Below are 41803 nucleotides of genomic sequence, written 5' to 3' on the forward strand. Positions count from 1 at the left end.
CGTGACGACAACCGTGGTGGCGGCAGTGGTGGCGGTGGCGGTTACCGCGGGCGCGATGACCGTGGTGGCAGTGGCGACCGTGGTGGGTTCCGCCGCGATGACCGCTCGACCTCCGGTGCCCCGCGCCGTGACGACCGTCCGAGCTCCGGTGCTCCGCGTCGTGACGATCGCAGTGGCGGCGACCGTCCCCAGTTCCGGCGCGACGACCGTCGAGATGACCGTGGTGGCGACCGCGGTGGTGACCGTGGCGGCTTCCGTCGTGACGACAACCGTGGTGGCGGCAGTGGTGGCGGTGGCGGTTACCGCGGGCGCGATGACCGTGGTGGCAGTGGCGACCGTGGTGGGTTCCGCCGTGACGACCGCTCGACCTCCGGTGCCCCGCGCCATGACGACCGCAGTGGCGGTGGGCGTCCTCCGTTCCGCCGCGATGACCGTTCGACCTCAGGTGCTCCGCGCCGTGACGACCGCAGTGGCGGCGACCGTCCCCCCTTCCGCCGGGATGACCGGCGTGACGACAACCGGGGCGGTGGTGAGCGCGGTGGCTTCCGCCGTGACGACAACCGTGGTGGCGGCGGCGAGCGTCCCGGCTTCCGCCGTGACGGCGATCGTCCGGGGTTCCGGCGCGATGACCGCCGTGATGACAACCGTGGTGGCGGCGATCGTGGTGGCGACCGCGGTGGTGACAACCGTGGTGGCTTCCGGCACGATGACCGCCGTGACGACCGTCGCGACGACCGGCCCCGTGGTGGCGACCGTCCCGGTTTCCAGCGCGATGACCGGCGTGATGACAACCGTGGCGGCGGCGACCGTGGCGGTTTCCGCCGTGACGACCGCGGCGGTGACCGCGGTGGGTTCCGTCGTGACGACAACCGTGGTGGTGGCGACCGGCGCGATGACCGCGGTGGTGACCGTGGCGGCTTCCGTCGCGACGACAACCGTGGCGGCAGCGGCGACCGTGGTGGCTACCGTGGGCGCGATGACCGTGCGCCGCGGCGTGACGACAGCCGTGGTGGGCGGCCCGGCGGCTTCGGCCGCGACGACAGCCGTGGTGGCGGCGACCGTGGTGGCTACCGCGGGCGTGACGACCGTGACCGCGAGCCCATCAAGCGGCTGCCGATCCCTGATGACGTCACGGGCCGCGAGATCGACAAGGGCGTACAGCAGGAGCTGCAGAGCCTTCCCAAGGGGCTCGCTGAGGATGTCGCCAGGAACCTGGTGATGGTCGCCAACCTCATCGACGAGGACCCCGAGCAGGCGTACGCTTACTCTCGGGTCGCACTGCGGCTCGCCTCGCGTGTTGCCGCCGTACGGGAGGCCGCGGGCTTCGCCGCGTACGCGACCCAGAACTACAACGAGGCGCTCGGCGAGTTCCGGGCGGCCCGGCGGATGACCGGCAGCGTCGAGCTCTGGCCCGTCATGGCGGACTGCGAGCGCGGTCTTGGCCGGCCCGAGAAGGCGCTGGACATGGCCGGTGCGCCCGAGGTGCAGAAGCTGGACAAGCCGGGGCAGGTCGAGATGCGTCTCGTCGCCGCCGGTGCGCGTCAGGACCTGGGGCAGATCGATGCCGCCATCGTCACCCTGCAGGGTCCCGAGCTGGCGTCGAACTCGGTCCAGCCGTGGACGGCGCGGCTTCGCTACGCGTACGCCGACGCGCTGCTCGCCGCGGACCGTGAGGACGAGGCGCGCGAGTGGTTCGCGAAGGTCGTCGAGTCCGACAAGGACGGCAGCACCGACGCGTCGGACCGTCTCGCCGAGCTGGACGGTGTCGAGTTCGTCGACGCGCTTCAGGACGACGCCGAGGCGCCGGTCTCGGAGCCCGTGGTCGCCGACGTCACCCCCGTCCAGGAGGACGAGGACGAGGATGATGACGAGGCCGATGACGAGGACGAGCTGGACGATGATGACGAAGACGACAACGGCAAGGTCTGAGCGCTGACCTAGTCGCCTGGTCACCCAGGTGCAGACAACGGGCGGGACCCCTCAGGGGATCCCGCCCGTTGTCGTATGCGCGTGCTGCGGAAGGTTCAGAAGTCCAGGCCGCGCAGGACCAGGCCCGATGCCGGCTTGGGGCCGAAGGACGTGGACTTGCGGGGCATCGTGACCCCCTGGCGGGCCAGGTCGCGTACGACCTCTTCGCGGACCGGGTGCATCAGGACGGCCGTGCCGCCGTCGCGTTCCGCCTTCTCCACGGTCGCCGCGGTGTCGTGGATGTACGCGATGTGCTCCGGGGCGTCCGGAATCTTCCAGATGTGGTCGAGGAGCGTGGAGTGCAGGACCGTCGCGTCCAGGGTGCGCCAGGCCTCAGGCGGGTCCGCCGGGATCGTACGGGCGAGGAGGTCCGGGGACGGGCGGTCGATGAGGTGGAAGCCGCCGTCACCCGCTAGGAGGAAGGCGTTGCTGTCGGCTGCGGCCTCGGCAAGCGCTTCGAGGGCGCGCGGCAGGGGGCCTTCGACGGTGCGTATGCGGAAGGAGTCCGTGAGGGCCGCGAGGGCGTCGGGGACCGGGAGCCGGTGCAGGTAGCGGTGGATGGAGCGGACCCGCAGGGGGTAGCGCGCGGTGTCCACCAGGAGGACCAGGCCGTAATCCCAGGGGCTGGGTGACGGGTGCTCCGAGCGCAGCCGGAGAGTGGTTGCCCAGCGGTGGTGTCCGTCCGCGATCAGAGCCTGACGGCGGAGGAGATCTGTCTGGATCTCGGCGAGGTCTGCGGGGTCGGTGATCGCCCACAAGCGGTGACTGAAGCCGTCCTCCGTGGTCGTGGAGAGGAGAGGCTCGGTCTCCACCGTGCGCTCGACGACTGCCGTCGCGCCCGTGGTGTCGCCGTTGGAGCGGTACGTCAGGAGCAGCGGTTCGAGGTTGGCGCTCGTCGCGCGCATCAGGCCCGCGCGGTCCTCCACGACGTGGGGCATGACGCCTTCGTGAGGCAGGACGATGCCTTCCTCGGCCTCGGAGAGGCGCAGGGCGCCGATGACGCCGCGCTGCAGGATGTCGGCGTCGCGCTGTTCGTAGACGTAGAGGCTGGGCTTCGGGTCGGGCGCCAGGATGCCCTGGGAGAGCCAGGCCTGCAGGGTCCCGGCTGCCTGTTCGTTGCGGGCCGCCGGAGTGGTGGCCTGGGGGAGGATAAGGCGGACGATGTTGTGCGGGTCGGCGGACTCCAGGTGGAGCAGTCCGTCCGGCCGTACGACCACGTCGTACGGCGGGGACGTCACGGCGGCAAGGCTGCCGACCCGTTCGGGGACGTAGCGCACGCCTCGGAACGGGATCAGGTCGAGGCCTTGCTCGTCGGTATGACCCGCTGCGTTCATTGCTGCATCGTATGTGTGTCAGTGGCATGAGCGATGATCGGGGGAGTGGGTTCGATCGAGGAGCGATGCGTAATGAGCCAGACCGTCAGGACACGGCCCGAGGGCAGCCGGAATGTGCTGAGTGAGGCGTATGACACGGCGCTGCTCGACCTGGACGGGGTGGTGTACGCGGGCGGGCACGCGATCGCTCACGCCGTTGATTCGCTCGGGACGGCCCGCGCGGGCGGCATGCATCTCGCGTACGTGACGAACAACGCGCTGCGCACGCCGGACGCGGTGGCCGAGCATCTGACGGAGCTCGGCATTCCGACCGGGGCATCGGACGTCATCACGTCCGCGCAGGCGGCGGCGCGCCTTGTGAGCGAGCAGGTGCCCGCGGGCGCGCGGGTGCTTGTGATCGGCGGGGAGGGGCTGCGGGTCGCGCTGCGGGAGCGCGGTCTCGAGCCGGTGGAGTCGGCGGACGACGGTCCTGTGGCGGTCGTGCAGGGGTACGGCGGTCCCGACATGGCGTGGGGTCGGTTCGCCGAGGCCTGTTACGGGATCGCGCGCGGGCTGCCGTGGTTCGCGTCCAACACCGACCTGACGATTCCCGGTGCGCGGGGCATCGCGCCGGGCAATGGCGCGGCGGTGGAGGTCGTACGCATCGCGACGGGCGCGGAGCCGCAGGTGGCGGGCAAGCCGCTGCCTCCGATGCACCGCGAGACGATCCTGCGGACGGGCGCCGAGCGGCCGTTGGTCGTGGGGGACCGGCTCGACACGGACATCGAGGGCGCGTTCAACGGCGAGGTGGACTCGCTGCTCGTCCTGAGCGGGGTCACGGACGGCGCCCAGCTCCTTGCGGCCCCGCCCGAGCACCGGCCGACGTATGTGGACGCGGACCTGCGCGGCATGCTGACCGGGCAGCCCGAAGTGACTCCGGCGGAGGACGGTTTCAGCTGCGGAGGGTGGACGGCGTCGGCGCGGGGGCAGGAGCTGGTGCTCGACGGCGAGGGCGAGGCACTGGACGGGCTGCGGGCGCTGTGTGCGGCGGCGTGGACGGCGGCGGGGGACGGGAAGTGCACGCTGGATGGGGAGAAGGCGTTGTCGCAGTTGGGGGTGTAGCGGCTCGGAAGGTGGCGGTGTCGAGCCGGGGGGCTCGGCCGCCCGCTCAAGGGGGAAGCCCCGGCCGGCGGGCGGACGGACGGGGCTTCGGTCAGGGGTGGGGCAGAGGGGATAGGGGGACAGTGGAGGGTCAGGCCGTTTCGTTGCGGTCGATCAGCTCGTCCGTGGTGGTGCCCTTGCGCCAGTAGCCGGAGAAGCAGATCCGCTTGCGGTCGAAGTCGCGGTCACGGACCAAGTGGCGGCGGACCGACTTGACCGTTGCCGACTCGCCCGCGACAAAGGCGTACGGGGTACCCGAAGGCAGTTCCGCGGCCTGGATCGCCGGCGGTGTCCCGCCTTCCTTCGTGAGCCACGTGATCTCGGCGTCGGCCTTCGTCGGCAGTTCCTGCTTGTCCGCCAGGTCGTGGACCTCGATCCAGACGCGGGTCGGCGTGGCGGGCGGGAGCGTCTCCAGGATGGCCGCGATCGCCGGGAGCGCGGACTCGTCGGCGCTCAGGAGGACCCAGTCGGTGTCCTGAGGCGGCCTGAACTCGTACGCGCCGTTTTCCTCCTCGATCGGGGCGAGCACGCCGATCCGGGCCCCGGGCCGGGCGTTCCGTGCCCAGCTGGTGGCCGGGCCGTCGAAGGGCGAGGGAGCCGGGCCGTGGACCGCGAAGTCGACGATCAACTCATCGGGGTCGCGGCGCAGTTCACGCGTGGTGTAGGTGCGCATGATGCCCCGGACATCGGGATCGAGGGCACACCAGTCGGCGTACCAGTTGGCCGCGTTCTCGCCCGTCGTGTCCGGCATGACGGGGGCGTCCTGCCCCGGATGCGGCAGGAAGACCTTGATGCGCTGGTCGCGGCCCGCCGACGCCATCCCCGCCAGACCGTCGCCGCCGAGGGCCACGCGGATCATGGCGGGGGTGACGTACTCGGTGCGCAGCACGTGGACATCGAAGAGGTGGTAGGGGGATGCAGTCATCAGGTGAGCCTCTTCGACTTCTCTATGGCGGCGGCGAGTTGTTCGAGCACGGGGGCGTAACCGGCGTAGCTGTAGCGCTCCTCCATGGACCACGGCACGGTCTGGCCGGCCTTGACGGCGGGGAGCAGCGCCCAGGTGGGTTTCTTCGCGAGCTCCTTGGGCGGCATCGCGCTCGTACGGTTGTCGATCATGATGAGGTCGGCGTCGTACTTGTCGGCGTTCTCCCAGCTGAGGAACTCCCAGAAGCCCCACTCGTCGCTCTTCTTGCCCTCGACGAACTCGACGCCGAGGTCCTTGAAGTAGTTGAGGTCGCAGTAGGAGTCCGGCACGGCGACGTACATCTGGTCGGCGTCACCGGTCATCGCGAGGACCTTCAGGCCGCGGTTGGCCTTCGCCGCCTTGCGCAGAGTCCGTTCGGCCTTGTCGAAGCGGGCCTTGGCGGCCCGCACCTTCTCCGTCCGGAGGTCCCCGCCGAGGGACTGAGCGAGCTCGGTGTAGCGCTTCAGCGGTTCCAGGAGCGAGGCGCGGGCGCCCTTGATACCGACGGTGGGCGCGAGTGACTCGATCTTCTTGGCGCCTTCCTCGGGGACGAACCAGAGAGCGGGCGGCGGGAACATGTTGCTGATCAGGAGATCTGGCTTGAGGCCCGCGTACTTCTCGATGTTGAACTGGCCCCAGGACTCGCCGAGGCTCGTCAGTTTGCCGACATCGAGATCGCCCGCCTGAGGATTGGGCTTGCCGTCCACCGGCTTGGAGGGGCCGAAGACTCCGGTGCACGCGACGCCGTAGTCGTGCAGGGCGGCGGCCGTACTGATGAAGGCGACGATGTTCTTCGGGGTGTGGCCGACCTTGGCCGTCTTGCCGCGGTCGTCCTTGAAGCTCCAGGCCGAACCGCCGTTTGACGACTTTGCGTCGCCGTCGTCGGAGCCGCATGCTGTCAGGAGTCCGCCGATGCCGAGGGCGACGCTCATGCCCAGGAAGCCACGCCGGGGCAGAGCAGGAGGTATCGGGCGGCGGACGCGCATAGGTGTTGCTTCTCTCGTCGAAGTCAAGTGCGAGGGTAGGCTAACCTAACCTGGTGTTGGTCGACAGTCCCCCCGAAGCCGGCGCGGAGACCGCTCCCGCGCCTCCCAACCGCCGCGCGATACGCACCGCCGGGCTCCTCGTCTCGGTCTGTGTGCTGCTGCTCGTCGTCGTGGCGAGCATCGCGGTCGGTGCCAAGCAGATGTCCCTGGACCAGGTCTGGCACGGCCTATTTCAGGACACCGGGACGTACGGCGATGTCGTCGTCGGAGAGCGGCTCTCGCGGACGCTGCTCGGAGCGCTCGTCGGTGTGGCCCTGGGCCTCGCCGGAGCCGTCCTGCAGGCGCTGACACGCAATCCGCTGGCCGACCCGGGGCTGCTGGGCATCAACCTCGGTGCGTCGGCCGCCGTCGTCACCGCCATCAGCTTCTTCGGCGTCACCTCGCTGAGCGGCTATGTCTGGTTCGCCTTCGCAGGAGCGGCAGTTGTCGGCGCCGCCGTCTACGCCCTGGGCGGCACGCGCAATGCGACCCCGGTGCGCCTCGCGCTCGCCGGTACCGCGCTGAGCGCCGCCCTCTACGGCTATCTGCAGGCCGTGATGATCACGGACAACGCCGCGCTCAACAAGATGCGCTTCTGGACGGTCGGTTCCCTGGCATCGGCCAAGACCGAGACCATCCTGCAGGTCCTGCCCTTCCTGGTGATCGGCATCGTGCTCGCCCTCGGCCTCGCACGCCCGCTCAACGCCATGGCCATGGGCGACGACACCGCCCGCGCGCTCGGCGCCCATCTGAACCGCACCCGCGCCCTGTCCATGGCCGCCGCGACCCTGCTCTGCGGAGCGGCGACCGCGGCCTGCGGCCCCATCATGTTCGTCGGCCTGATGGTGCCGCACGTCGTGCGCTCCTTCACCGGTCCCGACATGCGCTGGATCCTGCCGTACGCGGCGATCCTCTCGCCGGTGCTGCTGCTCGGCGCCGACGTCGTCGGGCGCGTCGTCGCGCGGCCCGCGGAGCTGCAGGTCGGCATCATCACCGCGTTGATCGGCGCTCCGGTCTTCATCTTTCTCGTACGACGGCGGAGGCTGGCTCAGCTGTGAAGGCGATACGCACCCGGGGCGGTTTCAGCCTCCGACTCGACGTCCGCACGGCCGTGGTCGTCGCCGTGCTCATCGTGGCCGCGCTCGCCGCGAGCGTCGTCCTGATCGGCACCGGCGACTTCTACATCCCCACCGCCGACGTCATCCGCACCCTGCTCGGCAACGGAGACGCCGGGCAGGAGTTCATCATCAACGACCTGCGACTTCCGCGGGTCCTGGTCGGTCTCCTGGTGGGCGCCGCGCTCGGTCTCGGCGGCGCGATCTTCCAGTCCATCTCGCGCAACCCGCTGGGCAGTCCCGACATCCTCGGCCTCGGCCAAGGGTCCACCGCGGGCGCGCTCATCATGATCGTTCTCTTCCAGGGCACCGCGGTGCAGGTGGCGGGCGGCGCGCTCGTGGGCGGTCTGGTGACCGGCTTCGCGATCTATGTGCTGGCCTGGAAACGCGGCGTGCACGGATTCCGGTTCGTCCTGGTCGGCATCGGCGTCTCCGCCTTCGTCACCGCCATCAACGGCTACCTGCTCACCAAGGCGGACATCGTCGACGCGGCGCGTGCCGTCGTCTGGATGACCGGATCCCTCAACGGGCGGGACTGGGAGCAGGTCTGGCCCCTGCTCATCCTCTGCGCGATCCTCGTACCGCTCGTCATGACGTACGCCCGTCCGCTGCGGATGCTGGAGATGGGCGACGACGTCGGGTACGCGCTCGGCGTGCCCGTCGAGCGCACCCGCATCGTCCTGATGGCCTCGGCCGTCCTGCTCACCGCGGCGGCCACCGCGGCGGCGGGCCCCGTCAGCTTCGTCGCGCTCACCGCGCCGCAGCTCGCCAGGCGGCTCACCCGCTCGCCGGGGCCGAACCTGCTGCCCGCGATGTTCATGGGCGCCACTCTGCTCATCGTCGCGGACTGGGCCTCGCAGCGGGCCTTCGGCGCCGATCAGCTGCCCGTCGGCGTGGTCACGGGCGTACTCGGCGGCATCTACCTGTTGTGGCTCCTCGTCATCGAGCGCAAGGCGGGGCGGATATGAAGACGCGCACAAAGACGGATACGAACACCTCTGAGAGCACCGACAGGCAGGAGCGTGCCGCAGTGAACCGGCTCATCGCGGACGGCGTGACCCTTGGCTACGACCAGCGCGTCATCGCGGAGAAGTTGTCCGTCGAGATCCCCGACAACTCCTTCACGGTGATCGTCGGCCCGAACGCCTGCGGCAAATCCACCCTGCTGCGTGCTCTGTCCCGGATGCTCAAGCCCTCGGCGGGCCGTGTCCTGCTCGACGGGAACGTCATCCAGTCGATGCCCGCGAAGAAGGTGGCGAGGACGCTCGGCCTGCTCCCGCAGTCCTCCATCGCGCCCGACGGGATCACGGTGGGCGACCTGGTGGCGCGCGGGCGCTATCCGCACCAGGGGCTCCTTCGCCAGTGGTCGGCGGACGACGAGCGGATCGTGGGCGAGTCGATGGCGTCGACCGGCGTCGCCGAACTGGCCGATCGCTATGTCGACGAACTCTCGGGCGGGCAGCGCCAGCGCGTCTGGATCGCGATGGCGCTCGCGCAGCAGACCCCGCTGCTGCTCCTGGACGAGCCGACGACGTTCCTCGACATCCAGCACCAGATCGACGTCCTCGACCTGTGCGCCGACCTCCACGAGGAGCAGGGCCGCACGCTGGTCGCCGTCCTGCACGACCTCAACCACGCGGCCCGCTACGCCACCCACCTCATCGCCCTGCGCGACGGCGCGGTCGTCGCCGAGGGCGCGCCGTCCGACGTCGTCACGACGGAGCTGGTGCGCGACACCTTCGGGATGGACTGCCAGATCATCGACGACCCGGAGACCGGGACGCCGCTGGTGGTGCCCGCGTCACGGCGGGTACGTGCGAAGGCGGCGGCTACCGCAGCCGGGGCCGCAGCGGCCGGAGCCACAGTGGCCGGGGCTAAAGCAGCGACCTGAGGCGGAGCATGTCGCGCAGGCCCGCCTCCAGCTTGACCCGTCCTGAGGCCCACGCCTTCGCGAAGTTCAGCTCGCCGTCCACCATCGCCACCAGATCGTCGCCGGCCATCGCGAGACGGATCTCGGCCTTGTCGCGAGGAGGACCGGGGTGTGTGTCCAGCACCGTGATCCGGCCGTTCTGGAGGCGGCCCGTGAAGGTCACGTCAAGATCGGTGATGCGGCAGCTCAGCGAGCGGTCGAGCGCGGCAGCGCTGCGTGCGCTGCCTTCAGCGCCCGCCAAGTTGTCCGAGAGTTTGTCGAGCGCCGTGCGGCACTCTTCGATCGTCGCCATCGTGATCGACGGTACCGCAGCGCTTCGGGGTAGCGTCGGGGCATGAGCGACTCGATGCCGGGCCCCGAGCCTGAGCCGGTGGAGCCCGGGGCCGCGGAAGCCGCGGCGGAGGCGGAGACGTACGACCCCGTCGGACCCGCGCCCCTCGGGGTGGAGCGTGCCCCGACCGGTGACGCCGAGGTCGACGGCCTCCTGGGGCGTCTCGGCGACGCCGACCACCTCGCCACGGACGGCCACATCGAGGTGTACGAGGATGTACACCGGGGACTGCGGGACGCGCTGACCGCGCTCGACGCACGCCCCGGGCCGCCGGCGCCCTCACCCATGGGGACGCCCGAGGCCTCGTCCCCGCAGTCACCCCCGCACTCACCCCCGTACAACAGGAGCTGAACAGAACGTGGCAGGAGTGGCACGCCGCCGCCTCGACGCCGAACTGGTCCGCCGCAAGCTGGCGCGCTCGCGCGAGCACGCGAGCCAGCTGATCGCCGCAGGACGGGTGACCGTCGACAAGAACACCGCGACGAAGCCCGCGACGCAGGTGGAGACCGCTGCCGCCATCGTGGTCGCGAGCGACGACAGCGATCCCGACTATGTCTCGCGCGGCGGCCACAAGCTCGCGGGCGCGTTCGCCGCGTTCGGGCCGCAGGGCCTGGTCGTCGAAGGGCGGCGCGCGCTCGACGCGGGCGCGTCCACCGGTGGCTTCACCGATGTGCTGCTGCGGGCCGGAGCCTCGGGCGTCGTCGCCGTGGACGTCGGGTACGGCCAGCTCGCCTGGTCGCTGCAGAGCGACGACAGGGTCACCGTCAAGGACCGTACGAACGTACGGGAGTTGACGCTGGACGCCATCGACAACACCCCTGTCGACCTGGTCGTCGGCGACCTCTCGTTCATCCCGCTCGGCCTGGTGCTTCCCGCCCTCGTGCGGTGTGCCGCCCCGGACGCGGACCTGGTCCTGATGGTCAAGCCGCAGTTCGAGGTCGGCAAGGAGCGTCTGGGCACCGGCGGTGTGGTGCGCAGCACGGAACTGCGGGCCGACGCCGTACGCGGCGTGGCCCGCCAAGCGTGGGGGCTCGGGCTCGGTGTGCGTGGCGTGACTGCGAGCCCGCTGCCTGGACCTTCCGGAAATGTCGAGTACTTTCTGTGGCTGCGTGCCGGGGCGCCTGAACTCGACCCGGCGGACGTTGACCGTGCCGTGGCGGAGGGGCCCCGTTGACTCAGACCCGAGTGACCCAGACCCGAGCTCGTACTGTTTTCCTGCTCGCGCACACCGGACGGCCTGCCGCCATCCGCAGTGCCGAACTCGTCGTCCAGGGGCTGCTTCGCAGCGGCATCGGCGTACGGGTCCTCGAGGCGGAGGCGGCCGATCTGCCGCTGCCGCCTGAGGTCGGCACGGTGAAGGAGGCCACCCCCCAGTGCCTCGACGGCTGTGAACTGCTCGTCGTCCTCGGCGGTGACGGCACGCTGCTGCGTGGCGCCGAGTTCGCCCGGGCCTCAGGGGTGCCGATGCTCGGCGTGAACCTGGGCCGGGTCGGCTTCCTCGCCGAGGCCGAGCGCGACGACCTCGACAAGGTCGTCGACCGGGTGGTGACGAAGGCGTACGAGGTCGAGGAGCGGATGACCATCGACGTCGTCGTGCACAGCAACGGCGATGTCGTGCACCGCGACTGGGCGCTCAACGAAGCGGCCGTGCAGAAGATGTCGGCCGAGCGGATGCTCGAGGTGATCCTGGAGATCGACGGGCGTCCGGTCACCGGCTTCGGCTGCGACGGCATCGTGTGCGCGACGCCGACCGGATCCACCGCGTACGCCTTCTCCGCGGGCGGGCCCGTGGTGTGGCCTGAGGTGGAGGCGCTCCTGATGGTGCCGATCAGCGCCCACGCCCTGTTCGCCAAGCCGCTGGTGACCTCGCCGGACTCGGTGCTCGCCGTCGAGGTCCAGCCGCACACGCCGCACGGGGTGCTGTGGTGCGACGGGCGGCGGACCGTGGAGCTGCCGCCGGGGGCCCGGGTCGAGGTGCGCAGGGGCGGGGTGCCGGTACGTCTTGCGCGGCTGCATCACGCGTCGTTCACGGACCGGCTCGTCGCCAAGTTCGCCTTGCCGGTGTCGGGGTGGCGCGGGGCGCCGCACTAGCGTTCCGCTGGATGGGCGGTGATGACCTGCGGGCCGGTTGGGGCTGGTCGCGCCCACGCGGCGGAGCCGCATGAATGTCACAGCCCCGCGCCCCTTAGGGGCGCTCACGGCGCTGCCCCGTCTTGGCCCTTCAGGTCACGTTGAGCAGACCACGGATATCGCTCGCCGCCGCATCACCGATGCCACCGGCAGCCCCGTCGCAAGCAGCGTGAGCAGCAGCGTGCCCGCCGCGATCCCTGTCGGCACGGCCCATGGCAGGTGGGGGAGCGACGAGCCGAAGGCCGACTTGAGGATCGGCGCGAGCGTGCCCAGCGCGATCGCCGTGCCGAGCAGCAGCGCGGTCCCCGCGACGACCACGGCTTCCCAGGCCGCCATGGCCCGCAGCTGGGCGCGTTGGCTGCCGACCACGCGCAGCAGGGCTATGTCGCGGCGGCGCTCGAAGGAGATCATGGCGAGGGTGTTCGCCGCGGCGATCGCGGCGAAGCCCGCGTACAGACCCGTGCCCACGTAGTCGAGCCAGACCTCGCCCGTGCTGCCTGCCGAACCCGTGTAGTGCTGCGCCGTGGTGTGCATGCCGATCTTGGTCAGGCCGAAGCCCACGACCAGGACGAGCGGCACGACCGCGGCGGAGAAACGGCGGGGTTGCGAGCGGACGTTGAGCATCGCCAGGCGCGCGCTGCCGCCGAGCCGGCCCACAAGGGCGGAGACCAGCCAGGCCGCGGGCCCGATGATCCGCGGGCCGAGCAGCCCCGCGCCGACACAGAAGAGGATCAGGACGAGGAACGCCCCCTCGCTCGCCTCGTCCGCAGGCTGCTTCGACAGCAGGACCGAGACCACACACGCCCCCGCGACCGCGATCAGGCCGAGCGGCGCCCGGAGCATGCCGAGCCCCCGCCGTCCGGTCGCCGCCTCGCTCAGGGCGCGGGCCGGGCGGAGCAGCGAGAACCGCAGCGCCGAGAGGAGCGCGGCGAGCGTCGTCGTCACCACGGCCACGCCCAGGCACACCGGCAGGGCGAGCAAGGCGAACCGGAAGTGCGCCTCGGCGGGAAGCAGACCGTGCGAGACCATGCCCGCGTGCCACCACCGGGCCACGAAGCTGCCGAGGACGAAGCCGGCGAGCGCGGCCGGTATGGACGCGGCGAGGGCCTGGACGGCCACCGCACGGCGGACCTGGCGGGGCTTGGCGCCGATGGAGCGCACCATGGCCAGCTCGCGGTGCTGCTGTGTGACGGCCGTGCCCATCGTCGACGCGACCACGAATATCGACATGTAGATCGATCCGATCAGCAGGACGACGGCCATGTCGCCGACGCCGTTCTCGGTGATCTGCTCGCGTGCCCGCGTGGAGAGCCCTTCGGTGCCCGTCGCGCCGAGCATCATCGTCGATGCGCTCACCACGGTCGCCGCGAAGAGCGCGGCCACCGCCGTGCCCACGAACGCCGGGCGATGCCCGCGCAGCGCCGCCTGTGCCAGTCCCGTTCCCATATGGATCAGGGTGGGGTGCTTGGGCACCTGCGCACCAGGAGGCTGTCAGGAAGATCGTGGTGGGGTAATCCCCACCCCTGGAAACCCCAGCACTGCCCCTGGAATCCCCGCCACTGCCCCTGGAATCCCCACCCCCTGCGGGTGACAGCGTCCGTTCGGTCCGCCTTTGCCACCTGCGCCTTCGTGGAAGGAAGGTGGAAGGGAGCCAGGGCCCGTCGCACACCTGGCCCATGACCTCGTAAGGTCGTGTCCGTGTTGGAGGAGATGCGGATACGGTCGCTCGGAGTCATCGACGACGCGGTGGTGGAGCTGTCGCCGGGGTTCACCGCGGTGACCGGCGAGACCGGTGCGGGCAAAACGATGGTGGTCACCAGCCTTGGCCTGTTGCTCGGCGGACGCGCGGATGCCGCTTTGGTGCGGATCGGCGCGAAGGCCGCGGTGGTGGAGGGGCGGATCACCATGCCCGCGGGCGCCTCGGCGGCCGTGCGGGCAGAGGAAGCGGGGGCCGAGCTCGACGACGGGGCGCTGCTGATCAGCCGTACCGTCTCGGCGGAGGGGAGATCCCGCGCCCATCTCGGCGGGCGGTCGGTCCCGGTGGGGCTGCTCGCCGAACTCGCCGACGACCTCGTGGCGGTGCACGGACAGACGGACCAGCAGGGGCTGCTCAAGCCGGGGCGCCAGCGCGGGGCACTCGACCGGTACGCGGGCGACGCGGTCACCGTGCCGCTTGCCAAGTACACGGCGGCGTACCGCAGGCTGCGGGCCGTGACGACCGAGGTCGACGAGATCACCACGCAGGCACGCGCGCGGGCCCAGGAGGCCGATCTGCTGCGTTTCGGCCTCGAAGAGGTCGCGGGTGTCGAGCCACGCGCGGGCGAGGACACCGAACTGGCCGCCGAGGCCGAGCGGCTCGGCCACGCGGAGGCCCTCGCCTCCGCCGCCACGTCCGCGCACGCCGCGCTCGCGGGCATCCCCGAGGACCCGGAGGGGGTCGACGCCACGACGCTGGTGGCAGGTGCCCACCGGGCTCTTGAGGCGGTGCGTTCCCACGACCCCGCCCTGGCCGCCCTTGCCGAGCGGATCGGCGAGATCGGGATTCTCCTCGGCGATGTGGCGGGGGAGCTCGCGGGGTACGCCGACGACCTCGACGCCGATCCGCTGCGCCTCGCCGCGGTGGAGGAGCGGCGGGCCGCGCTCACCCAGCTGACCCGGAAGTACGGCGCCGACATCGACTCCGTACTCGCCTGGGCCGAGGAGGGGGCCGCGCGGCTCACCGAACTCCAGGGCGACGACGACCGTCTCGACGAGCTGACCGCCGAGCGGGACGCGCTCCGGGCGGAACTCGCGGGGCTCGCCCAGGCGTTGACCGACGCACGCCAGGAGGCGGCGTCGCGGTTCGCGGCCGCCGTCACCGAAGAGCTGTCCTCGCTCGCGATGCCGCACGCGCGCGTGACGATCGACATCAGCAGTACGGAGGTGCCCGACGGCGCGGACGGTGTGCCGGTCGACGGACGCCTCGTCGCGTACGGCCCGGCGGGCGTCGACGAGGTGGAACTCCTCCTCGCCCCCCATCCGGGCGCCCCGCCGCGGCCGATCGCCAAGGGCGCGTCCGGCGGTGAGCTGTCGCGCGTGATGCTCGCCGTCGAGGTCGTCTTCGCGGGCACGGATCCCGTTCCGACGTACCTCTTCGACGAGGTCGACGCGGGCGTCGGCGGCAAGGCCGCGGTCGAGATCGGCCGCAGGCTGGCCAGGCTCGCCAAGTCGGCGCAGGTCGTGGTCGTGACGCACCTGCCTCAGGTGGCGGCGTTCGCCGACCGGCAGTTGCTTGTCGAGAAGACGAACGACGGGTCGGTGACGCGGTCCGGCGTGCTGGTTCTCGAGGGCGAGGACCGGGTGCGGGAGCTGTCCCGGATGCTGGCGGGCCAGGAGGACTCGGAGACCGCGCGGGCGCATGCGGAGGAGCTGCTGGCGACGGCTCGGGGGGACGGGTGAGGCTTGGTCGTGCCCCAGCCCTAGGCTGGCCCGCATGATCGACCGCAAGCCCGCCCGACGCCTCACCGCTCTCCTCGCCGCAGCCGCCGTCACCCGCGCGGCCACCACCGCTTTGCGCTCACGTGCCCCCGGCGGGCCCGACCGCTGGCAGCGGAAGAACTACGCGGGGCGGGCAGTGGAGTTGTACGCCGGGCCCGCCGCCGCCCTCGGTGCGGCGGCCGGAACCGTGGCTCTGCCTGCCAGGGCCCGCGGCGCCGCCGCGTTCGCCGTGCTTGCTGCCGGGGCCTGCGGGGCGTACGACGACGTGGCGGGTGAGGGTGATCCGCGCCGGGGCTTTCGCGCGCACCTGGGGGCGCTGCGGGGCGGTGAAGTGACCAGTGGGGCCGTGAAGTTGTTCGGGGTCTGTGCGGCAGGGCTCGCCGCCGGTGCGCTGCTCAAGGAGCGGCCGGTGGACAAGCTCCTCGCGGGCGTCGTGATCGCGGGCACCGCCCACTTCGTCAACCTCGTGGACGTACGCCCGGGAAGGGCCGCCGCGACGGTGCTCGCCCTTGGGGCGCCGGGGCTGCTGCGCAAAGGCACCGCCGGGGTCTTCTCCGCGGCCTCCGTGGGGGCCGCCGCGGCCGTGCTCCCGGAGGACTTCGGGGAGCAGGCCATGATCGGCGACGCGGGAGCGCACGCCCTGGGTGCGGCACTCGGTGCCGCCATCGTCGCGGGCAACGGCCGCGCGGGGCTCGCCGCCCATGCGGCGGGTCTGGTGGCGGCCGCCGCGTACGGCGAGAGGGTCAGCGCGGCCGCGGGAAGCGGGGCCCAGCGTCTTCGTCGAGCCACGCCGAGCCCCTGAAAGCCTTCCCTCCGGCATATCCCCGCTGCAAAGATGCTGAGGGCCGCAGGCCATCCGCGGCGCTGAAACCCCGTCGTCCTCACCCGTGTGGGTGATCCGGGTCAGGGAGTTGCCCGCCCCGACACGGAAGAGACCTTTGGGTGGTGCCGGAACGTCCGTACGGACTGGCATCCTTGGCGCAGCCCCCCGACGCCGACCCAGGAGCCCCGGCTACGTGAGCCACGTGAGCAGCCACTCTCCGCACGGTCAGACCCCGCTGCACACCGTGCAAGTACTGGGCGGTGGCAGTGCGGGCAGCAGTTCCCACGTCAGGTCGCTCGCCGCGGGCCTCGCCGCGCGGGGCGTGCGGGTCACGGTCTGTGCCCCCACCGAGGCGGCCACCGCCTACGACCTGACGGGCACCGGCGCCCGGCATATCCACGTACCCCGCAGCAGCGACCCCGCGTCCGTCGCCTCCCTCCGAACGGCCTTCGCCGACGCCGATCTCGTGCACGCGCACGGGCTGCATGCCGCGCTGCGTGCGGCCCTCGCGCTCACCGGCCGCCGCATTCCCCTCGTCGTCACCTGGCACACCCGCGCGCAGGCGGAAGGGGCGCGAGCCCACGTCCTGCACCTCCTGGAGCGGCGCGTCGCCAAGGCCGCCGCCGTGGTCCTCGGCACCTCGTCCGACCTCGTCGACCGCGCCCGCAGCAGGGGCGCCCGGGACGCCCGCCTCGCCCCCGTCACGCTCCCCGCGCCGCGCGCGGCGGCCGGTACGGGCGAGGAGACCGACGGGTCCCGGCACAAGGCCCGTGCCGAAATCGGTGCCGTCGACCGGCCGTTGATCATCACGGTCGGCACGCTCGAACGGCAGCGGGGCTACGACCTCCTCCTCGAGGCCGCACGCGCGTGGCGTCACCTCGACCCCCTGCCGCTCCTCGTCATCGCCGGTGAAGGGCCCGATCGCGGCGCCCTGCAGCGGCGTATCGAGAACGAGGGTCTTCCGGTCCGGCTCGTCGGGCGGCGTGACGACGTCCCCGAGATGCTCGCCGCGGCCGATCTCGTGGTCCTGCCCAGCAGCTGGGAGTCCCGCTCCGTACTGGCCCAGGAAGCCCTGCACGCGCGCGTGCCGCTCGTCGCGACCGCTGTCGGCGGCATCCCCGAACTGGTCGGCGACGCGGCCACGCTCGTCCCGTACGGCGACGCCGAGGCCCTTGCCACCGCCGTCGCACGCCTCCTCGCCGATCCCGCGCTCAGGGAGCGGTTCAAGGACAAGGGGACGGCCCAGGCGGCGACGTGGCCGACCGAGGACGAGACGGTCGCGCAAGTGCTCAGTGTCTACGACGAGTTGACGCAGCCGCTCACCATGTAGCCCGGTGGTCGAGGTCCGCGGCCCCTACGCCACATGCCTCCTCTACGCCACATGCCTCCGCGCCCGCAGGGCCAGGCTCAGCGCGAGCACCGTCTGCGGGTCGTCCAGGTCGGTGCCGAGGAGTTCACTGATTCTGGCGAGGCGGTTGTAGAGCGTCTGGCGGTTCAGGTGCAGTTCGCGTGCCGTCTCCGCCTTGCGCCCGGCATGGGCGAGGTACGTCTGCAGGGTGGGAAGCAGCGGTGGCTTCGAGCGCCGGTCGTGGGTTCGCAAAGGGCCGATCGCGCGGTCCACGAACGCCGCGAGGGCCGAGTCGTCGTAGTTGTGCAGGCGCCAGAGGAGCAGGTCGATGTCCAGGCGCCGCGCGTCGTACCAGGGGCGGTCGGAGAGGCCCTGCGCGGCCGTCGCCGTCTCCGCCGCGTGCCGGAGTCCCGCCGAAGCCGCCGCCCAGCCGCCCGCGACCCCGACGACCACGACCGGCGGCAGCGCCCCGGCCCGCTGCATCCCCGCCCGCTCGACGCCTGCCCGCAGGGCGGTGGCGACCCGGTCGGCCACCGCGGCGCGTTCCGATTCCGAACGGAGTCCGAGAAGCAGCGGGACGCGCCCCTCGACCGGCCGTACGCCGAGCAGCACCGGCACCCCCACCGCGGCGAGCTCCTCCGCGACCGCCCGCGCGAGGACGGCCCAGCCGCCGCCGGGCGGCAGGCCGTCCGCGAGTCTCATCACGACCGGGAGCAGCGGGCTCTCGCCGGGCTTGAAGCCGAGCACCCGCGCCTGGGCGGGCGCGTCGTCGGCCAGGATCCGCCCCTCCGCCAGATCGGTCAGGAAGTCGCCCCGGCCGCGCGCGGCGAGCTCCTCCTCCTGCCGGGCCTGCATCAGGACCACCGCGAGTGAGCCCGCGGCCCGCTCGGCCGCGATCCGGTGCACCGGAAGCAGCGCGGACTCCACGGCGAGCAGCACGAGCCTGGCGCGCACCGAGCCGGCCCCGGGCCCACCGCCCGGCACGTCGACGAGCACCGCGCCCGCGGGCGGTCCGTCCTTGTTGACGGTCCGCCCCCGCAGTCCCTCCCACACCTGGAGGGGATCGGCACACTCGGTGCCCGCCCCGGCGGCGTACAGAAGCTGCCCCTCCGCCGTCTCCAGGAACACCGGGTTGCCGCTGAAGTCCGCGAGGACCTTCAGGACCTGGGGAATGCCGCCCCCGCCGAGCAGCGCCTGGGTGCAGCGCCGGTGGACCTCCTCGGCCCGCTGGAGCAGCGCGTAGTGGCCGTTGACGATCTCGGTGTGGACTTCCTCCGTGACCGTCACGAAGGGCACCTCACGGTGCAGCTGCACCAGCGGAAGGCCTGCCGCGCGCGCCGTCTCCACGATCGCCGCGGGGAGCCGCGTGAAGCGCGGGCCCAGCTCGACGACGAGTGCCGCGATGCCGCGCTCGGCGAGCTTGCGCACGAAGACGCGCTGTTCGGCGGGGCGTGCGCCCAGGCCGAGGCCCGTGGTCAGGAGCAGCTCGCCGCCCTTGAGGAGCGAGGCGATGTTCGGCACCTCGCCCGCGTGCACCCACCGCACCGTGCGCTGCAGCCGTTCCGCGCCCGCGACCACTTCCGGGAGTCCGCCGCGAAGACCCGGAAGTTCCAGGGCCCGCTGCACGGTGATCCCGCCCTGAGTGCCCTGCGTGCCCTGACTTTCCATGGGGCGGACGCTACCTGCGCATACGCCCCGGGAACATCTCCGACCGGTTACGGGAGTGATCTGTTCCGCCCGTATCCCGACAACCCGTCGCCCCGGGCATGAAACCCGGGCATGAAACGGGCATGAAAACGGACGGCGACGGGAAACCCGTCGCCGTCCGTTCCGTTCCGATCCGAGCGGCCCGACTAACCGCCGTACGCCCCGCTGGCCGTCAACCGCAGAGCCGTGTCGATCAGCGGCACATGGCTGAACGCCTGCGGGAAGTTGCCGACCTGGCGCTGCAGCCGCGGATCCCACTCCTCGGCGAGCAGTCCCAGGTCGTTGCGGAGAGCGAGCAGCTTCTCGAAGAGCCTGCGGGCCTCGTCGACGCGGCCGATCATCGCCAGGTCGTCCGCCATCCAGAACGAACAGGCGAGGAAGGCGCCTTCGTCACCCTCAAGACCGTCCACGCCCGCGTCGTCGCCGGTGGTGGGGTAGCGCAGGATGAAGCCGTCCGGTGTCGAGAGCTCCCGCTGGATCGCCTCGATCGTGCCGATGACGCGCTTGTCGTCGGGCGGCAGGAAGCCCATCTGAGGGATGAGAAGCAGCGAGGCGTCGAGCTCCTTGGAGCCGTACGACTGCGTGAACGTGTTCCGCTCCTTGTCGTAGCCCTTCTCGCAGACGTCCCGGTGGATGTCGTCGCGCAGCTCGCGCCACTTCTCCAGGGGGCCGTCCGCGTCGCCGGACTCGATGAGCTTGATCGTGCGGTCGACGGCGACCCAGCACATCACCTTGGAGTGCACGAAGTGGCGGCGAGGGCCGCGCACCTCCCAGATGCCCTCGTCCGGCTGGTCCCAGTTCGACTCCAGGTACCGGATCAGCTTCAGCTGGAGCAGCGATGCGTAGTCGCTGCGGGCGAGGCCCGTCATGTGCGCCAGGTGCAGGGCCTCGGTGACCTCGCCGTACACATCGAGCTGGAGCTGGTGCGCGGCGCCGTTGCCGGCCCGGACCGGGGTCGAGCCCTCGTAGCCGGGAAGCCAGTCCAGCTCCGCCTCGCCGAGCTCGCGCTCGCCCGCGATGCCGTACATGATCTGCAGGTTCTCGGGGTCGCCCGCCACCGCGCGCAGGAGCCACTCGCGCCAGGCGCGGGCCTCCTCGCGGTATCCGGTGCGCAGGAGCGAGGAGAGCGTGATGGCGGCGTCGCGCAGCCAGGTGTAGCGGTAGTCCCAGTTGCGGGAGCCGCCGATGTCCTCGGGCAGCGACGTCGTGGGCGCCGCGACGATGCCGCCCGTCGGGGCGTACGTCAGGGCCTTCAGCGTGATCAGCGAGCGGACCACGGCCTCGCGGTACGGGCCGTGATACGTGCAGTGCTCTACCCAGTCCTGCCAGAAGTCCTGCGTGGCCACGAGGGCGTTCTCGGGCTCGGCGGGCGCGGGCGGCTCCTTGTGCGAGGGCTGCCACGAGATGGTGAACGCGATCCGCTCACCCGGCGCGACCGTGAAGTCCGAGTACGTCGTGAGGTCCTTGCCGAAGGTCTCGGCCGACGTGTCGAGCCACACCGAGTCGGGTCCGGCGACGGCCACCGTGCGCCCGTCGACCTTGTGCACCCAGGGCACCACACGGCCGTAGCTGAAGCGCATCCGCAGGGCGGAGCGCATCGGCACCCGGCCGCTGACGCCTTCGACGATCCGCACTAGCTGCGGGGCGTCCGTGTCGCGCGGCGGCATGAAATCGGTCACGCGGACCGTGCCGCGCGGGGTGTCCCACTCGGATTCAAGGATCAGTGAATCGCCGCGGTAGGTGCGCCGCGCGGCTGTCGGCGGTGGCGCGTCGGGGCTGTGAGCGGGCCCCAGACGCCAGAATCCGTGCTCCTCCGTGCCGAGCAATCCGGCGAAGATGGCGTGCGAGTCGAAGCGGGGCAGGCACAGCCAGTCGACTGTGCCGTCCCGGCAGACCAGGGCAGCGGTCTGCATGTCTCCGATGAGTGCGTAATCCTCGATGCGCCCGGCCACGTGCATCTCCAGTCAAACGGCCACGTCGCCCTCTCGGGGCGCTCGCTCTACGGTCAAGGGTTCGCTGTAAAACGAACTGCGCGAGCCTCTTGTTCCAAGGAACGGGCGGGGGGTGGTTGCCGTTGATCGGTCCGGCTCGGCAGTGAGTGTCCGAGCAGGATACGACGCACGCCGGTCATCTGCGCGCCGCTCCCGACAACGAGGCTGCGCCGAACGGGTGAGCACCTGGTGAGGGAGTTGTGACGTAAGTGGTCGAGCGTGGCCGGAAGCAGCCTCCCTTCGTCGCTGATACCCTGGTAGCCCGTGAGCCGGTGGTCATAGAACCCCCGAACCGCAGCGACGGCACCTCCTCCAGACCCTTTGGACGGACGCCGGTACGCACCCTCCAGACCGCGACCACGGGAGCCCCCTCTTGGCCATGCAGCCCAAAGCCACGACGACCAAGCACATCTTCGTCACCGGGGGTGTCGCCTCCTCCCTCGGTAAGGGACTGACGGCTTCCAGCCTCGGCGCGCTGCTCAAGGCCAGGGGCCTGAGGGTCACCATGCAGAAGCTCGACCCCTACCTCAACGTCGACCCCGGCACGATGAACCCCTTCCAGCACGGAGAGGTGTTCGTCACGAACGACGGCGCCGAGACCGACCTGGACATCGGCCACTACGAGCGCTTCCTGGACGTCGACCTCGACGGCACGGCCAACGTCACCACCGGCCAGGTCTACTCGCAGGTCATCGCCAAGGAGCGGCGCGGCGAGTACCTCGGCGACACCGTCCAGGTCATCCCGCACATCACCAACGAGATCAAGCACCGCATCCGCCGCATGGCCACCGACGACGTCGACGTGGTCATCACGGAGGTCGGCGGCACGGTCGGTGACATCGAGTCCCTGCCCTTCCTGGAGACCGTCCGTCAGGTCCGCCACGAGGTCGGCCGCGACAACGTCTTCGTCGTGCACATCTCGCTGCTTCCCTACATCGGCCCGTCCGGTGAGCTGAAGACCAAGCCGACCCAGCACTCGGTCGCGGCCCTGCGCAACATCGGTATCCAGCCGGACGCCATCGTGCTGCGCGCCGACCGCGACGTACCGACCGCCATCAAGCGCAAGATCTCGCTGATGTGCGACGTCGACGAGGACGCGGTCGTGGCCTGCAAGGACGCGCCGTCGATCTACGACATCCCGAAGGTCCTGCACACCGAGGGCCTGGACGCCTACGTGGTCCGCAAGCTGGACCTCCCGTTCCGCGACGTGAACTGGACCCAGTGGGAGGACCTCCTGGACCGGGTGCACAACCCGGACCACGAGGTCACCGTCGCGCTGGTCGGCAAGTACATCGACCTGCCCGACGCCTACCTCTCGGTGACCGAGGCCATGCGCGCCGGCGGCTTCGCCAACCGCGCCCGCGTCAAGGTCAAGTGGGTCACGTCCGACGACTGCAAGACCCCGGCGGGTGCCGCCAAGCAGCTCGGTGACGTCGACGCGATCCTGATTCCCGGCGGCTTCGGCGAGCGCGGCGTCAACGGCAAGGTCAGCGCCATCCAGTACGCCCGCGAGAACAAGGTGCCGCTGCTCGGCATCTGCCTCGGCCTGCAGTGCATCGTCGTCGAGGCGGCCCGCAACCTCGCGGACATCCCCGACGCCAACTCCACGGAGTTCGACGCCGCGACCGCCCACCCGGTCATCTCGACCATGGCGGAGCAGCTGGACATCGTCGCGGGCGAGGGCGACATGGGCGGAACGATGCGCCTGGGCATGTACCCGGCGAAGCTCGCCGAGGGCTCCATCGCCCGTGAGGTGTACGACGGCAAGGAGTACGTCGAGGAGCGCCACCGTCACCGCTACGAGGTGAACAACTCCTACCGCGCCGAGCTCGAGAAGAAGGCGGGCATCCTCTTCTCCGGCACCTCCCCGGACGGCAAGCTCGTCGAGTACGTCGAGTACCCGCGCGAGGTCCACCCCTACCTGGTCGCCACCCAGGCGCACCCGGAGCTGCGCTCGCGCCCGACCCGCCCGCACCCGCTCTTCGCGGGCCTGGTGAAGGCCGCCGTGGAGCGCAAGACGAGCAAGTAACGCAAGAGCGATACGGTTGCCGGGGTACGAGCCTTACGAGGCGCGTGCCCCGGTTTCTGTTTGCACGTGTGGGAGGACAGGGCGACATGACAATCAAGGACACTGCCGAGGAGTGGCAGGTCACAGCCACGCAGACGCCCTTCGTGGGGAACAAGACCTCCGTGCGCACCGACGACGTGGTCATGCCCGACGGCACCGTGGTCCGCCGTGACTACCAGGTGCACCCCGGCTCGGTCGCCGTGCTCGCCCTGGACGACGCGGGACGCGTCCTGGTCCTGAGCCAGTACCGCCACCCCGTGCGCCACAAGCTCTGGGAGATCCCGGCGGGTCTTCTCGACATCCCCGGCGAGAACCCCCTGCACGCCGCCCAGCGCGAGCTCTACGAAGAGGCGCACGTCAAGGCCGAGGACTGGCGCGTCCTGACCGACGTCTACACCACCCCCGGCGGCTGTGACGAGGCCGTGCGCATCTTCCTCGCCCGCGATCTCTCCGAGGCCGACGGCGAGCGCTTCGAAGTCTCCGAGGAGGAGGCCGACATGGAGCTGGCGCGCGTACCGCTCCAAGAGCTCGTACGCGGTGTGCTCGCCGGTGAGCTGCACAACAACTGCCTCGTCGTGGGCGCCCTTTCGCTGACCGCCGTGCTGGCCGGTGACGGCGTCGACTCGCTGCGCCCGGCCGACGCGCCCTGGCCCGCGCGCCCCTTCGAGGCCTGAGGGGGCCATCCGGGCCATCCGAGCTCTCCGGTGTGACGATCTACTGATCCGATCGGGGGACTTGTGCGCGCCGCTCGTCGGGGGAGGTACCAGGGCCTGAACTAGGCTCTGGAAGCGTCCCGACCGGAGTCCCGGCGGGTTCGCGCGCAGGCGGACGGAGCATGGCCCGTGACGGATCAGGCGGTCGACACGGACGGATCGGCAGCGGGCGGCGCGGTGCCACGGCCCGCTGCGGACCAGACTTCCGACGGCGGTCAGGACGGAAGTCAATTCGTCGGCCGGCGCAGAGAGTTGAAAGAGCTCCGCGCCGACATCGACCGAGCCGGGCTCGACACGATCTCGGGCCGCAAGGCGCCACGCGCACGCGTGCTCCTCATCGCGGGCCGCCCCGGCTCCGGCCGCACCGCGCTCGCCGAGGAACTCGCGCGGCGGCTCGCCGACAACTACCCGGACGGAGTGCTCCGCACCCACCTCACCGAACCCGACGGCACGCGCGTGCCCACGGAACGCACCGCCAGGGAACTCCTGGACGCCCTCGACGTCCCGGCGCCCCCGGGGGCCGACGAGGACGAGCTCGCCGAAGTGCTCCGCGATGCCCTCTCGGGACGCAGGGCACTGCTGCTCCTCGACGGCGCCGTGGACGCCGAGCAGGTCGACCCGCTGATCCCGGACGCGCCCGAATGCCTGGCCGTCGCCGTGTCCGAGGGCCCGCTCACCGGGATCCCGGACGTGCGGCCGTGCACGCTGGGCGGCCTGGACACCGCGGCGGCGGTCGAACTGCTCTCCCGTGCGGCGGGCCCGGTGCGCATCACCGTGGACCCGCGGTCCGCGGAGAGCCTGGTCGAGGCGTGCGGCGCACACCCCGCCGCACTGGTCCTGGCAGGCGGCTGGCTCTCCGGGCGGCCCAAGGCGGCCGTCGCCGACCTGGCCAAGCAGGTGCACGACAGGCCCGAGGACGAGTCCGCGCCCGGCGCCCTCTCCCGGATGTTCCAGCTCTCGTACGCCTCCCTGCCGGGAGCGGCCGCGCGGATACTGCGCTACCTCTCCCTGGCCCCCGCGGGCCACGTCGACCCGCACACCGCGTCCGCGCTCGCGGGCTGCTCGGTCTCCGCCGCCCGCACGACCCTGGACGACTTCGTGAAGCTCGGCCTCGTCAGGGCCGTGCCGTCGCCGCTGCCGCAGTACGAGCTGCCCGGCTGCCTGGTGCCGCTGCTCCGCGCATGCACCGAGAGCCAGGACAGGGCCGCCGAGATCCAGCTGGCCCGGGCCAGGATGCTGGAGCGGACCGTGCGCCTGCTCCAGTCCTGCCGGGCGATCACGGAGCCGGACGGCTCGGCGGCCCGCAAGAAGCTCGCCGGCATGCCGCGCGCCCTGCGCTTCCCCAACCCCGGCGCCGCGTCCCAGTGGCTGCGCATCCGGCAGCCCGCCCTGCTCGCCGCGGCCCGCCTCGCGGTCGCCGACGGGGAGCTCGACACCCTCGCGCGGCGCCTGATGGCGGCCCTGACGCGGGCCCTGGTCGCCCATCGCGGCACGGAGGACGCGGCTCCCGAGCTCTACGGCATCCACCAGCTGGTCCTCGATGTGGCCGAGCGCCGCAAGCTGCCCCGCGAGAAGGCGGCGGCCCTCCTGAACCTCGCGGATCTGGACGCGAGGACGGGACGAACGCAGGGGGCGCTGGTGCGCTACCGCCTGGCACTGGATGCCGGACGGCAGGCAAATGATCCGTACGCGACCGGCCGCGCGATGGAATCCGTAGGTGGTGCCTACCAGGAGCTGGGGGACTGGTCGCGGGCATCGGACTGGTTCGGGCGCGCTCTTGCCCATCGGCTGGCGCGTGACGAGCGCACCGACGCCGCACGCCTCTACGGCCGGATCGCGGCGGTGCACACCTACGCGGGCCGCTACGGCGAGGCGCTTCGCAACTGGAGCTCGGCCGTCACCGGACACCGCAAGACCGGGGATGTGGCGGGCCAGGCAAGGGCGTTGAGCGAGCTGGCGCGGGTGCAGGAGTACGCGGGCCGGCCCGAGGAGTCGCTGCGCACCTGCCAGGAAGCCGTCGACTGGGCGCGGCGGGCCGACGACGTACGTCTCCAGGCGGCGCTGCAGCTCAGGCTGGCCGACACCCTGGACCGGCTCGGCGACCCCGCGGCCGCCCGGCTGCACCGCAGTGCCGCCGGACGCATGCTCGGAACGGAGCTCGAGGAGGTCACAGGGCTTGCATCGAAAGATGGACCGACAGCTTCCGCCTGCGAAATCCGTAGCACTTCCGCAGAAGATTGATGCATTGAAAGGCTAGACAGCGAGAAGTCCTTCATTAGACTGGCTCCGCCGCGTACTTCCGTGGTGTCTCCGATGCGCCCTCTTGTGTATCGGTATGTAGTTATTTGCCCGAAAAATCCCTGAGCCAAGAGGACCGTGATCGACGTGAAGGTCGGTATCCCCCGCGAGGTCAAGAACAACGAGTTCCGGGTGGCCATCACCCCCGCCGGTGTGCACGAGCTGGTGCGCCACGGCCACCAGGTCGTCATCGAGCGGAACGCCGGTGTCGGCTCCTCGATCACGGACGCGGAGTACGTCTCCGCGGGCGCCCGGATCCTGGACACCGCCGACGAGGTCTGGGCCACCGCCGACCTCCTCCTGAAGGTCAAGGAGCCGGTCGCGGAGGAGTACCACCGCCTCCGCAAGGACCAGACGCTCTTCACCTACCTGCACCTGGCCGCCTCCAAGGAGTGCACCGACGCGCTCCTGGAGTCCGGCACCACCGCCATCGCGTACGAGACCGTCGAGACCGCCAACCGCGCTCTCCCGCTGCTCGCCCCGATGTCCGAGGTCGCGGGCCGTCTCGCCCCGCAGGTCGGCGCCTACCACCTGATGGCCGCCAACGGCGGCCGCGGTGTCCTTCCCGGCGGTGTCCCGGGTGTCGCGGCCGGCAAGGCCGTCGTCATCGGCGGTGGTGTCTCCGGCTGGAACGCCGCGCAGATCGCCATCGGCATGGGCTTCCACGTGACCCTGCTCGACAAGGACATCAACAAGCTCAAGGAGGCGGACAAGATCTTCGGCACGAAGATCCAGACCGTCGTCTCCAACGCCTTCGAGCTCGAGAAGGCCTGCATCGAGGCCGACCTCGTCATCGGCGCCGTCCTCATCCCGGGTGCCAAGGCCCCCAAGCTGGTCACCAACGAGCTCGTGTCCCGGATGAAGCCGGGAAGTGTCCTTGTCGACATAGCGATCGACCAGGGCGGCTGCTTCGAGGACTCGCACCCCACGACGCACGCCGAGCCGACCTTCCCGGTCCACAACTCGGTGTTCTACTGCGTCGCCAACATGCCCGGCGCGGTGCCCAACACCTCGACCTACGCGCTGACCAACGCGACGATGCCGTACATCGTCGAGCTGGCGAACCGCGGCTGGACCGAGGCGCTCCGCCGCGACAGGGCGCTCGCCCTGGGCCTCAACACCCATGACGGCAAGGTCGTTTACAAGGAGGTCGCCGAGTCGCACGGCCTCGAGCACGTCGAGCTCGAGACGCTCCTCGGCTGAACCTGACCGCTTTCGTCAACGAGAGTCGTCAATCTCACGCCAACGGCCGGACCTTGAGAGGGGTCCGGCCGTATGCGTATGTCCATGGACATGGTCAACTCGCCTTGAACGTAACCCTTTAACCGATTCGCCCACCCCGGAATTGTGCTGACGACGTGCTGTGCGCCCTTGACATGGGGGCGTTCGATTGCCGACACATCGGGCCGGGTCCGGCGGATTGTGTTGCTGCGGACCGGTGACACGCCATAGAGTCGCCAACCGTCGGCATAGTGCCACGCTGACCTATCGAGAAATTTCCTGGTCACCAAGGAGGTAAGACGACTTGTGAATGAGTCGACATTTGCTCCCGGGGGTGGTCAACCAGGAATGTCTGAGCGGGGCCAAGGACCCGTGGGACTCGAGGCTGTCGGCTCCGTCGCTGTCCGCACCTTCGAAGCCCGCCAGAAACCGCAGCCGACGCAAGCGACCCAGTCGGCATCGTCTGCACCCCAGAGCATGGATGGCCATCACGTGAACGCCATGGCCGGCGACCGGAGTGGCGAGAACACCACCCACACCCAACTCGCCGACTACGAGGAACTGCCCAAGGGGCACTTCTACGACCCAGACGCCGAGTACGAGCCCGATCCCGAGTACGCGGCCACGCTGGCCCCGGACGCGGCCCGTCAGCGCCGTGAGCGCGTCGGTCCCACGGGACGCCCGCTGCCGTACTTCCCGATCCCGGGCCCGTTGACCGACCACGGTCCCGCGAAGATCATCGCGATGTGCAACCAGAAGGGCGGCGTGGGCAAGACGACGTCGACCATCAACCTGGGTGCCGCGCTCGCGGAGTACGGACGCCGGGTCCTGCTCGTCGACTTCGACCCGCAGGGCGCGCTCTCGGTGGGCCTCGGGGTGAACCCGATGGAGCTGGACCTGACGGTCTACAACCTGCTCATGGAGCGGGGCATGTCCGCGGACGAGGTGCTGCTGAAGACGGCGGTCCCGAACATGGACCTGCTGCCCAGCAACATCGACTTGTCGGCCGCCGAAGTGCAGCTCGTGAGTGAAGTCGCGCGCGAGTCCACGCTGCAGCGGGCGTTGAAGCCGCTGATGCAGGACTACGACTACATCGTGATCGACTGTCAGCCCTCGCTCGGCCTGCTCACCGTGAACGCCCTGACGGCGGCTCACAAGGTGATAGTGCCGCTCGAGTGCGAGTTCTTCGCGCTGCGCGGTGTGGCCCTGCTGACGGAGACGATCGAGAAGGTCCAGGAGCGGCTCAACCCCGACCTGGAGCTCGACGGCATCCTCGCCACCATGTACGACTCCCGCACGGTGCACAGCCGTGAGGTGCTCGCGCGGGTGGTCGAGGCCTTCGACGATCACGTGTACCACACAGTGATCGGACGCACGGTCCGCTTCCCGGAGACCACGGTCGCCGGTGAGCCGATCACGACGTACGCATCCAACTCGGTCGGCGCGGCCGCTTATCGCCAGCTCGCCAGGGAGGTGCTCGCCCGGTGTCACGCCGAGTGAGTCTGCCGGGGGCCGACGAACTGTTCCGTACGACCGGGGGGATGGCGCTGCAGTCGTCGTCCCCGCGACGCCAGACGAACGGCGAGACGCGGGTGCCCGCACCAGCGGGTGAGAGCGACGAGGCCGCTGCCGTCGACGCGCACGGCAATGTCACGGGGGGAGACGGCGGTGACGCCGCCGAACACGGCGCCGCCGACGCGGAGTCGGGCGAGTCCCGCAGCCGGTCGGCCACCGCCGAGGGCGAGAAGGACGGGCGCAGTCCCGGCCAGGGCCAGGAAGGTGCCGCACAGGGCGGTGGCGGCCGGTCCGCGAACTCCTCCTCCACGGCACAGGCGCGGCGGCGCGCACGGGCGGCCAACCGGCGGCCCAGCGGGCGTGAGCGGCACGACGAGAAGATCACCGTGTACGTGTCCGCGGAGGAGTTGATGGACCTCGAGCACGCGCGTCTCGTCCTGAGGGGCGAGCACGGGCTCGCGGTCGACCGCGGTCGTATCGTCCGTGAGGCGGTGGCAGTCGTTCTCGCGGATCTGGAGTCCCGCGGAGACGCGAGCATTCTCGTACGACGGTTGCGCGGGCGGTAGCGGTAGCGTTCCAGGCGATGCCCCTGAACGACGATTCCGCACCGGCCGCCCGGCGGCGTGCGCTGGGGCGTGGCCCCGGCGCGGCTCCCGTGGAGCCCGCGCCGGAACCGGAGCCGATCCCCGAACCGGAGCCCGAGTCGGAGACGGGCCCCGAGTCGGAGGTGGCCCCCGAGTCGGAGGCGCCGCCGGAACCGGAGACGCCTCCCGAATCGGAGACGCCTCCCGAACCGGACGACGGGCGGTTCAAGGTCCGCCTCGCCAACTTCGAAGGCCCCTTCGATCTGCTGCTTCAGCTCATCTCGAAGCACAAGATGGACGTCACCGAAGTGGCGCTGTCCACGGTGACCGATGAGTTCATGGCGCACATCCGCGCCATGGGACCCGACTGGGACCTGGATCAGACCACCGAGTTCCTCGTGGTCGCCGCCACTCTGCTCGACCTCAAGGCCGCCCGGCTTCTGCCCTCAGCCGAGGTCGAGGACGAGGCGGATCTGGCGCTGCTCGAAGCGCGGGACCTGCTCTTCGCGCGGCTGCTGCAGTATCGCGCGTACAAACGCATCGCCGACATCTTCAGCGGGCGGCTCGACGACGAGGCGCGGCGCTATCCGCGGACCGTGGGCCTGGAGGCCCACCACGCCGAACTGCTGCCCGAGGTCGTCATCAGCATCGGCGCCGCGGGGTTCGCCGCGCTCGCCGTGAAGGCGATGCAGCCCCGGGCCAAGCCCCAGGTGTACATCGACCACATCCATGCCCCGCTGGTCTCCGTGCAGGAGCAGGCCGGGGTGGTCGTGGCCAGGCTCCGGGAGCGGGGCGAGGTCAGCTTCCAGGTGCTCGTCGAGGACGCGGGGGACACCCTCACCGTCGTCGCCCGCTTCCTGGCGCTCCTTGAGCTGTACCGCGAGAAGGCCGTGGAGCTGGACCAGGAGGACGCCCTGGGCGAGCTGATGGTGCGGTGGACCGGCGGGGACGGCGACGGGCAGCCGACGGTGACCGACGAGTTCGACCGCGCACCCGATCCGCCGGGTGAGACGAGTGAGGGGACGGTCACATGAGCACGAGCCCGACGAACGACGCGGGTCCTTCCGGAGACCTGGTGGGCGCCGTAGCCGATCTGGAGCTGCGGCCCGCCCTGGAGGCCGTGCTCATGGTCGTCGACGAACCGGCCACCGAGGAGCACCTCGCCAAGATCCTCGACCGGCCCCGGCGGCAGGTCGCCGACGCGGTGCGGGAGCTCGCCGACGAGTACACCGTGCAGCGCAGGGGCTTCGAGCTGCGGCTCGTGGCGGGCGGCTGGCGGTTCTACACACGGCCCGAGTACTCCGCCGCCGTCGAGCGCTTCGTCCTCGACGGGCAGCAGGCACGCCTCACCCAGGCGGCCCTGGAGACCCTCGCGGTCGTCTCGTACCGCCAGCCGGTCAGCCGATCAAGGGTCTCCGCGGTGCGCGGAGTGAACTGTGACGGCGTGATGCGGACGCTTCTCCAGAGGGGTCTGGTGGAGGAGGCGGGCGCGGAACCCGAAACAGGTGCGATCCTGTACAGGACGACGAACTACTTTCTGGAGCGGATGGGCCTGCGTGGCCTGGACGAGCTCCCGGAGCTCGCGCCTTTCCTCCCCGAGGCGGAGGCGATCGAGGCCGAGACGCTGGAAGGCGTACCGTCGTTCGATCCGGACGCACCCGATGCACCGGGTTACGAGTACACCCAGGACACAGCCGACTAACGGAAATTTGATGCGAAGCAGCAACGGCAGGAACAGCAGCGGAAACAACGGCGGGAGCCGTGGTGGCAACAGCGGCAGCCGTGGCAGCAGCGGTGGACGCCCGAGCGGCGGCGGTCGCGGGAGCGGCGGTGGCCGCCCGACCGGCGGTGGCCGCGGTGGCAGCGGCGGCAGCGGCGGCGGTGGCGGCCGGGACTACCGGGGTTCCGGTAACAGCCCCGACAGGCCGGGTCGCGGCGCCGGTGGCGCGCGCGACGACCAGGCGCCGAAGCGCGAGAGCAAGCCCCGTCCCGAGGAGCGTCGCTACGACGTAGGCGGCGACGCCTCCAAGAAGGGCCGTGGCGCGGCAGCCCGCGGCGGCGCCAAGGGCGGCCCCAGGGCCCCTCAGGGCTCCGACAGGGGTACCCGGCGTGGCGCGGGAGCTCCCGCGACGTCCCGTGAGTACGACGCGCGGCAGGAAGAGCGCAACCGCGAGCGCTACGCGGGCAAGCCGAAGGTCAGCCCGCCCAAGACCTTCCCGGGCGCCGAGCAGGAGGGCGAGCGGCTGCAGAAGATCCTGGCCCGTGCGGGCTACGGCTCGCGCCGTGCCTGCGAGGAGCTCGTCGAGCAGGCGCGTGTCGAGGTCAACGGCGAGATCGTGATGGAGCAGGGCCTGCGGGTCCAGCCGGAGCGGGACGAGATCAAGGTCGACGGCCTGACGGTCGCCACCCAGTCGTACCAGTTCTTCGCGCTGAACAAGCCCGCCGGTGTCGTCTCCACCATGGAGGACACCGAGGGGCGGCAGTGCCTCGGGGACTACACGAACAACCGCGAGGCGCGGCTGTTCCACGTCGGGCGGCTCGACACCGAGACCGAGGGCGTCATCCTGCTCACCAACCACGGTGAGCTTGCGCACCGCCTCACGCACCCGAAGTACGGCGTGAAGAAGGTCTACCTCGCGCACATCGTCGGCCCGATCCCGCGTGACCTGGGCAAGCAGCTCAAGGACGGGATCCAGCTCGAGGACGGGTACGCCCGCGCGGACCACTTCCGTGTCGTCGAGCAGACCGGCAAGAACTACCTGGTCGAGGTGACCCTGCACGAGGGTCGCAAGCACATCGTGCGCCGCATGCTCGCGGAGGCCGGTTTCCCGGTCGACAGGCTGGTGCGGACGTCCTTCGGGCCGATCGCGCTCGGCGACCAGAAGTCGGGGTGGCTGCGCAGGCTGTCCAACACCGAGGTCGGCATGCTGATGCAGGAAGTCGACCTCTAGGTCTTCCGGGCGAGTCCGAACCGAGGTCAGTGAAGGCGGCCGGTCCCTGCGCATGCGGGGGCCGGCCGCCTTTTGCTGTGCGTGTTGCGGTCCGGACCCCGCTCCCTTTAGAGTCGCACTGACCATTAAGGGGGGGCATGCAGGGCTACGACAAGTACGCCTTCGAGCCGTTCGCCGTCACCGTCGACCTCGCCGTGTTCACCGTCCGCGCGGGCCGCCTGCACGTGCTGCTCGTCGAACGCGGCCAGGAGCCGTACGCGGGACGCTGGGCGCTGCCCGGCGGATTCGTACTGCCGCAGGAGTCGGCCGAGACCGCCGCGGGCCGCGAGCTCGCCGAGGAGACCGGCCTCACGGACAGCGCCGGGCTCCACCTGGAGCAGCTGCGCACCTACAGCGAGCCGGACCGCGACCCGCGGATGCGCGTCGTCTCGGTCGCCTTCGCCGCGCTCGTCCCCGATCCGCCGACGGTACGGGCCGGCAGCGACGCCGCCCGCGCGGAGTGGCTGCCGTACGGCACCCAGGGGCCGCTCGCCTTCGACCACGACCGGATCCTCGCCGACGCCCACGACCGCGTCTGCGCCAAATTCGAGTACACCGGCCTGGCCACGGCCTTCTGCCCGCCCGAGTTCACGCTCGGCGAGCTGCGGCAGGTCTACGAGACGGTGTGGGCCGCCGAGCTCGACCCGGCCAACTTCCGGCGCAAGGTGCTCGGCACGTCCGGCTTCGTCGAGGTGATCCCCGGGGCCGCGCGCCTGACGGGCGGCCGGGGCAAACCGGCGGCCCTCTACCGGGCGGGCCCGGCCACCGCCCTGCACCCGCCCCTGCTGCGCCCCGCACCCGTCTCGACGCTCCCCTCGGAAGGACAGCCCTCATGAAGCGTGCCGCCACCGGATCCCTGATCGGCCTCGCCCTCGGCGACGCGCTCGGCTTCCCGACCGAGTTCAACGACGTGCCGTCGATCCTCGCCAAGTGCGGGCCCTGGCGGGAGATGGAGCTGCCGAGGCCCGCGATCGTCACGGACGACACGCAGATGACGCTCGCGCTGGGCCGTGCGCTGAAGGCCGCGTCGGCACGGGGGCTCTGCGGACCCGAGCGCTTCGCGTTCCTGACACGCAGGGAGTACGTCGCCTGGTACCACGACCCGGAGAACAACCGGGCCCCCGGCAACACCTGCCTGCAGGCCTGTGACCTCCTGGCCGACCCCGAACGCCCCTGGCGCGACGCCAGCCAGCTGCACTCCAAGGGGTGCGGGGCGAACATGCGGGTGGCGCCGCTCGGGCTCATTCCGTGGCTGAAGGAGGAGATGCGGTCCGGTGCCGCGCAGATACAGTCCGCGCTCACCCACGGCCACCCCACCGCGCTCGCGGCCAGCGACCTCACCGCGTACGCGGTCAAGCTGCTCGCCGATGGCGCCGAACCGATGGGCCTGGTCGGTCTGCTCCGCTCGTACGCCATCGAGAACCGCACCAACTACCGCCACGACTGGCTCGGCGATCTGTGGACCCGCTCCCAGGACCCGTCCCCCGAACACTTCATCGCGCGCGGCTGGGACGACTGCCTCGCGATCCTGGAGCGCCTGGCGGCAGCAGTGCTCGACGCCAACCCGGAGACGGACCCCTGTCTGGCGACCGGCGCGGGCTGGATCGCCGAAGAGGCGTTCGCCACCGGCCTGCTGTGCTTCCTGATGTTCCCCGACGAGCCCGTGACCGCCCTGCGCCGAGCAGCCTGTACCTCGGGCGACTCCGACTCGATCGCCTGCCTGGCCGGCGCGTTCGCGGGTGCCTACCTGGGTGCGGACGCCTGGCCCGCCGAGTGGGCCGAGCGCATCGAGTACCGGGAGGAGCTGCTTCAGCTCGGGGCGCTCTGGGATTCCTGAGCCAAGGCCGACGCCCGTCGCGCGCGGAACAGGAAGTCCGCCACCCGCTCCCGGTCCGGCTCGGCCGGAAGCGGGCTGCGCGTGGCCGCCGCGTCCGCCTCCTCCGCGAGGCGCCGCATCCAGGACTCGATCCGCGGCCAGGGCACTTCACCGCGCTTGACCGCGAGCAGCGGCCCGCGCTGGTCGCCGACGTCGATCGTCAGGCCGCCGGTGCGCAGCAGGTCGCGGCAGCTGGTCAGGAGGCGCAGGAGGTGCATCGCGTGCTTCCAGCGGGGTGCGCCGTGCAGGCGTACGTCGTCCTGAAGCTTCTTGTGCTGGCCGCGGGCGTAACCGGCGAACGTGATGTGGGCCTTGCGGGAGAGGAACGCCTCCCGCAGGGCGAGGAGCTCGCGGCCGGTGTCCGTGACGTGCTCCACGAGGGGCGAGTGCAGGCACTCCAGGATGTTCGGGTTGGCGGCGAGGGCCAGCTCGCAGAAGCGCTCCAACTCCCAGCTGAACTGTTCCTCCGCCGGCCCTTCCACGTGCGTGGGCGGCTTCTCGAAGCGCCAGAAGAGCGGTGTGGGGGCCAGGAAGACGCCTCTGCGGTCGGTGTCGCTGCCGTCCGTGGCCAGGCCGAAGGCGCGCGAGCCCATCACGCAGGCGTAGACGGTGTGCTCGCGCACGAGATCCAGGCCAGGGTCCGGGTCCTTGGGGCTGTGCATGGGGGGAGCGTACGGCCACGGGCTAGCCGAGGGTGATCGAATTTCCGGTGACCGTGATGTTCTCCGGGGGGAGCGGGCGCGGCGCGGGGCCGCCCGCCACCGAGGCGTCCGTCACGCGGTACTTACTGCCGTGGCAGGGGCAGTTGATCGTGCCGTCCGTCACCTCGCTCACCGTGCAGCCCGCGTGGGTGCAGACGGCGGAGAAGGCCTTGAAGTCGCCCTTCTCCGGCTGGGTCACGACGACCTTCTTGTCCTTGAAGATCTTGCCGCCGCCGACCGGGATGTCGGACGTCTTCGCCAACTCCTCGCCTTTGGGCGGCGGTTGCTTCTTCCCGTTCTTCCCGCCGGATTTCGACGGCGACGCCGCTGTCGGCGGCTGCGACTTCGGCTGCTCCGGCTCCGCGCCCTCGTCCCCGTACTTACTGCATCCGGCGGTCAGCGCGACCACTCCGCCCGCGGCGATGACCGTGCGCCGTGAGGGTTGTGCGCCGCTCATGTCGTCACTCCGAACGTACGGAAGAACCACAGTGCCGACGTCCACCAGACCACCGTGAGGACCACGAAGACCAGGCCGCCGATCACCGGAAGCAGCCAGCCGGGCAGTTTCTCAGAGCGGAGCAGCAGCATCTTGGCGCTGAACGCCCCGAAGAAGAAACAGCCGAGCAGCGAGTGCCACATCACCCGGGTCGAGTACGTCTGGTAGCCGAGGGCGTAGAGGCAGTGGACCGCCACGGGGACCGCCACCAGGAACGCGATCCGGCCCGACCAGCGGTGCAGCGCCGATGACCAGGACGGCCCCGGAAGGCGCCCGTACACCATGAGCGCCGAGACGACCTGGACAAGGGCGAAGGCGAACGCCGTCGTGCCCAGCCAGGCCTTGACCGCGCTCGTGCTGCTGAACCCGGCGAGGTTGAAGGCCGTGCCCTCGGGGTCGTGCGCCTTGCCGTACACCCCGAGGCCGACCGCGACCGCCGCGGCGACCAGGGCGGGGACGAGATAGCGGGCGGCGTTCGGGCGGCGGTGGTCGCCCGTCGCGGGGGGCGGGCCGAAGCCGCCCTGCGTTGCGGCGTTCGGATCGACGCTCATGGCGGCTCCCTGGTCGGGGCGGAGCGAGGTCAGGGCACGACGGGGCTTGCGGTGAGTTCGCCGCCGTCGAACGTGACGGCGCCGGTCTCCGGGTCGAGGCGCGGGGCCTTCTGCGGCTTGCCGTCCTGCTTGAGGATGCCGACCTGCCGCCCGTCGGGCAGGACGATCCAGCCGCCGTCGATCTCGGCTCCGCGCACCTCGGTGGTCGCGCGGTAGAGGCCGGACGGCTTCTTCGCCCTGGCGGCGGTGAAGTCCCGTGGCTGTTTGTCGATCTCGACCTTGCCGCGGACCGCGTTGTCGGCGAGGGTGCCGTCCAGCTTCGCGCCGTGCTTGCCGGTCAGCCGCATGGAACCGTCGTCCTCGACGTTGCCCTTCAGCCAGGACTCGGCGTCACGGCCGTTGCAGTAGTACGCGATGGCCTTGTCGTCACGGATCGAGATGGAGACCGCGGCGGCGTCGTCGGCCGTGCGGCCCGCGTACTCGGACTTCCCTGTCGGCTTCTTGGACGGGCTCTTGGACGGGCTCTCGGTGGGTGCGGGCGTGCTCTTGGTGGGCTTCGCGGAGGTGGGCGCCGGCGACGCGGCGCCGGGCGAGTCATTCCCGTACGACGTATTGCCCTCCCCTGTCGTCGCGTTGAGCGACAGCATGAACAGGGCGAGCAGCAGTCCCCCCAGAAGCGTGTACAGCGGTCCCGAGCGCTTCATGCGGCCTCCCCCGAGGCTTGGGCCGTGACGGCCCCTCCATGCAAGCGGAACGGCGCCCCGGCGTCCATAGTTGAACACCCACCAATCGGTCCAAGTGGCGACAGGGGGCGATTCGGGCGACATTGACATGGTCTGAGGTCCGTGCCCATGGCGGGTAACGATCTGGGAAGCCTTCTCGGCGGCCTGGGTGGCTCCGGCTGCGGCAATCCGCTGGGCGGCCTGATGGACATGATGTCCGTCTCGGCAGGCGGGCGCCGCGCACTCGTCCCCCGGGCCCTGACTACCCTTGTCGGTACATCAGTCATACGTACGTGAGCGAGGAGCAGCACTGTGGCGGTACGAGCGGTCCGGGGCGCCGTCCAGCTGGAGCGGGACGCGGCCGACCACATGGACGAGCAGGTCGGCGAGCTGCTCACCGCCATCGTCGAGCGGAACGGCCTCGCGGATGAGGACCTGATCAGCATCTGGTTCACCGCGACGCCCGATCTGCACAGCGACTTCCCCGCGGCGGCGGCACGCAGGCTCGGCATCGTGGACGTTCCGCTGATCTGCGCGCAGGAACTGCAGATCGAGGGCGCCATGCCGCGGGTCGTCCGCGTCCTCGCGCACGTGGAGTCCGACAAGCCCCGCGCCGAGATCACGCATGTCTACCTCGGCGCCGCGGCCACCCTGCGCAAGGACATCGCCCAGTGAGAACCGCCCTTGTCATCGGCACCGGCCTGATCGGCACCTCCGCCGCCCTGGCCCTCGCCTCGCGCGGCGTGACCGTGCACCTGGCCGACCACGACACCGGGCAGGCCCGTACGGCGGCCGCGCTCGGCGCAGGCACCGACGAAGCGCCCGAGGGGCGGGTCGACCTGTGCGTCGTGGCCGTGCCGCCCGCGCATGTCGCGGCGACCCTTGCCGACGTCATGCGGCGCGATGTGGCCCGCGGCTACCTCGACGTGGCGAGTGTCAAGGGCGGCCCGCGCCGGGAGCTCGAGGCGCTCGGCATCGACCTCACCCCGTACATCGGTACGCACCCCATGTCGGGGCGCGAGCGCAGCGGCCCCCTCGCCGGCACCGCCGACCTCTTCGAGGGGCGGCCATGGGTCCTCACGCCCACCCGCGACACCGACACCGAGGTCCTCAACCTCGCCCTGGAGCTCGTCGCCCTCTGCCGCGGAGTGCCGGTCGTCATGGACGCCGACGCGCACGACCGCGCGGTCGCGCTCGTCTCGCACATGCCGCACCTGGTCTCCAGCATGGTCGCCGCACGCCTCGAGCACGCAGAGGAGACGGCGGTGCGCCTGTGCGGGCAGGGCATCCGTGACGTCACGCGCATCGCGGCGTCCGACCCGGGGATGTGGATCGACATCCTGTCGGCCAACCCCGGTCCCGTCGCCGATCTGCTCTCCGCGGTCGCCACCGACCTCGACGAGACGGTGACGGCGCTGCGCGCGCTGCAGTCGGCGGACGACGAGAAGCGCCGCGAGGGCGCCGCTTCGGTCGAGAGCATGCTGCGGCGGGGTAACGCGGGTCAGGTCAGGGTGCCCGGGAAGCACGGGACCGCGCCGACCACGTACGAGGTCGTGGCGGTGCTCATCGACGACAAGGCGGGACAGCTGGCCAGGATCTTCGCCGACGCGGACCGGGCCGGGGTGAACATCGAGGACGTACGCATCGAGCACGCGACGGGACAGCAGGCGGGCCTCATGCAGCTGATGGTGGAGCCGAAGGCGGTCCCGGTGCTCACCGCGGCGCTGCGCGAGCGTGGCTGGGCGATCCGGCAGTAAAGGGCTGGGGCATCCGGCAGTAAGAGGTGCTCGCGGGAGCCAGTAACCTTGTGCGGGGCGTGTCTGCGCCCCGCTACCCCGCCCCGCGTCCTGAGAAAGGTGTCCGCACCCCGTGGAAACCGTGGAAACCGCCGGTTCGGCGCCCGCAGCAGTGATCGTCGCCATCGACGGGCCCTCCGGCACGGGCAAGTCGAGCACCTCGAAGGCCGTCGCCGCCCAGCTGGGCCTCAGCTACCTTGACACCGGTGCCCAGTACCGTGCGATCACCTGGTGGATGGTGCACAACAGCATCGACCTGACGGACCCCACCGCCATCGCCGCGGTCGCGGGCAAGCCCGAGATCGTCTCCGGCACCGACCCGCTGGCCCCGACCATCACGGTCGACGGCACGGACGTCGCCGGGCCGATCCGCACCACCGAGGTCACCTCCAAGGTCAGCGCCGTCAGCGCCGTACCCGAGGTGCGCTCCCGCATCACGGACCTGCAGCGCACCATCGCCGCCTCCACCGAGAAGGGCATCGTCGTCGAGGGGCGTGACATCGGTACGACCGTCCTGCCCGACGCCGACCTGAAGATCTTCCTCACGGCTTCGCCCGAGGCCCGCGCCGCCCGCCGCAGCGGTGAGCTCAAGGGTGCTGACGTCGCCGCCACGCGTGAGGCGCTCATCCAGCGGGACACCGCCGACTCGAGCCGCAAGACGTCGCCGCTGGCCAAGGCCGACGACGCCGTCGAGGTGGACACCACCGAGCTCACGCTGCAGCAGGTCATCGAGTGCGTCGTCACCCTCGTCGAGGAGAAGCGGGCAGCGAAGTGACGGCGGCGCCATCGGAACGGGGTGCGGAGGTCGGCCGCCGCATTGGCGTCGGCCTCATGTACGGCCTGTGGAAGCCCCGCGTCCTCGGCGCCTGGAGGGTCCCTCCGACCGGTCCGGTGATCCTGGCCGTGAACCACTCGCACAACGTCGACGGCCCGATGGTGATGGGCACGGCGCCCAGGCCGACGCACTTCCTCATCAAGAAGGAAGCGTTCGTCGGACCCCTGGACCGCTTCCTGCACGGCATCGGGCAGGTGAAGGTCGACCGTGAGATCGCCGACCGCACGGCGATCACCCGGGCGCTCGGCGTCCTCGACGACGGCGGCGTCCTCGGGATCTTCCCCGAGGGCACCCGGGGCGAGGGCAACTTCGCCTCACTGCGCTCAGGCCTCGCCTACTTCGCCGTACGCAGCGGAGCGCCGATCGTGCCCGTCGCGGTCCTGGGAAGCACGGAGAAGAGCGGACGGTTGATAAAGCGGCTGCCTCCGCTGCGCAGCAGGGTCGACGTCGTCTTCGGTGACCCGTTCGAAGCGGGCGACGACAGCGGACGGCGTACGCGCAAGGCGCTCGACGAGGCGACCGTGCGCATCCAGGAGCGGCTCACCGCTCACCTGGACCATGCCAGGCGCCTGACCGGGCGCTGAGCGAGACTTTCAGTAGTGGCCCGTCGCGAGGCGGTCCACCGATCACGAATACGACAGAGGTACGGACTTCATGAACGACCAGATCCAGCCCGAAGGCTCGGCTGAACACGAGCACGGGGCGCTTGGCGATGCCGAGTACGCGGAGTTCATGGAGCTCGCCGCGGAGGAAGGCTTCGACGCCGAGGACGTCGAGGGCGCGATCGGCGAGGCGGGCCACGGCCCGCTGCCCGCCCTCGCCGTCATCGGACGCCCCAACGTCGGCAAGTCGACCCTCGTCAACCGCATCATCGGCCGCCGCGAAGCCGTCGTCGAGGACCGCCCCGGCGTGACCCGCGACCGCGTGACGTACGAGGCCGAGTGGGCGGGCCGCCGCTTCAAGCTCGTCGACACCGGCGGCTGGGAGCAGGACGTCCTCGGCATCGACGCGTCCGTCGCCGCCCAGGCCGAGTACGCGATCGAGGCGGCCGACGCGGTCGTCTTCGTCGTGGACGCCACGGTCGGCGCCACCGACACGGACGAGGCCGTCGTACGGCTGCTCCGCAAGTCGGGCAAGCCCGTCGTCCTGTGTGCCAACAAGGTCGACGGCCAGTCCGGCGAGGCCGACGCCACCGCCCTGTGGGCCCTCGGCCTCGGCGAGCCGCACCCCGTCTCCGCGCTGCACGGCCGCGGCACCGGCGACATGCTGGACGCCGTCATCGACGCCCTGCCCGACGCGCCCGCCCAGACCTTCGGCACCGCCATCGGCGGCCCGCGCCGCATCGCGCTCATCGGCCGCCCGAACGTCGGCAAGTCGTCGCTGCTCAACAAGATCGCCAACGAGGACCGCGTGGTCGTCAACGAGGTCGCGGGCACCACCCGTGACCCGGTCGACGAACTCATCGAGCTGGGCGGCATCGTCTGGAAGTTCGTGGACACCGCAGGCATCCGCAAGCGCGTCCACCTCCAGCAGGGCGCCGACTACTACGCCTCGCTGCGCACCGCGTCCGCCGTCGAGAAGGCCGAGGTCGCGGTCATCCTGATCGACTCGAGCGAGTCGATCAGCGTCCAGGACCAGCGCATCGTCACGATGGCCGTCGAGGCGGGCCGCGCCATCGTCGTCGCGTTCAACAAGTGGGACACCCTCGACGAGGAGCGCCGCTACTACCTGGAGCGGGAGATCGACACCGAGCTCCTCCAGGTCGCGTGGGCGCCGCGGGTCAACGTCTCCGCCGAGACCGGCCGCCACATGGAGAAGCTCGTCCCGGCGATCGAGACGGCCCTCGCGGGCTGGGAGACGCGCGTTCCGACGGGGCGGCTCAACGCCTTCCTCGGCGAACTCGTGGCCTCGCACCCGCACCCGATCCGTGGCGGCAAGCAGCCCCGCATCCTCTTCGGTACGCAGGCGGGCACGAAGCCGCCGCGGTTCGTGCTCTTCTCCTCCGGCTTCATCGAGCACGGCTACCGGCGCTTCGTGGAGCGCAGGCTCCGTGAGGAGTTCGGCTTCGAGGGCACGCCGATCCACATCTCGGTGCGGGTGCGCGAGAAGCGCGGCCGCAAGAAGTAGGCAGCAGCAGGCACGGATGGACCAATG

The 41803-nt window shown here is 71.1% G+C and carries 38 protein-coding genes and 1 pseudogene; 28 read left to right on the forward strand and 11 right to left on the reverse strand.

The genetic code is table 11. From position 1 onward, the window contains the following. Window positions 1-1101 (forward strand): annotated as a pseudogene (locus tag ACFQ7F_RS27035) (hypothetical protein); the annotation flags it as partial. 9 nt (window positions 1102-1110) lie between these two features. Then, window positions 1111-1929: a tetratricopeptide repeat protein gene (locus ACFQ7F_RS27040; RefSeq protein ID WP_383275309.1), complete on the forward strand. Its 819-nt coding sequence runs from the start codon at window positions 1111-1113 to the stop codon at window positions 1927-1929. A gap of 95 nt (window positions 1930-2024) precedes the next feature. Here ACFQ7F_RS27040 and ACFQ7F_RS27045 read toward each other — a convergent pair whose 3' ends face one another. Further along, window positions 2025-3302 (reverse strand): DUF1015 domain-containing protein, encoded by a 1278-nt coding sequence (locus ACFQ7F_RS27045; protein WP_383275212.1) that lies wholly within the window; start codon window positions 3300-3302, stop codon window positions 2025-2027. A gap of 72 nt (window positions 3303-3374) precedes the next feature. Here ACFQ7F_RS27045 and ACFQ7F_RS27050 point away from each other — a divergent pair, with 72 nt between their 5' ends. Further along, a complete protein-coding gene (locus ACFQ7F_RS27050) occupies window positions 3375-4403 on the forward strand; it encodes an HAD hydrolase-like protein (protein ID WP_383275215.1) in 1029 nt (342 codons plus the stop codon). Between the two features lie 130 nt (window positions 4404-4533). On the opposite strand, the gene ACFQ7F_RS27055 is transcribed toward ACFQ7F_RS27050, so the two are convergent. Beyond that, on the reverse strand, window positions 4534-5367 hold the full coding sequence (locus ACFQ7F_RS27055) for a siderophore-interacting protein (protein ID WP_383275218.1): 834 nt from the start codon (window positions 5365-5367) through the stop codon (window positions 4534-4536). Next, window positions 5367-6338 (reverse strand): ABC transporter substrate-binding protein, encoded by a 972-nt coding sequence (locus ACFQ7F_RS27060; protein ID WP_383275221.1) that lies wholly within the window; start codon window positions 6336-6338, stop codon window positions 5367-5369. Before ACFQ7F_RS27060 ends, ACFQ7F_RS27055 begins: the two co-directional genes overlap by 1 nt. A 107-nt stretch (window positions 6339-6445) precedes the next feature. Here ACFQ7F_RS27060 and ACFQ7F_RS27065 point away from each other — a divergent pair, with 107 nt between their 5' ends. The 3 genes from ACFQ7F_RS27065 to ACFQ7F_RS27075 are packed head-to-tail and all read left to right on the forward strand — an operon-like array spanning window position 6446 to window position 9437. Beyond that, complete coding sequence (locus ACFQ7F_RS27065; protein WP_383275224.1) at window positions 6446-7489, forward strand: FecCD family ABC transporter permease; 1044 nt, start codon at window positions 6446-6448, stop codon at window positions 7487-7489. Further along, on the forward strand, window positions 7486-8514 hold the full coding sequence (locus ACFQ7F_RS27070) for a FecCD family ABC transporter permease (protein ID WP_383275227.1): 1029 nt from the start codon (window positions 7486-7488) through the stop codon (window positions 8512-8514). Before ACFQ7F_RS27065 ends, ACFQ7F_RS27070 begins: the two co-directional genes overlap by 4 nt. Continuing rightward, on the forward strand, window positions 8511-9437 hold the full coding sequence (locus ACFQ7F_RS27075) for an ABC transporter ATP-binding protein (RefSeq protein ID WP_383275230.1): 927 nt from the start codon (window positions 8511-8513) through the stop codon (window positions 9435-9437). Before ACFQ7F_RS27070 ends, ACFQ7F_RS27075 begins: the two co-directional genes overlap by 4 nt. Here ACFQ7F_RS27075 and ACFQ7F_RS27080 read toward each other — a convergent pair. Continuing rightward, window positions 9421-9768, reverse strand: coding sequence for an SCP2 sterol-binding domain-containing protein (locus ACFQ7F_RS27080; RefSeq protein ID WP_383275233.1), 348 nt, complete (start codon window positions 9766-9768; stop codon window positions 9421-9423). The two genes, ACFQ7F_RS27075 and ACFQ7F_RS27080, sit on opposite strands and share 17 nt — an antisense overlap. A gap of 42 nt (window positions 9769-9810) precedes the next feature. On the opposite strand from ACFQ7F_RS27080, the gene ACFQ7F_RS27085 reads away from it, so the two are divergent. Genes ACFQ7F_RS27085 through ACFQ7F_RS27095 form a run of 3 tightly spaced genes read left to right on the forward strand, consistent with a single transcriptional unit; the run spans window position 9811 to window position 11898 of the window. Next, window positions 9811-10158, forward strand: a complete 348-nt coding sequence (locus tag ACFQ7F_RS27085) for a hypothetical protein (protein ID WP_383275236.1) — start codon at window positions 9811-9813, stop codon at window positions 10156-10158. Between the two features lie 7 nt (window positions 10159-10165). After that, the gene (locus ACFQ7F_RS27090; protein ID WP_383275239.1) at window positions 10166-10981 is read left to right on the forward strand and encodes a TlyA family RNA methyltransferase; all 816 of its coding nucleotides are present in this window, start codon (window positions 10166-10168) and stop codon (window positions 10979-10981) included. Between the two features lie 11 nt (window positions 10982-10992). Continuing rightward, window positions 10993-11898, forward strand: a complete 906-nt coding sequence (locus ACFQ7F_RS27095) for an NAD kinase (protein ID WP_383275312.1) — start codon at window positions 10993-10995, stop codon at window positions 11896-11898. Between the two features lie 135 nt (window positions 11899-12033). On the opposite strand, the gene ACFQ7F_RS27100 is transcribed toward ACFQ7F_RS27095, so the two are convergent. Continuing rightward, on the reverse strand, window positions 12034-13383 hold the full coding sequence (locus tag ACFQ7F_RS27100) for an FtsX-like permease family protein (RefSeq protein WP_383275242.1): 1350 nt from the start codon (window positions 13381-13383) through the stop codon (window positions 12034-12036). Between the two features lie 264 nt (window positions 13384-13647). Between ACFQ7F_RS27100 and recN the strand changes: the two genes are divergently transcribed. The 3 genes from recN (at window position 13648) to ACFQ7F_RS27115 (ending at window position 17567) form a co-directional block, all read left to right on the forward strand. Next, complete coding sequence (gene recN / locus ACFQ7F_RS27105; RefSeq protein WP_383275315.1) at window positions 13648-15375, forward strand: DNA repair protein RecN; 1728 nt, start codon at window positions 13648-13650, stop codon at window positions 15373-15375. A gap of 34 nt (window positions 15376-15409) precedes the next feature. Continuing rightward, on the forward strand, window positions 15410-16216 hold the full coding sequence (locus ACFQ7F_RS27110) for a hypothetical protein (protein WP_383275245.1): 807 nt from the start codon (window positions 15410-15412) through the stop codon (window positions 16214-16216). Window positions 16217-16430: 214 nt separating this feature from the next. Further along, window positions 16431-17567 (forward strand): glycosyltransferase family 4 protein, encoded by a 1137-nt coding sequence (locus ACFQ7F_RS27115; protein WP_383275248.1) that lies wholly within the window; start codon window positions 16431-16433, stop codon window positions 17565-17567. 42 nt (window positions 17568-17609) lie between these two features. Here the strand turns inward: ACFQ7F_RS27115 and ACFQ7F_RS27120 are convergent, their stop codons facing one another. Both ACFQ7F_RS27120 and ACFQ7F_RS27125 read right to left on the reverse strand, forming a co-directional pair. Beyond that, a complete protein-coding gene (locus ACFQ7F_RS27120; protein ID WP_383275251.1) occupies window positions 17610-19253 on the reverse strand; it encodes a PucR family transcriptional regulator in 1644 nt (547 codons plus the stop codon). 185 nt (window positions 19254-19438) lie between these two features. Then, entirely contained in the window at window positions 19439-21250 is a 1812-nt protein-coding gene (locus ACFQ7F_RS27125; protein ID WP_383275254.1) for a glycoside hydrolase family 15 protein, read from the reverse strand. Window positions 21251-21662: 412 nt separating this feature from the next. Here ACFQ7F_RS27125 and ACFQ7F_RS27130 point away from each other — a divergent pair, with 412 nt between their 5' ends. The 11 genes from ACFQ7F_RS27130 (at window position 21663) to ACFQ7F_RS27180 (ending at window position 34509) form a co-directional block, all read left to right on the forward strand. Next, on the forward strand, window positions 21663-23312 hold the full coding sequence (locus ACFQ7F_RS27130; RefSeq protein ID WP_383275257.1) for a CTP synthase: 1650 nt from the start codon (window positions 21663-21665) through the stop codon (window positions 23310-23312). Between the two features lie 86 nt (window positions 23313-23398). Next, the gene (locus ACFQ7F_RS27135) at window positions 23399-24025 is read left to right on the forward strand and encodes an NUDIX domain-containing protein (RefSeq protein ID WP_383275260.1); all 627 of its coding nucleotides are present in this window, start codon (window positions 23399-23401) and stop codon (window positions 24023-24025) included. A gap of 216 nt (window positions 24026-24241) precedes the next feature. After that, window positions 24242-26305 (forward strand): tetratricopeptide repeat protein, encoded by a 2064-nt coding sequence (locus ACFQ7F_RS27140; protein WP_383275318.1) that lies wholly within the window; start codon window positions 24242-24244, stop codon window positions 26303-26305. A gap of 144 nt (window positions 26306-26449) precedes the next feature. Continuing rightward, a complete protein-coding gene (gene ald / locus ACFQ7F_RS27145; RefSeq protein WP_383275321.1) occupies window positions 26450-27565 on the forward strand; it encodes an alanine dehydrogenase in 1116 nt (371 codons plus the stop codon). 366 nt (window positions 27566-27931) lie between these two features. Further along, window positions 27932-29083 carry a ParA family protein gene (locus tag ACFQ7F_RS27150; RefSeq protein WP_383275263.1) on the forward strand — a complete coding sequence of 384 codons (1152 nt, stop codon included), beginning with the start codon at window positions 27932-27934 and terminating at the stop codon, window positions 29081-29083. Continuing rightward, a complete protein-coding gene (locus ACFQ7F_RS27155) occupies window positions 29068-29664 on the forward strand; it encodes a hypothetical protein (RefSeq protein WP_383275266.1) in 597 nt (198 codons plus the stop codon). Before ACFQ7F_RS27150 ends, ACFQ7F_RS27155 begins: the two co-directional genes overlap by 16 nt. 17 nt (window positions 29665-29681) lie before the next feature. After that, window positions 29682-30716 (forward strand): segregation and condensation protein A, encoded by a 1035-nt coding sequence (locus ACFQ7F_RS27160; RefSeq protein ID WP_383275269.1) that lies wholly within the window; start codon window positions 29682-29684, stop codon window positions 30714-30716. Beyond that, window positions 30713-31384 carry an SMC-Scp complex subunit ScpB gene (gene scpB, locus ACFQ7F_RS27165; RefSeq protein WP_383275272.1) on the forward strand — a complete coding sequence of 224 codons (672 nt, stop codon included), beginning with the start codon at window positions 30713-30715 and terminating at the stop codon, window positions 31382-31384. The genes ACFQ7F_RS27160 and scpB overlap by 4 nt, the downstream gene beginning before the upstream one ends. 10 nt (window positions 31385-31394) lie before the next feature. Next, window positions 31395-32633 carry a pseudouridine synthase gene (locus ACFQ7F_RS27170; RefSeq protein WP_383275275.1) on the forward strand — a complete coding sequence of 413 codons (1239 nt, stop codon included), beginning with the start codon at window positions 31395-31397 and terminating at the stop codon, window positions 32631-32633. Window positions 32634-32770: 137 nt separating this feature from the next. After that, complete coding sequence (locus ACFQ7F_RS27175; protein ID WP_383275278.1) at window positions 32771-33508, forward strand: NUDIX domain-containing protein; 738 nt, start codon at window positions 32771-32773, stop codon at window positions 33506-33508. Further along, window positions 33505-34509, forward strand: a complete 1005-nt coding sequence (locus ACFQ7F_RS27180; protein WP_383275281.1) for an ADP-ribosylglycohydrolase family protein — start codon at window positions 33505-33507, stop codon at window positions 34507-34509. Before ACFQ7F_RS27175 ends, ACFQ7F_RS27180 begins: the two co-directional genes overlap by 4 nt. On the opposite strand, the gene ACFQ7F_RS27185 is transcribed toward ACFQ7F_RS27180, so the two are convergent. The 4 genes from ACFQ7F_RS27185 to ACFQ7F_RS27200 are packed head-to-tail and all read right to left on the reverse strand — an operon-like array spanning window position 34482 to window position 37000. Next, a complete protein-coding gene (locus ACFQ7F_RS27185; RefSeq protein WP_383275284.1) occupies window positions 34482-35210 on the reverse strand; it encodes a DNA polymerase beta superfamily protein in 729 nt (242 codons plus the stop codon). The two genes, ACFQ7F_RS27180 and ACFQ7F_RS27185, sit on opposite strands and share 28 nt — an antisense overlap. Window positions 35211-35232: 22 nt before the next feature. Next, complete coding sequence (locus ACFQ7F_RS27190; protein ID WP_383275287.1) at window positions 35233-35706, reverse strand: Rieske (2Fe-2S) protein; 474 nt, start codon at window positions 35704-35706, stop codon at window positions 35233-35235. Next, a complete protein-coding gene (locus ACFQ7F_RS27195) occupies window positions 35703-36296 on the reverse strand; it encodes a DUF6529 family protein (RefSeq protein WP_383275290.1) in 594 nt (197 codons plus the stop codon). Before ACFQ7F_RS27195 ends, ACFQ7F_RS27190 begins: the two co-directional genes overlap by 4 nt. A gap of 29 nt (window positions 36297-36325) precedes the next feature. Beyond that, on the reverse strand, window positions 36326-37000 hold the full coding sequence (locus ACFQ7F_RS27200) for a hypothetical protein (protein WP_383275293.1): 675 nt from the start codon (window positions 36998-37000) through the stop codon (window positions 36326-36328). Window positions 37001-37330: 330 nt separating this feature from the next. Between ACFQ7F_RS27200 and aroH the strand changes: the two genes are divergently transcribed. The 5 genes from aroH to der all read left to right on the forward strand — a co-directional run bounded on the left by aroH (window position 37331) and on the right by der (window position 41776). Continuing rightward, window positions 37331-37693 (forward strand): chorismate mutase, encoded by a 363-nt coding sequence (gene aroH / locus ACFQ7F_RS27205; RefSeq protein ID WP_383275295.1) that lies wholly within the window; start codon window positions 37331-37333, stop codon window positions 37691-37693. After that, on the forward strand, window positions 37690-38775 hold the full coding sequence (locus ACFQ7F_RS27210; RefSeq protein WP_383275298.1) for a prephenate dehydrogenase: 1086 nt from the start codon (window positions 37690-37692) through the stop codon (window positions 38773-38775). The genes aroH and ACFQ7F_RS27210 overlap by 4 nt, the downstream gene beginning before the upstream one ends. Window positions 38776-38887: 112 nt before the next feature. Beyond that, entirely contained in the window at window positions 38888-39589 is a 702-nt protein-coding gene (gene cmk, locus ACFQ7F_RS27215; protein WP_383275300.1) for a (d)CMP kinase, read from the forward strand. Then, complete coding sequence (locus ACFQ7F_RS27220; protein ID WP_383275303.1) at window positions 39547-40233, forward strand: lysophospholipid acyltransferase family protein; 687 nt, start codon at window positions 39547-39549, stop codon at window positions 40231-40233. The genes cmk and ACFQ7F_RS27220 overlap by 43 nt, the downstream gene beginning before the upstream one ends. Window positions 40234-40303: 70 nt before the next feature. Then, on the forward strand, window positions 40304-41776 hold the full coding sequence (der, locus tag ACFQ7F_RS27225) for a ribosome biogenesis GTPase Der (RefSeq protein WP_383275306.1): 1473 nt from the start codon (window positions 40304-40306) through the stop codon (window positions 41774-41776). Window positions 41777-41803: the final 27 nt, after the last annotated feature.

Origin of the sequence: Streptomyces sp. NPDC056486 (assembly GCF_042795295.1) — a bacterium.
Classification (GTDB): domain Bacteria; phylum Actinomycetota; class Actinomycetes; order Streptomycetales; family Streptomycetaceae; genus Streptomyces.

Coding starts and splice junctions, on each gene's coding strand:
- scpB (WP_383275272.1), top strand. CDS start 30,713: ATGAGCACGAGCCCGACGAACGACGCGGGTCCTTCCGGAGACCTGGTG.
- ACFQ7F_RS27185 (WP_383275284.1), bottom strand. CDS start 35,210: ATGCACAGCCCCAAGGACCCGGACCCTGGCCTGGATCTCGTGCGCGAG.
- recN (WP_383275315.1), top strand. CDS start 13,648: ATGCGGATACGGTCGCTCGGAGTCATCGACGACGCGGTGGTGGAGCTG.
- ACFQ7F_RS27160 (WP_383275269.1), top strand. CDS start 29,682: ATGCCCCTGAACGACGATTCCGCACCGGCCGCCCGGCGGCGTGCGCTG.
- ACFQ7F_RS27110 (WP_383275245.1), top strand. CDS start 15,410: ATGATCGACCGCAAGCCCGCCCGACGCCTCACCGCTCTCCTCGCCGCA.
- ACFQ7F_RS27190 (WP_383275287.1), bottom strand. CDS start 35,706: ATGAGCGGCGCACAACCCTCACGGCGCACGGTCATCGCCGCGGGCGGA.
- ACFQ7F_RS27120 (WP_383275251.1), bottom strand. CDS start 19,253: ATGGAAAGTCAGGGCACGCAGGGCACTCAGGGCGGGATCACCGTGCAG.
- ACFQ7F_RS27175 (WP_383275278.1), top strand. CDS start 32,771: ATGCAGGGCTACGACAAGTACGCCTTCGAGCCGTTCGCCGTCACCGTC.
- ACFQ7F_RS27080 (WP_383275233.1), bottom strand. CDS start 9,768: ATGGCGACGATCGAAGAGTGCCGCACGGCGCTCGACAAACTCTCGGAC.
- ACFQ7F_RS27060 (WP_383275221.1), bottom strand. CDS start 6,338: ATGAGCGTCGCCCTCGGCATCGGCGGACTCCTGACAGCATGCGGCTCC.
- ACFQ7F_RS27075 (WP_383275230.1), top strand. CDS start 8,511: ATGAAGACGCGCACAAAGACGGATACGAACACCTCTGAGAGCACCGAC.
- ACFQ7F_RS27125 (WP_383275254.1), bottom strand. CDS start 21,250: ATGCACGTGGCCGGGCGCATCGAGGATTACGCACTCATCGGAGACATG.
- ACFQ7F_RS27055 (WP_383275218.1), bottom strand. CDS start 5,367: ATGACTGCATCCCCCTACCACCTCTTCGATGTCCACGTGCTGCGCACC.
- ACFQ7F_RS27135 (WP_383275260.1), top strand. CDS start 23,399: ATGACAATCAAGGACACTGCCGAGGAGTGGCAGGTCACAGCCACGCAG.
- ACFQ7F_RS27100 (WP_383275242.1), bottom strand. CDS start 13,383: ATGGGAACGGGACTGGCACAGGCGGCGCTGCGCGGGCATCGCCCGGCG.
- der (WP_383275306.1), top strand. CDS start 40,304: ATGAACGACCAGATCCAGCCCGAAGGCTCGGCTGAACACGAGCACGGG.
- ACFQ7F_RS27085 (WP_383275236.1), top strand. CDS start 9,811: ATGAGCGACTCGATGCCGGGCCCCGAGCCTGAGCCGGTGGAGCCCGGG.
- ACFQ7F_RS27150 (WP_383275263.1), top strand. CDS start 27,932: ATGTCTGAGCGGGGCCAAGGACCCGTGGGACTCGAGGCTGTCGGCTCC.
- ACFQ7F_RS27200 (WP_383275293.1), bottom strand. CDS start 37,000: ATGAAGCGCTCGGGACCGCTGTACACGCTTCTGGGGGGACTGCTGCTC.
- ACFQ7F_RS27195 (WP_383275290.1), bottom strand. CDS start 36,296: ATGAGCGTCGATCCGAACGCCGCAACGCAGGGCGGCTTCGGCCCGCCC.
- ACFQ7F_RS27130 (WP_383275257.1), top strand. CDS start 21,663: ATGCAGCCCAAAGCCACGACGACCAAGCACATCTTCGTCACCGGGGGT.
- ACFQ7F_RS27045 (WP_383275212.1), bottom strand. CDS start 3,302: ATGAACGCAGCGGGTCATACCGACGAGCAAGGCCTCGACCTGATCCCG.
- ACFQ7F_RS27050 (WP_383275215.1), top strand. CDS start 3,375: ATGAGCCAGACCGTCAGGACACGGCCCGAGGGCAGCCGGAATGTGCTG.
- ACFQ7F_RS27180 (WP_383275281.1), top strand. CDS start 33,505: ATGAAGCGTGCCGCCACCGGATCCCTGATCGGCCTCGCCCTCGGCGAC.
- ACFQ7F_RS27170 (WP_383275275.1), top strand. CDS start 31,395: ATGCGAAGCAGCAACGGCAGGAACAGCAGCGGAAACAACGGCGGGAGC.